This is a genomic window from Pseudogulbenkiania sp. FW507-F1 (assembly GCF_058781125.1).
Window position 1 is genome coordinate 1 of the sequence record NZ_JBYSWM010000030.1, and the last position, 42,154, is coordinate 42,154.

Annotated in this window: 37 protein-coding genes and 2 tRNA genes; 32 read left to right on the forward strand and 7 right to left on the reverse strand. The window is 61.9% G+C overall.

Features of this window, described 5'->3' with window-relative positions:
• Positions 1–29: 29 nt before the first annotated feature.
• Positions 30–599, reverse strand: coding sequence for a dCTP deaminase (gene dcd, locus AC3WG5_RS16060; RefSeq protein ID WP_492569558.1), 570 nt, complete (start codon positions 597–599; stop codon positions 30–32).
• Between the two features lie 217 nt (positions 600–816).
• Here dcd and bfr point away from each other — a divergent pair, with 217 nt between their 5' ends.
• The gene (bfr, locus tag AC3WG5_RS16065) at positions 817–1,284 is read left to right on the forward strand and encodes a bacterioferritin (RefSeq protein WP_492569559.1); all 468 of its coding nucleotides are present in this window, start codon (positions 817–819) and stop codon (positions 1,282–1,284) included.
• 336 nt (positions 1,285–1,620) lie between these two features.
• Here bfr and AC3WG5_RS16070 read toward each other — a convergent pair whose 3' ends face one another.
• Complete coding sequence (locus AC3WG5_RS16070; RefSeq protein ID WP_492569561.1) at positions 1,621–2,613, reverse strand: recombination-associated protein RdgC; 993 nt, start codon at positions 2,611–2,613, stop codon at positions 1,621–1,623.
• Positions 2,614–2,706: 93 nt separating this feature from the next.
• On the opposite strand from AC3WG5_RS16070, the gene AC3WG5_RS16075 reads away from it, so the two are divergent.
• A tRNA-Pro gene (locus AC3WG5_RS16075) sits at positions 2,707–2,783 on the forward strand.
• Between the two features lie 58 nt (positions 2,784–2,841).
• Positions 2,842–2,917: transfer RNA gene (locus AC3WG5_RS16080), tRNA-Thr, on the forward strand.
• A 152-nt stretch (positions 2,918–3,069) separates the two neighbouring features.
• Here AC3WG5_RS16080 and AC3WG5_RS16085 read toward each other — a convergent pair.
• On the reverse strand, positions 3,070–3,855 hold the full coding sequence (locus AC3WG5_RS16085) for an SPOR domain-containing protein (RefSeq protein ID WP_492569563.1): 786 nt from the start codon (positions 3,853–3,855) through the stop codon (positions 3,070–3,072).
• A 130-nt stretch (positions 3,856–3,985) separates the two neighbouring features.
• Here AC3WG5_RS16085 and ndk point away from each other — a divergent pair, with 130 nt between their 5' ends.
• The 27 genes from ndk (at position 3,986) to AC3WG5_RS16220 (ending at position 31,782) form a co-directional block, all read left to right on the forward strand.
• Positions 3,986–4,411, forward strand: a complete 426-nt coding sequence (gene ndk, locus AC3WG5_RS16090) for a nucleoside-diphosphate kinase (RefSeq protein WP_008955069.1) — start codon at positions 3,986–3,988, stop codon at positions 4,409–4,411.
• Between the two features lie 60 nt (positions 4,412–4,471).
• A complete protein-coding gene (gene rlmN / locus AC3WG5_RS16095; RefSeq protein ID WP_008955070.1) occupies positions 4,472–5,566 on the forward strand; it encodes a dual-specificity RNA methyltransferase RlmN in 1,095 nt (364 codons plus the stop codon).
• The gene (pilW, locus tag AC3WG5_RS16100) at positions 5,563–6,300 is read left to right on the forward strand and encodes a type IV pilus biogenesis/stability protein PilW (RefSeq protein ID WP_148282994.1); all 738 of its coding nucleotides are present in this window, start codon (positions 5,563–5,565) and stop codon (positions 6,298–6,300) included. Before rlmN ends, pilW begins: the two co-directional genes overlap by 4 nt.
• Positions 6,300–7,181 carry a RodZ domain-containing protein gene (locus AC3WG5_RS16105; protein ID WP_492569565.1) on the forward strand — a complete coding sequence of 294 codons (882 nt, stop codon included), beginning with the start codon at positions 6,300–6,302 and terminating at the stop codon, positions 7,179–7,181. The genes pilW and AC3WG5_RS16105 overlap by 1 nt, the downstream gene beginning before the upstream one ends.
• Before the next feature lie 12 nt (positions 7,182–7,193).
• Positions 7,194–8,474 (forward strand): flavodoxin-dependent (E)-4-hydroxy-3-methylbut-2-enyl-diphosphate synthase, encoded by a 1,281-nt coding sequence (gene ispG, locus AC3WG5_RS16110; RefSeq protein WP_482584300.1) that lies wholly within the window; start codon positions 7,194–7,196, stop codon positions 8,472–8,474.
• A gap of 29 nt (positions 8,475–8,503) precedes the next feature.
• Entirely contained in the window at positions 8,504–9,775 is a 1,272-nt protein-coding gene (gene hisS, locus AC3WG5_RS16115; RefSeq protein WP_492569567.1) for a histidine--tRNA ligase, read from the forward strand.
• Positions 9,776–9,794: 19 nt separating this feature from the next.
• Positions 9,795–10,424, forward strand: a complete 630-nt coding sequence (locus AC3WG5_RS16120; protein WP_492569569.1) for a YfgM family protein — start codon at positions 9,795–9,797, stop codon at positions 10,422–10,424.
• 3 nt (positions 10,425–10,427) lie between these two features.
• Complete coding sequence (gene bamB, locus AC3WG5_RS16125; RefSeq protein WP_014088087.1) at positions 10,428–11,570, forward strand: outer membrane protein assembly factor BamB; 1,143 nt, start codon at positions 10,428–10,430, stop codon at positions 11,568–11,570.
• Between the two features lie 12 nt (positions 11,571–11,582).
• On the forward strand, positions 11,583–12,974 hold the full coding sequence (gene der, locus AC3WG5_RS16130; RefSeq protein ID WP_014088086.1) for a ribosome biogenesis GTPase Der: 1,392 nt from the start codon (positions 11,583–11,585) through the stop codon (positions 12,972–12,974).
• A 246-nt stretch (positions 12,975–13,220) separates the two neighbouring features.
• Positions 13,221–13,481 (forward strand): RNA chaperone Hfq, encoded by a 261-nt coding sequence (gene hfq / locus AC3WG5_RS16135; protein WP_008955078.1) that lies wholly within the window; start codon positions 13,221–13,223, stop codon positions 13,479–13,481.
• A gap of 87 nt (positions 13,482–13,568) precedes the next feature.
• A complete protein-coding gene (hflX, locus tag AC3WG5_RS16140; protein ID WP_492569570.1) occupies positions 13,569–14,705 on the forward strand; it encodes a ribosome rescue GTPase HflX in 1,137 nt (378 codons plus the stop codon).
• The gene (gene hflK, locus AC3WG5_RS16145; RefSeq protein ID WP_492569572.1) at positions 14,692–15,906 is read left to right on the forward strand and encodes an FtsH protease activity modulator HflK; all 1,215 of its coding nucleotides are present in this window, start codon (positions 14,692–14,694) and stop codon (positions 15,904–15,906) included. Before hflX ends, hflK begins: the two co-directional genes overlap by 14 nt.
• Before the next feature lie 3 nt (positions 15,907–15,909).
• Positions 15,910–16,791 carry a protease modulator HflC gene (gene hflC / locus AC3WG5_RS16150; protein WP_492569573.1) on the forward strand — a complete coding sequence of 294 codons (882 nt, stop codon included), beginning with the start codon at positions 15,910–15,912 and terminating at the stop codon, positions 16,789–16,791.
• A 100-nt stretch (positions 16,792–16,891) separates the two neighbouring features.
• On the forward strand, positions 16,892–18,043 hold the full coding sequence (locus tag AC3WG5_RS16155) for an ATP phosphoribosyltransferase regulatory subunit (RefSeq protein WP_014088082.1): 1,152 nt from the start codon (positions 16,892–16,894) through the stop codon (positions 18,041–18,043).
• 34 nt (positions 18,044–18,077) lie between these two features.
• Positions 18,078–19,373: an adenylosuccinate synthase gene (locus AC3WG5_RS16160; protein ID WP_492569575.1), complete on the forward strand. Its 1,296-nt coding sequence runs from the start codon at positions 18,078–18,080 to the stop codon at positions 19,371–19,373.
• A gap of 413 nt (positions 19,374–19,786) precedes the next feature.
• Positions 19,787–20,200 carry a type II secretion system major pseudopilin GspG gene (gene gspG, locus AC3WG5_RS16165; protein WP_173387084.1) on the forward strand — a complete coding sequence of 138 codons (414 nt, stop codon included), beginning with the start codon at positions 19,787–19,789 and terminating at the stop codon, positions 20,198–20,200.
• A gap of 11 nt (positions 20,201–20,211) precedes the next feature.
• Complete coding sequence (locus AC3WG5_RS16170) at positions 20,212–21,402, forward strand: type II secretion system F family protein (protein ID WP_492569578.1); 1,191 nt, start codon at positions 20,212–20,214, stop codon at positions 21,400–21,402.
• Positions 21,399–23,099, forward strand: a complete 1,701-nt coding sequence (locus AC3WG5_RS16175; protein WP_492569579.1) for a GspE/PulE family protein — start codon at positions 21,399–21,401, stop codon at positions 23,097–23,099. The genes AC3WG5_RS16170 and AC3WG5_RS16175 overlap by 4 nt, the downstream gene beginning before the upstream one ends.
• Entirely contained in the window at positions 23,080–23,907 is an 828-nt protein-coding gene (locus AC3WG5_RS16180; protein WP_492569581.1) for a hypothetical protein, read from the forward strand. Before AC3WG5_RS16175 ends, AC3WG5_RS16180 begins: the two co-directional genes overlap by 20 nt.
• Before the next feature lie 2 nt (positions 23,908–23,909).
• Positions 23,910–24,440, forward strand: a complete 531-nt coding sequence (locus AC3WG5_RS16185; RefSeq protein WP_008955088.1) for a hypothetical protein — start codon at positions 23,910–23,912, stop codon at positions 24,438–24,440.
• Positions 24,437–24,985, forward strand: a complete 549-nt coding sequence (locus AC3WG5_RS16190) for a hypothetical protein (protein ID WP_294867504.1) — start codon at positions 24,437–24,439, stop codon at positions 24,983–24,985. The genes AC3WG5_RS16185 and AC3WG5_RS16190 overlap by 4 nt, the downstream gene beginning before the upstream one ends.
• Before the next feature lie 2 nt (positions 24,986–24,987).
• A complete protein-coding gene (locus tag AC3WG5_RS16195) occupies positions 24,988–25,494 on the forward strand; it encodes a hypothetical protein (RefSeq protein ID WP_232503482.1) in 507 nt (168 codons plus the stop codon).
• A complete protein-coding gene (locus AC3WG5_RS16200) occupies positions 25,491–27,500 on the forward strand; it encodes a secretin GspD/PilQ domain-containing protein (protein ID WP_492569584.1) in 2,010 nt (669 codons plus the stop codon). The genes AC3WG5_RS16195 and AC3WG5_RS16200 overlap by 4 nt, the downstream gene beginning before the upstream one ends.
• Positions 27,501–27,527: 27 nt before the next feature.
• The gene (locus AC3WG5_RS16205) at positions 27,528–28,037 is read left to right on the forward strand and encodes a prepilin-type N-terminal cleavage/methylation domain-containing protein (protein ID WP_482584310.1); all 510 of its coding nucleotides are present in this window, start codon (positions 27,528–27,530) and stop codon (positions 28,035–28,037) included.
• Between the two features lie 137 nt (positions 28,038–28,174).
• Positions 28,175–28,579 (forward strand): type II secretion system protein, encoded by a 405-nt coding sequence (locus AC3WG5_RS16210; protein ID WP_492569586.1) that lies wholly within the window; start codon positions 28,175–28,177, stop codon positions 28,577–28,579.
• Between the two features lie 20 nt (positions 28,580–28,599).
• A complete protein-coding gene (locus tag AC3WG5_RS16215; protein ID WP_492569588.1) occupies positions 28,600–29,211 on the forward strand; it encodes a type II secretion system protein in 612 nt (203 codons plus the stop codon).
• A 552-nt stretch (positions 29,212–29,763) separates the two neighbouring features.
• On the forward strand, positions 29,764–31,782 hold the full coding sequence (locus AC3WG5_RS16220) for an Ig-like domain-containing protein (protein WP_482584313.1): 2,019 nt from the start codon (positions 29,764–29,766) through the stop codon (positions 31,780–31,782).
• Between the two features lie 220 nt (positions 31,783–32,002).
• On the opposite strand, the gene AC3WG5_RS16225 is transcribed toward AC3WG5_RS16220, so the two are convergent.
• Positions 32,003–34,876 (reverse strand): hypothetical protein, encoded by a 2,874-nt coding sequence (locus AC3WG5_RS16225; protein WP_492569598.1) that lies wholly within the window; start codon positions 34,874–34,876, stop codon positions 32,003–32,005.
• Positions 34,877–35,594: 718 nt separating this feature from the next.
• On the opposite strand from AC3WG5_RS16225, the gene AC3WG5_RS16230 reads away from it, so the two are divergent.
• Both AC3WG5_RS16230 and AC3WG5_RS16235 read left to right on the forward strand, forming a co-directional pair.
• Positions 35,595–36,317, forward strand: a complete 723-nt coding sequence (locus AC3WG5_RS16230; protein WP_492569590.1) for a DsbC family protein — start codon at positions 35,595–35,597, stop codon at positions 36,315–36,317.
• A 528-nt stretch (positions 36,318–36,845) separates the two neighbouring features.
• Positions 36,846–38,660 carry an NEW3 domain-containing protein gene (locus AC3WG5_RS16235; RefSeq protein WP_492569592.1) on the forward strand — a complete coding sequence of 605 codons (1,815 nt, stop codon included), beginning with the start codon at positions 36,846–36,848 and terminating at the stop codon, positions 38,658–38,660.
• Positions 38,661–38,783: 123 nt separating this feature from the next.
• On the opposite strand, the gene AC3WG5_RS16240 is transcribed toward AC3WG5_RS16235, so the two are convergent.
• The 3 genes from AC3WG5_RS16240 to AC3WG5_RS16250 form a co-directional block, all read right to left on the reverse strand.
• The gene (locus AC3WG5_RS16240) at positions 38,784–40,664 is read right to left on the reverse strand and encodes a hypothetical protein (RefSeq protein WP_492569593.1); all 1,881 of its coding nucleotides are present in this window, start codon (positions 40,662–40,664) and stop codon (positions 38,784–38,786) included.
• 361 nt (positions 40,665–41,025) lie between these two features.
• On the reverse strand, positions 41,026–41,685 hold the full coding sequence (locus tag AC3WG5_RS16245) for a lytic transglycosylase domain-containing protein (protein ID WP_492569595.1): 660 nt from the start codon (positions 41,683–41,685) through the stop codon (positions 41,026–41,028).
• 64 nt (positions 41,686–41,749) lie between these two features.
• Positions 41,750–42,154, reverse strand: a 405-nt coding sequence (locus AC3WG5_RS16250) for a general secretion pathway protein GspB (protein ID WP_492569596.1), incomplete at its 5' end; no start/stop codon positions are given.

The window sequence follows — 42,154 nt, forward strand, 5'->3', positions numbered from 1 at the left end:
CGGGAGGGCTGGGCTGAAAACCGGCGTATTCACGGTTTCGGCAGGGTGACCCCGCTTTGCCCCATGTACTTGCCGTCACGGTCGCGGTAGGACACCGCGCATTCCTCGTCAGACTCGAAAAACAGCACCTGTGCAACGCCTTCGTTGGCGTAAATCTTTGCCGGCAGTGGAGTCGTGGTGGAAAATTCGAGGGTGACATAACCTTCCCATTCCGGTTCGAACGGCGTCACGTTGACGATGATGCCGCAGCGCGCGTAGGTCGATTTGCCGAGACACACGGTCAGCACGCTGCGCGGGATGCGGAAGTACTCCACGGTGCGCGCCAGCGCGAACGAGTTGGGCGGAATGATGCAATAGCCATCGCCCGACACTTCGACGAACGACTTCGGGTCGAAATTCTTCGGGTCGACGATGGTGCTGTTGATGTTGGTGAATACCTTGAATTCGTCGGCACAGCGGATATCGTAGCCGTAGCTCGAGGTGCCGTAGGAGATGATCTTCTGGCCGTCGCTGATCTTGATCTGGTTCGGTTCGAACGGATCGATCATGCCGTCCTGCTCAGCCATGCGGCGGATCCACTTGTCGGATTTGATGCTCATTGTCGGAAGGGCGCTCGGGAAGGCGCTGGGGAGAGTGACGATCGGCAGATTTTACCCTTCCGTCCGCCATCTAGGCCAGTGTACCGAGGAGCTAGTCCGGATGGGGCGGTGTTTTGCTGACAATACGCCTTCGTCATCCTACAATCCGCCCTGATTTTATTCACTTTGGCAAGCGCCGGCTCGCCCCCCGGCTCTGCCTGTCAGAGGACGTCTACACATGCAAGGTCACCCCAAAACCATCGAGTTGCTGAACGCTCTGCTGGCCGAGGAACTGTCGGCCGCCGACCAGTACTTCATCCACGCCGAAATGTACAAGGATCAGGGGCTGCAGCAGCTGTTCCAACGCATCGACCATGAGCGCGAGGACGAACTGGGACATGCCCGCATCCTCATTGCCCGCATCCTGTTCCTCGGCGGTGTCCCAAACGTGGCGAAGCGCGTACCCATCGTGGTCGGCCAGGACGTGCCGGCCATGCTGCGAAGTGATCTCGAGGTCGAGTACCGAGTGGGCGACTTGCTCAAGTCGGTGATCGCACACTGCGAGAGCGTGCAGGATTTCGTCACGCGTAACGAGCTGATGGTGCTGCTGGAGGAAACCGAAAACGATCACGCGCACTGGCTGGAACAGCAGCTCAAGCTGATCGAGCTGACCGGCCTGGAAAACTACCAGCAGTCGCGCATGTAAGGCCAAGGTGGGCAGAAACGGGCAGGGGAGCCCACGTCCCCCCGTCTGTTTCTGGCCATGGTAGCGCTAACCCTTAGGGGGATCTCGCCCGTGCGTGATCTGTTCGGCAGGGCGTGGCCGTAGCGAATGTGCCGACCCGCCTTGGGGCAGGCACAAGCGGGTCGGCGCTTCCTTCGCCTCGTCCACGGCACCGGCCTATTGCCCCATGTCTCCGTTACGGCGTGCCCTGCGTCATATGGGAGGGCGCGGCAATACCCCGGTAAGCTGACCAGGGGGGGGCTATCAGTAAAAAAGAGCCGGATTTCCGGCTCTTTTCGGTCGAGGGCTATAACGCGCTCATTCCTCCCACGGCACATCCACCGCTTCCGTGCGGGTTGCCGCACTCGCGGAGGCAGCCGGGGGAGGCGCCGCGGCCGAGCTGGCCTGCTGCGCCTCTTCCAGCCCACCCAGGGCCTCGACCAGCTCGTCCACCAGTTCACCCAGCTCTTCCACCATCAGTGTGAAGGTGGCCTCGAACAGGCTGTCGCGATCGTCCCCGGCCTGGCTCGCTTCTTCCTGCAGGACATCGAGGAACTGTAGGCGTTTCAGTTGCAGCGTGTCGGTCAGCACGAAACGGATACGTTCGCGCCAGATCAGGCCGACCCGCGTCACCTGCTTGCCGGTGGCGATGTGCTGGCGGATTTCATCGGCGGTCAGGTCCATGCGCGTGCAGCGGATCACCGCGCCGTTCTCGCTGCTGTCCTTCAGCTCGCATTCGGCGTCCAGTTCGAAACCGGCCGGTGCCTCGCCTTCGGCCAACCAGGCCGTCATCGCGGTATGGGGGGCGATCTGGGTACGCGGCAAGGCGGCGGGGAAGGGCGGAAGCGCTTCGCGCAACTTGCTGACCAGGGCCTCCGACTTGCTGGCGGTGGCGGAATTCACCATCAGCCATTGTCGGCGTCCATCCAAGTAAGCGTTGAGGCGGTGGCTGCGCACGAAGGCGCGTGGCAGCAGGTCGTCGGTCACCTGTTCCTTGAGGGCCAGCTTTTCCTTGCGGCCGACCTTGCGCAGTTCCTTGTCCTCGATCTCCGCTACCTTGGCATCGACAAACTCGCGGATTACCGATGCCGGAAGAACCTTGTCTTCGCGCTTCAGGGCGACCAGCTGGCAGCCGCGGGCGCTGTACACCGGCGACTCCTGGTGGCCTGCAGCGGTCACCCAGCCCTCGCTGAACCAGTCCAGGCCGCTGCAGTGAAGAAACGGTTTTTTCTCCAGTGCATCAGTCAGTTGCGCCACTTCGGGGATGGCATCCCCGTTCAAACGATAAAAAGATAGTTGCTTAAACCACATATTTGCCCGATAATGCGCGTCCTCTGAGGCCGAACATTGTATCGCAGAAGCGGTGCCTGACGGTGAATAACTTGGAGTCGCGAAAATCGAAATCGGGGTGTAGCTTAGCCTGGTAGAGCGCTACGTTCGGGACGTAGAGGCCGGAGGTTCGAATCCTCTCACCCCGACCAGATTCGAAAAAGCCTTGATGCGCAGTATACGTCAAGGCTTTTTTACCAAGTTTGGTTTGCCGGTATAGCTCAGTTGGTAGAGCAGCGCATTCGTAATGCGAAGGTCGGGGGTTCGACTCCTCTTACCGGCACCATATAGAAAAAAGCCTGGCGGCAATGCCAGGCTTTTTTTATTTCCGGTTGTTTGGCCTGAGTCCGCTGCCGTGGGGCGTGTTGTCGCGGCGGTGCCTGGGCGGTGTTTGTCGGCCGCGGGTCGTGTCTTCCCGGTGATTCTTGGCGGCGGGGGTTATTGTGTCAGCGGCGCTAGCAAGGGGCTGTAGCCCAGTTGGCGCAGCTTGCTCATGGTTTCCTCGGCTTCGGCGCGGGTGCGGAATGGTCCGACGTGTACTTTCGTCTCGGTATGGGCTTCGATGCCGTTGGCTTTGAGCGTTTCGACCAGTTTCTGCGCGTTGCCCAGGCTTGTGAACAAGCCGAGCTGCACCTTGTAGCCCAGCGAGGAGCCTGCCGGTCTGGCCTTGCTGACGGGCGCAGGAGCGGGGAGAGGTTCGTTCTGGGGCTGCGGCTTGAAGGCTTGGGGGGGTATGCGGCTCTCCTCCTTGCTCTCTTCTTTTGCCTCCGGAGCCGTTTTGGCCGTTGGAGCGGGAGTGATGATCGGTGTCTTGGCTTGAGGCGGGGTGGTCGGTGCTTTCGCATGGATGGCCGCGACACCGGGGGTCTTGCTGGTGTCCGGAGCGGGCGGGGCGATATGGCCCGATGGAGTCGGGCTGGCCGGGGCCGTTTGCGGCGTGGGCTGGCTGGCTTCCATCGCGGCCGGTGCGCTGCTTTCAATCGCGGCGGGGGGCTCTGTCGCAGGGGCTGACGCGACATTGGCGATCTTGCCCGAACTGCCTTGTGGTTCGGTGGCCGTCATGGCGACTTCGTCGCGTTTGCCGAAATGGTCCAGAACCGGGATGGCGGCCAGCGCCAGCGCTACCAGGCCGCCGGCGATGAGCAGGCGCTTCTTCAGTTTTCGACTGATATCTTTTTCTTCGCCGCCTTTGGGCGGAGGGGGTGTCTGGGTGTCTGGGCTCATTGTGCTTAAATTTTGTGCAGCAAAGGCTTGAAAAGGCTGGTAAAGTACCGGGTTCCTCAGAATTGGGTAGCCCGAATGGCTAGGCTGCAAACTAGTTTAGCCATTTGTCTTGGAATTAGGGAGATTTTTTATGGCAATTGAACGCACTCTGTCCATCATCAAACCGGACGCCGTAGCGAAAAACGTTATCGGCAAGATCTACGATCGTTTCGAGTCGGCCGGCCTGAAAGTTGTCGCCGCCAAAATGAAGCAACTGTCGCGCGCCGAAGCCGAAGGCTTCTACGCTGTGCACAAAGAGCGTCCTTTCTTCAACGACCTGGTGAGCTTCATGATCTCCGGCCCGGTCATGATCCAGGCGCTGGAAGGCGAGAATGCCGTCCTGAAGAACCGCGAACTGATGGGCGCGACCGATCCGAAGAAAGCTGACGCCGGCACCATCCGCGCCGATTTCGCCGAGTCGATCGATGCCAATGCCGTACACGGTTCCGACAGCGTTGAAAACGCTGCTATCGAAGTGGCCTACTTCTTCGCCGCTTCCGAAGTTTGCTCGCGTTAATTAGCCGTATCGCTGTACCGGGGTGGCCGCCATGGCGGCTGCCCTGTCAATGAGGATTGCATGAAAACCAACCTGCTCGACTTCAATCTGGCCCAGTTGACCGATCACTTTGCCGCGATGGGCGAAAAGCCGTTCCGCGCCAAGCAGGTGATGCGCTGGATGCACCAGATGGGCGAGGCCGATTTCGACGCCATGACCGACATTGCCAAGAGCTTGCGTTGCAAGCTGCACGAGTCGGCCGAGGTGCGCGTGCCCGACCTGATGGTCGAACAGGCTTCCAGTGATGGTACCCGCAAGTGGCTGCTCGACGTCGGCACCGGCAACGGTGTCGAAACCGTGTTCATCCCCGAGGATGATCGCGGCACCTTGTGCATATCATCCCAGGTGGGGTGCGCCCTCGAATGCACCTTCTGCTCCACCGGTCGCCAGGGTTTCAACCGTAACCTGTCGACCGCCGAGATCATTGGGCAGCTGTGGTGGGCCAACAAGGCGATGGGAGTGACGCCGAAGAATGAACGCGTCATCTCCAACGTGGTCATGATGGGTATGGGCGAGCCTCTGGCCAACTTCGATAACGTGGTGTCGGCGCTGCAGATCATGCTGGACGACCACGGCTACGGTTTGAGCCGTCGCCGCGTCACGGTGTCGACCTCTGGCATGGTGCCGCAGATGGACCGTCTGCGCGAAGCCTGCCCGGTGGCGCTGGCCGTCAGTCTGCATGCACCGAACGATGCCATTCGCGATGTGATTGTGCCCATCAACAAGAAATACCCGCTGCGCGAACTCATGGCAGCCTGCCAGCGCTACCTGGAAAAGGCCCCGCGGGACTTCGTGACGTTCGAGTACGTGATGCTTGACGATGTCAACGATAGACCTGAACATGCTCGCCAGTTGATTGAGCTGGTGAAAGATGTGCCGTGCAAGTTCAACCTGATCCCGTTTAATCCGTTCCCGAACTCGGGTTACGAGCGTTCCAGCAACAACGCCATTCATCGCTTCCGGGAGATACTGCAAGAGGCGGGGTATGTGGTGACGGTGCGCAAGACGCGCGGCGACGATATCGACGCCGCTTGCGGCCAGCTGGCGGGGCAGGTGCAGGACAAGACGCGACGCAAGACAAAGTGGATCCGAATCGAGGAGGATGGTGCGGCATGAAGAAAGGGCAAATGTGGCTTGCTGGATGCTTGATGGCTTTTGGCATGACTGTATTTGCTGCCGCACCGACCAACGAACTGGCTCAGATCCGCACCCAACTGGCCGTGGAGTATTCCCGGGTCGGTAATTACAAGGCGGCGCTGCTGTCCGCCGATCAGGCCATCGCCGCCGATCAGCGCTACGTGCCGGCTTACCTAGCCAAGGCCTATGTGCTGACCTTGCTGAAGGTGGATGGCGACGCCGAGCAGAATTACCAGAAGGCCTTGGCGATGGAGCCCGCCAATCCGGAAGCCAATAACAATTACGGCGAATTCCTGTGCGACCACGGGCGTGCTCAGGACGGCATGGGCTATTTTGCCAAGGCCCTGGCCAATCCGCTGTACGACACCCCGCAGACCGCCTACCTGAACCTGGGGCGGTGCAGTGCCTTGCTGGGGCAGAAAGCCCAGGCCAACGACTATCTGTTGTCGGCCCTGCGCGTTTCTCCTAATTATCCGCCCGCGCTCAAGGAACTGGCGGCGCTGCACTTTGGTCAAGGTAACGCCAAACTGGCCGCGTTCTATTTCGATCGCCTGGCCGACAACGTTGGCGAGATGCCGGCCGACGTGTTGTTGTTGGGGGTGAAAATCGCCCGCAAGACCAATGAGCAGGGCAAGGCCGATCTCTATGCCGCAAGGCTCAAGAGCCGATATCCCGATTCGAAAGAAACGCAAGAGTTGTTGAGTGGTCTTTGATGGAATCACAAACCGAACAGAATAGTACCCTGCCGCCAGACCGCGATAGCGTCGGGGCGGCGCTCAAGGCGGCCCGTGAGGCTGCCGGTCTTAGCCTGGGTGAGGTGGCGGACCGGCTCAAGCTGTCGCTCAAGCAGTTGGAGGCGATCGAGGCCGACCGTTTCGAGGCGTTGCCTGGTGCCGCCTTCGTTCGTGGCTTCGTGCGTAATTACGCCCGGTTTCTGGGCCTGGATGCCGCACCCTTGATGGCTCGGCTGGAGGAACGGTTCCCCTCTTCCGTCAAGGAGGTGGCGAATCTCTCCAAGGAGGTCGAGGCGGCTTCCGTGGTCAGCGAGCCGGAGGAAACGTCCGGACTGCTGGGGAAGCGGGCGATCCTGCTGGTTCTGGTGGTCGTCTTGGCCGCCGGTGCCTTCTGGTTTGCCCGCCCAGGGTCCGAGCCGGCCAAGGACGAAGCCAAACAGGACCTGGCTCCGATGCTGACCGAACAGTCGACGGCTTCGACCCCGGTCGAGGCCGAGCCTATCAAGGACGCATCGGCTGCGGTGACGGCTCCCGCACCCGTTCCCGTCCCAGCTGCGAAGCCGGCTCCCGCCGTGGCGGCTGCGCCGGCATCCGCTCCCGTCTTCGCGCCGCCCACGGCGGGGGGGGGTACGGTCAAGCTGGTTGCCAAGCAGGATGCCTGGGTGTCGGTGATCGATGGCAGCGGCAAGAAACTGGTGTTTGAGACGCTCAAGGCTGGTGCCGCCAAAGAAGTGGTCGGCCAGCCCCCGTTCAAGCTCACGGTCGGCAACGCCACACAGGTCGATGTGTCCTTCAACGGCCAACCGGTGGTGATGACCGGCAAGATTCGCGGTACCACCGCCAGACTAGAACTCAAGTAGGTAATCTGTCACATGGATAGCGTGCTGATCGCGCGACGCCCCACCCGTCAGGTACGAGTGGGGCATGTTATTGTCGGCTCCGAGGCGCCGGTGGTGGTGCAGTCGATGACCAATACCGATACCGCCGATGCGGCCGCGACCGCCCAGCAGGTATTCGAGTTGGCCGAAGCCGGCTCGGAACTGGTGCGCATCACGGTGAATTCCCCCGAGGCAGCAGCGGCGGTTGCCGAGGTGCGCCAACGCCTCGACGACATGGGCTGCAACGTGCCGCTGGTGGGCGACTTCCATTTCAACGGCGAGCGTCTGCTGCGCGACTATCCCGATTGCGCCCGTGCCCTGGCGAAGTACCGCATCAACCCCGGCAACGTCGGCAAGGGCGCCAAGGGCGACGACAAGTTCGCCTACATGATCCGTGCCGCCATCGAGTACGACAAGCCGGTGCGTATCGGCGTCAACTGGGGCAGTTTGGACCAGGCCCTGGCGGTACGGTTGATGGACGAGAACAGCCGCCGTGCCGAGCCGCTGGCACCGGACGCGGTAATGCGCGAGGCGCTGATCGTGTCGGCGCTGGAGAGCGCGGGTAAGGCGATGGAACTGGGGCTGCCGGCCGACAAGATCATCCTGTCGTGCAAGGTCAGTCATGTGCAGGACCTGATTTCGGTGTACCGCGATCTTGGCCGGCGCTGCGATTTTCCGCTGCACCTGGGCCTGACCGAGGCCGGCATGGGCTCGAAGGGCATCGTCGCCTCGACCGCGGCGCTGTCGGTGTTGCTGCAGGAAGGCATTGGCGACACCATCCGCATCTCGCTGACCCCGGCGCCGGGCGAGTCGCGCAACCGGGAAGTGGTGGTGGCGCAGGAAATCCTGCAGACCATGGGGCTGCGCTCGTTCACCCCGCTGGTGACTGCCTGCCCCGGCTGCGGCCGCACCTCCAGCACCTTCTTCCAGGAGTTGGCGGACAGCATCCAGAGCTATCTGCGCGAGCAGATGCCGGTGTGGCGCCTGCAATACCCGGGCGTCGAAGACATGAAAGTGGCCGTGATGGGCTGCGTGGTGAACGGCCCGGGCGAGAGCAAGCTGGCCGATATCGGCATTTCCCTGCCGGGCACCGGCGAAGTGCCGGTGGCGCCGGTCTATGTCGACGGCGAGAAGAACGTGACCCTGAAGGGCGATACCATCGCCGCCGATTTCAAGGCGCTGGTCGACGATTACGTGCGCACCCGCTACGGCGAAGGCGGGGCCAAGCGCCGCGAGGCCGCCGTGCGCACGATACCGATCAAGACGGTCGGCTGAACCGAATAAAGACTGAGAAGAAGCGAGCAATGACGCAAAAGATCCAGGCCATTCGCGGCATGAACGACGTGCTGCCGGCCGATTCGCACCAGTGGGAGTATTTCGAGAACATCCTGCGCGGCTGGCTGGCCGATTACGGCTACCAGAACATCCGCACGCCGATCGTCGAGGAAACCCGGCTGTTCGTGCGTTCCATCGGCGAAGTGACCGATATCGTCGAGAAGGAAATGTATTCCTTCACCGACAGCCTGAACGGTGACAGCCTGACGCTGCGCCCGGAAGGCACCGCCGGCACCCTGCGTGCCGTGGTCGAGCACAACCTGCTGTACAACGCCACGCAGCGTCTGTGGTACATGGGCCCGATGTTCCGTCACGAGCGTCCGCAGAAGGGGCGCTATCGTCAGTTCCACCAGATCGGCATCGAGGCGCTGGGCTTTGCCGGGCCGGATATCGACGCCGAAATCATCCTGATGACGGCCGACCTGTGGAAGCGCCTGGGCCTGGCCGACAGCGTGGAGCTGCAGCTCAACACCCTGGGCAACAAGGATGAGCGTGCGGCACATCGTGAGGCGCTGATTGCCTATCTCGAGCGCCATCACGACATGCTGGACGAGGATGGCAAGCGCCGCCTCTACAGCAACCCGCTACGCGTGCTGGATACCAAGAACCCGGCATTGCAGGAAATCTGCAACGCCGCGCCGCGTCTCACCGACTATCTGGGCGATGAGTCGCGTGCCCATTACGAGGGCTGGAAGGCGATGATCGACGGCCTCGGCATCCGCTACGTGGAGAATCCGCGTCTGGTGCGCGGGCTCGACTACTACAACCAGTCGGTGTTCGAATGGGTGACCACCGAGCTGGGAGCGCAGGGTACGGTGTGTGCCGGTGGTCGTTACGATGGTCTGGTCGAGCAACTCGGCGGCAAGCCGGCTCCCGGCATCGGCTTCGGCATGGGCCTGGAGCGGGTGATGCTGCTGTTGCAGGAAAAGAACCGCCTGCCGGCATCCCGCGGCGTGGACGTCTACCTGGTGCAGCAGGGTGCTGGCGCGCCGCTGTACGCCATGCAGCTGGCGGCCAGCCTGCGTGCCGCCGGCCTGTCGGTGATCCAGCACTGCGGCGAAGGCAGTTTCAAGTCGCAAATGAAAAAGGCCGACGGCTGCGGCGCGCAGTTTGCCGTGATCGTCGGTGAAAACGAAGTGGCCAACGCCACGGCGGTGGTCAAGCCGTTGCGCCTCGAGGCCACTCAGGAAACCGTCGCGCTGGCAGCGGTGGCCGAAACCATCACCCGAATCAAGGCTTGAAAACATAAGGGGGAACGCGATGGCGTTCGACTTGCAAGAACAAGAACAGATCGACGAGCTGAAGGCCTTCTGGGCGCAGTGGGGCAAGTGGATTTCGGCGGCGGTGTTGGCGGCGGCGCTGGGCTACCTGGGTACCAAGGGCTGGACCTACTACCAGCAGTCGCAGGCCGAGAAGGCCTCGGCCGTCTACGACGAGGTGGTGGGCGCGGCGCAGGCGGGCGACCTGGCCAAGATGAAGAGCTCGATGTCAGTGTTGCAGAGCGATTACGGGCGCACCGCCTACGCCAGCCGTGCCGCCTTGCTGGCGGCCAAGACCGCCTTCGACAAGCAGGATCTGGCCTTGGCCAAGTCGCAGCTGACTTGGGCCGCGGAGCATGCCAAGGAGCCTGCCTTGCAGGCGGTAGCTCGCCTGCGTCTGGCGGCGGTGCTGCTCGATGAAAAGCGCTACGACGCCGCCATTGCCGAGCTGAATCAGGAGCATGTCAGTGCCTACGATGCCCTGTTTCTCGACCTGAAAGGCGATGTTTACGCCGCCAAGAGCGACAGCAAAGCCGCGCGTGACCAGTACCGCTCGGCCTTAGCCAAGCTGGCGGGGGATTCGCCCAACCGCCAGTATATTCAGACCAAACTTGATGCCCTGGGAGGCTGAGCGATGCGCTGTCGTGTACTGGTTTCTGCCCTGATTTCCGCCAGCGTGCTGTCTGGCTGCGCCAGCTGGTTTACCAGCTCCACACGTGTCGAGCCGACGCCGTTGCAGGCGGTGCGCGTGGAGCAGCCGCTCAAGCTCAAATGGTCCGATTCGGTCGGCGATGTCGCCCATGGCGGTTTCCTGCCGGTCTACCAGAACGGCAACGTGGTGGTGGCCGAGGCCCGTGGCCACATCGAGGTATTCGACGCCCTGAGCGGGCGCAAGGTCAGCGAACTGGCTCTCAAGCGCGAGCTGAGTGCCGGCCCCGGCGTGACCGACACGCTGGTGCTGGTGCCGACCACCGATGGCCGCCTGCTGGCGGTCGATCGTTCCAGCGGTGCGGTCCGCTGGGAGCAGACGCTGACCAGCCTGGCACTGGAAGCGCCGCAGGCCGGCAGCGAGGTGGTCACGGTGCGCACCAACGACGGCCGGGTAACCGGCTTCGCTTTGGCCGACGGCAAGCAGCTGTGGTCGGTGTCCCGTGTCTTGCCGCAGCTGACGGTGGAAAACAATGGATCGCTGCAGCGTGCCGGGGACGAGGCCATCCTGGCCGGCCAGGCCGGTGGCCGTCTGGTGGTATTGAGCCCGAAGAACGGCAACGTGCTGTGGGAGGCCAGTGTGGCCAGTCCGCGCGGGGCCACCGAACTGGAACGCGTCACCGACGTGGTGTCGCGCCCGGTGTTCGACGCCGGCCAGGTGTGCGCCGTGGCGTTCCAGGGGCGGGTGGCCTGCTTCGAGGCGCGCGGCGGCAACCTGCTGTGGGCGCGTGACGTGTCGTCCAGCCACGGGCTGGCGGTCGATGCGCGCAATGTGTATGTCACCGGCGATGATGGCAGTCTGTGGGCGTTCGACCGCAGTACCGGCCGCAACATCTGGAAGCTGGATGATCTGAAGTATCGCAACGTGTCGGGTCCGGCCATGCTGGGCCGCTACGTGCTGGTGACGGATGGCGAAGGATATGCCCATCTGGTCGCCGCTGACAGCGGCCGCATTGTGGGTCGCACCAAGGTCGGGACCGAACGTCTGACCGGACAACCGGTATCGCTGGGCGATACGGCGCTGGTATTAGGCCGTAACGGTCGCCTGGCCATGCTGTCACTGGAATAAAGCAGTCTCTTGATGAAACCAACTGTAGCCCTGGTCGGCCGACCCAACGTCGGCAAATCGACCCTCTTCAACCGCCTGACCCGCAGCCGGGATGCCCTGGTGGCGGATCAGCCGGGTCTGACCCGTGATCGTCATTACGGTCATGGCCGCGTCGGCGACAAGCCTTACCTGGTGGTCGACACCGGTGGCTTCGAGCCGGTCGTGGACGAAGGCATCCTGTTCGAAATGGCCCGCCAGACCCTGCAGGCGGTCGACGAGGCCGATGCCATCGTGTTTCTGGTCGACGGCCGTACCGGCATCACGCCGCAGGACAAGATCATTGCCAATCGCCTGCGCCAGAACGATCGCCCGGTATTCCTGGTGGTCAACAAGGCCGAGGGCATCAGCCAGTCGATCGCCGGGGCCGAGTTCCACGAGCTGGCGCTGGGCGAGCCCCTGGCGATCTCGGCTGCGCATGGCGACGGCGTGCGCGAGCTGATGGAGATGGTACTCGAGCCGTTCCCGGCCGCCACCGACGAGAAGGAGGTGCGCCATCCCAAGTTCGCCGTGATCGGCCGCCCCAACGTCGGCAAGTCGACGTTGGTGAACGCCATCCTGGGCGAAGAGCGGGTGATCGCGTTCGACCAGGCTGGGACCACGCGCGACAGCATCTACATTGATTTCGAGCGCGACGACCACACCTATACCATCATCGATACGGCCGGGGTGCGCCGTCGCGGCAAGGTCAACGAGACCATCGAGAAGTTTTCGGTGATCAAGACCATGAAGGCCATCGAGGATGCCAATGTGGCCGTTCTGGTGCTGGATGCCCAACTCGATATCTCGGAGCAGGATGCCACCATCGCCGGCTTTGCGCTGGAGGCGGGGCGGGCGCTGGTGGTGGCGGTCAACAAGTGGGACAACATCGATACCGAGCAGAAGGAACTGGTCAAGCGCGAGATCGCGCGCAAGCTGGGTTTCCTCGACTTTGCCAAGTTCCATTTCATCTCGGCCATCGAGGGGCGCGGCATCGCCGACCTGTTCAAGTCGATCGACGAAGCCTACCGCGCCGCCATGGTCAAGCTGGCAACGCCCAAGCTGACTCGGGTGCTGGAGGTGGCGGTTGAGCGCCAGGCGCCACCGAGGGTCGGGCAGGTGCGGCCGAAAATGCGTTATGCTCACCAAGGCGGCATGAATCCGCCGATTATCGTGATCCATGGCAACGCGTTGACCAAGGTGCCGGATAGTTACACCCGTTACCTGGAACATACCTTCCGCAAAGTGTTCAAATTGCAAGGAACGCCGTTGCGGGTACAGTTCAAGTCGGCGGAAAACCCGTTCGACAGCGAGAAGGAAAGCAAGGGTGGCAAGCCCGGCAAACTGGTGACGCTGGGCAAGAAGGGCAAGCTGCGCAACAAGCCTTGAGGCGCGTCGCTGGCCGTATCGGACCGGGTTGTCGCGGTGTTGGCCGCAGTGTGGCCGGGAGTCTCCGGCCTGAGAGGTGCCGAATAGTTTCCGGGCTGCGGCGGTGTTCACACCGCCGCAGCTCGCCTGTCTGTTGAAACTGGTTCGTAGTACGCCCGCCGCTTTTCTGCTAGAAAGATAGCTGGTTCTAGTGGTCGGGCTGATACAAGATTTTCAATACAACAATCATCGATTCGGAGAAAACGAATGAGCTCTAAAGGGCAAATGTTACAAGACCCGTTCCTGAACACCCTGCGCAAGGAACATGTGCCGGTGTCCATTTATCTGGTTAACGGTATCAAACTGCAAGGCCAGGTCGAGTCTTTTGACCAGTATGTGGTCCTCTTGAAAAACACGGTAACCCAGATGGTTTACAAGCATGCCATCTCCACCGTCGTGCCGGCCCGCCCGGTATCCATTCCGCACGAGCAGCCTGCTACTCAGAAGTCCGAGCAGCAAGACGCTTGATTGCTTACGCAAACCCCGAAAGGTTGGCCGGGTTCCCCATGAACGGGGGCCTTCCAGCCTTTCTTTTTGTGAGTCCGGTTATCTCAGGTGTTTGACCGTCCCGATTTAGGTGATCAGGCCATCATCGTGTGCCTGGATTTCGGTGACCCCGATTTCCAGGAAAACGTTGATGAGTGCGTCGATCTCGTCAAGAGTGCTGGCGTCGAAGTCATGGGTCTGATCCATGGCAAGCGCCAGCGTCCCGATGCGGCCCTCTTTGCAGGCAAGGGCAAGGTCGAGGAAATCGCGGCGCTGGTGCGCGTGACTGCGGCCAACGTGGTGATCTTCAACCATCAGCTCTCGCCCGGTCAGGAGCGCAACATCGAGCGCGTGCTGCAATGCCGGGTGATCGACCGCTCCAGTCTGATTCTGGACATCTTCGCCCAGCGCGCGCGCAGCCATGAGGGCAAACTGCAGGTCGAACTGGCGCAATTGTCGCATCTGGCGACACGACTGGTACGCGGCTGGACCCACCTGGAGCGGCAGAAGGGCGGTATCGGCCTGCGTGGTCCGGGTGAAACCCAGCTGGAAACCGACCGCCGCTTGCTCGGCAACCGCGTGAAGCTGCTGAAAACGCGGCTGGAGCAGGTGCAGAAGCAGCGCAAGACGCAGCGCCGCGGGCGTCTTCGCAACGGCATCGCCTCGGTGTCGATCGTGGGCTATACCAACGCTGGCAAGTCGACGCTGTTCAACGCGCTGACCAAGGCCAAGAGCTACGCCGCCGACCAGCTGTTCGCCACGCTGGACACCACCAGCCGCAAGCTGTACCTGAACGAGCAGGCCTCGATCGTGGTGTCCGACACGGTGGGCTTCATCCGCGATCTGCCGCATACGCTGGTGGCAGCGTTCCGCGCCACGCTGGAAGAAACCGTGCAGGCCGATCTGTTGCTGCACGTGGTCGATTCGGCCAACCCGATGCGCGACATGCAGATCGAAGAGGTTAACCGCGTGCTGGAGGAAATCGGCGCCGACGAGATTCCGCAGCTGATCGTCTGGAACAAGGGCGATCTGCGTGGACTGGAGCCGCTCATCGAGCGCGACGCCGACGGCGTGCCGCAGGCGGTGCGGGTTTCGGCGCTGACCGGGGACGGCCTGGAACTCCTGCGCGAGGCTCTTGCTGAACGGGTGCAGCTGCTTGCCCCCCCTCACTCTAGCGAAGATAGAAACAATAATGTCGCAGCATGATCCCAAGTGGGGACGGCGTCCGAACGACGGACCGCCGGACCTTGACGAACTGTTCCGTAAACTCAACCAGAAACTGGCCCGCCTGCTGGGGGCCAAGCCGTCCGGCAAGGCACCGGAGCCGCGCACCGCGTTCAAGGGGGGCGTTGGCGCCGCATTGGGCGTGGTGGTGGCACTGTGGCTGGCCAGCGGCTTTTACGTGGTGGATGCGCGCGAAGAGGGCGTGGTGCTGCGTCTGGGGCGTTATCACCACACCACTGAAGCGGGGCTGCAGTGGCACCTGCCGTACCCGTTCGAGAAGGTGGAGATCGTCAATCTGACCGAGGTGCGCAGCATCGAGGTGGGCTACCGCAGCAGCGCCAAGAACCGGGTGCCGGAAGAGTCGCTGATGCTGACCGAGGACCAGAACATCATTGATGTGCAGCTCTCGGTACAGTACGACGTGCGCGACGCCAGGGCGTTCCTGTTCAACAATGCCACCGGCGATCGCGACGCCAAGGACATCGTCAAGCAGGCCGCCGAGACCGCGATCCGCGAGATTGTCGGCCGCAACAAGGTCGACTTCGTGCTCAACGAGGGGCGCGCCCAGATCGCGGCGGAAACGCAGCGACTGATCCAGAGCGTGGTCGACCGCTACGCCCTGGGCGTGCACATCGCCAAGGTGAACATCAACGACGTGCAGCCGCCGGGAGAGGTGCAGGCGGCGTTCGAGGACGCGGTCAAGGCGGGCCAGGACAAGGACAAGCTGCGCAACGAGGGGCTGGCCTACGCCAACGACGTGGTGCCCAAGGCCGAGGGCTTGGCCGCTCGCCTGACCGAGGAGGCCGAAGCCTACAAGCAGCGCGTCGTGGCGCGCGCCGAGGGCGATGCCGCCCGCTTCAAGCAGGTGTTGTCCGAGTACAACAAGGCGCCCAAGGTCATGCGCGACCGGCTCTACTTCGACATGATGCAGCAGATCATGACCAGCAGCAGCAAGGTGCTGGTGGACCAGAAGGGGGGCAGCAACCTGCTCTACCTGCCGCTCGACAAGCTGATCCAGTCGACCGGACCGGGCAACGGTGCCGCGGCCGCTCCGGCCAGCCCGGCCCCCGCAGCGCCGGCGCCTTCCCGTGCCGAACCGAGCGCACCGCCCGCTGCGGCTACTCCGCCGCGGGAAGGACGGGATGTGACCCGGGGACGTGACATGTTCGGAGCGGAGCGCTAAGCCATGGAAAAAATGGTATCTGTAGTCGTGGCGATCGGCAGCCTGCTGTTGCTGGCCAGCCTGTCGCTGTTTACCGTTGACCAGCGCCAGTTCGCCCTGCTGTTCCAGTTTGGCGAAGTGGTGAAGATCGTTACGCAGCCGGGCATCCACTTCAAGGTGCCGCTGATGCAGGATGTGCGCTATTTCGACCGTCGGGTGCAGACCATCGACGCCGAGACGCCGGAACTGTTCAATACGCGCGAGAAGAAGAACGTGCTGGTCGACAGTTTCGTGAAGTGGCGCGTGATCAACGTCGAGCAGTTCTACAAGAGCGTCGGCGGCAACGAGGCGGCGGCCGTGGCGCGTCTGCGACAGACCATCAACGACGGCCTGCGCGCCGAATTCGGCCAGAAGACCGTTGCGGACGTCATTTCCGGGCAGCGCGATCAAGTCATGGAGGTTGTTCGCAAGCGTGCCGACGCGGATGCGCGTAAAATCGGGGTAGAAATTCTCGATGTGCGCTTAAAGCGCGTCGATTTTCCGGATAAAATCAGCAGTTCGGTCTACGACCGCATGCAGTCCGAGCGCCGCACCGTGGCGAGCCAGCTGCGTAGCGAGGGCGCCGCCGAGGCCGAGCGCATCCGTGCCGAAGCCGACCGCAAGCGCGAGGTGACCCTGGCGGAAGCCTATAACAAGGCGCAGCAGGTCAAGGGCGAGGGTGATGCCAAGGCGGCGGCGATCTACGCCGAAGCCTACGGCAAGAACCCCGAGTTCTACGCCTTCTGGCGCAGCATGGACGCCTACAAGGAGTCGTTCAGGAACAAGAGCGACGTGCTGGTGCTGGATCCGTCCAGCGAGTTCTTCCGTTACCTGAAGAACCCGCAGGTGGCCGGCAAGGCCAAATAACAATCTGACGATAATCGTGACCGGCCGAGACGTTTTCGGCCGGTTTGCTGACGGCAAGGCGGGGCAACCACCCCCGCCTTTTATTCTGTACTGAGTACTTATGCGCAACTGGCTGCTCCCCGAACATATTGCAGATATCCTGCCCGCCACCGCGCGCCAGGTCGAATCGGCCAAGGCCGCCATGCTGGAGCTGTTCCGCACGGCCGGCTACGAGCTGGTGTTGCCGCCGCTGATCGAATACGCCGATGCCCTGGTGTCGGAAGGCGATAGCGCGCTGGATATCAAGACCTTCAAGCTGGACGATCATCTGTCCGGCCGCCAGCTCGGCCTGCGCGCCGACATTACCCCGCAGGTGGCGCGCATCGATGCCCATCTGCTGTCCAACCGCACCGGCGTGACCCGGCTGTGCTATGCCGGCAGCGTGGTGCACGCCCGCCCGAGCGGCCTGATGAGTTCGCGCGAACCCTTGCAGGTCGGGGCCGAGCTGTACGGCTACGCCGGCATCGAGGCCGACCTCGAGATCATCGAGCTGATGCTGGCCACGCTGCGCCAGGTCGGGGTCGACAAGCTGCGCCTGGACGTCGGTCACATCGCCATCTTCCGCGGCCTGGCCGCGGCGGCGGGCCTCGCGGCCGAAGACACGCGCGAGCTGTTCGGTGCCTTGCAGTCCAAGGACATCGCCACGGTGCGCGAATTGGTGGCCGAGGTTGCCGAGCCGTACAAGAGCGCCTTCCTCGCCTTGCCGGAGCTGTATGGCCCGCGCCAGGTGCTCGACAAGGCGCGCACCCGGCTGCCGTCGTTGCCGGAGGTGGAACTGGGGCTGATGCAGCTCACCGCTATCGCCAACGCGCTGGACGGGCAGGTGGAGCTGAGCTTCGACCTGGCCGAGCTGCGCGGCGATTTCTACCACACCGGCCTGATGTTTGCCGCCTACGCCCCCGGCTGGTCCGAGGCGCTGGCGCGCGGTGGACGTTACGACAACGTCGGCCGCAAGTTCGGCCGGGCTCGCCCGGCGACCGGCTTCAGTCTCGACCTGCGCGATCTGGTGCGCATCCTGCCCGAGCGCGACGCCGCGCAGGGCATCCGCGTGCAGGCGCGCGACCTGGCCGCCGCGCGTGACGCCGTGGCCGCGCTGCGTGCCGGCGGCGAGCGGGTCATCATCGATTACCTGGGGGAATCGGCCGTGGCGCTGGATTGCGACCGCGAGCTGGTCTTGGCCGCCGATGGCTGGCAGGTGGTTCCGTTTAACTGAGTTTTAGTGTTTGACAGAGAAGAGGTTCTTTCCAATGTCCAAGAACGTTGTCGTGATCGGTACCCAGTGGGGTGACGAAGGCAAGGGCAAGATCGTTGACTGGTTGACCGATCACGCCCGTGGCGTGGTGCGTTTCCAAGGTGGTCACAACGCTGGCCACACCCTGGTGGTGGGTGGCAAGAAGACCGTGCTGCGCCTGATCCCGTCCGGCATCCTGCGCGAAGGCGTGGACTGCTTCATCGGCAACGGCGTGGTGCTGTCGCCGGAGGCGCTGCTGAAGGAGATCGACGAGCTGGAAAGCGCCGGCATCGACGTGGCTTCGCGCCTGAAGATCGCCGAGAACTGCACGCTGATCATGCCGTACCACGTGGCACTGGACCAGGCGCGTGAAGCGGCCAAGGGCGCCGGCAAGATCGGCACCACCGGTCGCGGCATCGGCCCGGCCTACGAAGACAAGGTGGCGCGCCGCGCGCTGCGCGTGATCGACCTGTTCGATGCCGAGCTCTTCGCCGCCAAGCTGAAGGAAAACCTCGACTACTACAACTTCCAGCTGACCCAGTACTTCAAGTCCGAGCCGGTGGACTTCACGTCCACGCTGGAAACCACCATGCAGCTGGCCGAGCGCATCAAGCCGATGGTGGCCGACGTGTCGCGCACGCTGTATGACCTGAACAAGGCCGACGTGCCGCTGTTGTTCGAGGGTGCCCAGGGCACGCTGCTCGACATCGACCACGGCACCTACCCGTTCGTGACCTCGTCCAACTGCGTGGCCGGTGCGGCCGCTCCGGGTGCCGGCGTGGCGCCGCAGATGCTCAACTACGTGCTGGGCATCGTCAAGGGCTACACCACCCGCGTCGGTTCCGGGCCGTTCCCGACCGAGCAGGAAAACGACATCGGCGCCTTCCTTGCCAAGCGCGGCAACGAGTTCGGCTCGGTGACCGGCCGTCCGCGTCGCTGCGGCTGGTTCGACGCCGCAGCGCTGAAGCGCTCGATCCAGATCAACGGCGTGTCCGGCCTGTGCGTGACCAAGCTCGACGTGATGGACGGCCTGGAAGAGATCCTGCTGTGCGTCGGTTACAAGATCGACGGCAAGGAAGTGGACATCCTGCCGTTCGGCTCGGAAGCCGTGGCCAAGTGCGAGCCGATCTACGAAACCATGCCGGGCTGGAGCGACTCCACCTTCGGCGTGAAGAAGTGGGATGACCTGCCGGAAAACGCGCGTGCCTACCTGACCCGCATCGCCGAAATCTGCGAGGCGCCGGTCGACATCATCTCCACCGGCCCGGACCGCGAAGAGACCATCGTGATGCGTCACCCGTTCGGTCTGTAAGACTGTTGCGAGGTTGGCCGAAGAACGGACCCCACGGGGTCCGTTTTTTTTTTTGCCCTCGTGTCGCCTTCCGGGCCGGCATTCGTCCCCGGTTGCGTTCCCGGGCCGGTTATTGTCGCCCCTGGCGGAGGCGGCGCACGGCTGAATCGGGTGGCGGCAGGGGCAGGGCACTTTCTGTCAAATGAGTAAGGGCTATCCAACGTCATTTCTTTAAAAATGATTTAAATCACAATTCATCTATAGAAAAAAGTGAGGGGGGCACCTATAACGAGATCAATGTGGTTTCTGTCGTTAGTGTAGTAATAAATTGTGAAAACTTGGAGTGTCAGCAGCGAGGGGCGCTGAAAGATGCCTCAGGCTCCAAGACGGCTGGAAGGAGCGAGGGCGTGGAGGCAGAGCGGGTGTCCTGTGTCATGAAACACCGCCTGGAGCGAGGCTTTACCTTGCTGGAGCTGCTGGTGGTGATGGTGATCATCGGCCTGCTGGCGGGCTATGTCGCCCCGCGTTACTTCGCCCAGGTGGGCAAGGCGGAGGTCAAGACGGCGCGTGCGCAGATCGATGCGCTGGAGAAGGCCCTGGACCAATACCGCCTCGACACGGGCCATTATCCCTCTTCTGAACAGGGCCTGAATGCGCTCTATACCCGGCCCAGCGACGAGCCCAAATGGGAGGGGCCGTACTTGAAGAAGGGGGTTCCGCTGGATCCGTGGGGCACCGCCTATCAGTACCGCAAGCCGGGTGAGCACGGTGAATACGATCTGTTCAGCTACGGCAAGGATGGGCAAGCCGGTGGCAGCGGCGAGGATGCTGACATCGGCAACTGGTAGGACGACAGCTCATGCGCTTCGAGATAAAAGCGGTCAAGAACAGTGGCGAGGTGACCTTACTGGCGCTGGAAGCCCTCAACGACGGCGAGGCCGTCAACCAGGTCAAGAGCCAGGGCTACACGGTGCTGGCGATCAAGCAGAAGTCGTCGTCTCTCGCCCTGCCGACGCTGAAACATAGCCGCTTCCAGCTATTGCTGTTTACCCAGGAACTGCTGTCGCTGCTGGAGGCCGGGCTGGCGCTGGTCGAGGCGATCGAAGCGCTCAACGAGAAGGAGCCGCGGCCGGAGTCGCGCCGGGTGCTGGAGCGTCTGATCCAGCGCCTGTACGAAGGCCAGACCTTGTCGGTGGCGTTGCAGCAGTTCCCCGACATCTTTCCGCCGCTCTATCTGGCTACGGTGCGAGCCAGTGAAAAGACCGGCGATCTGGAAGACGCGCTGGGTCGTTACGTGGCGTACCAGACGCAGGCCGACCTGGTGCGCAAGAAAATGATCAACGCGTCCATCTACCCCGGCTTGCTGGTCACCGTCGGCTGCCTGGTGCTGGTGTTCCTGCTGTCCTATGTGGTGCCGCGCTTCGCTCACGTCTACGAGGCGATGGGTACCGAACTGCCGCTGTTCTCCCGCTTGCTGCTGGCCTGGGGGCAACTGATCGAAGCCCATGCCATCACCCTGTTGCTGGCGCTGCTCGCCGTGCTGGGGGGGAGCGTGTACCTGTTCTCGCTGTCGGGGGTGAAGCGCTGGATCGGCACGACGCTGTGGAAGATTCCCGCCGTCGGCCAGCGCATGCGGATTTACCAGTTGGCCCGCTTCTACCGCATGCTGGGCATGCTGCTGACCGGCGGGACGCCGGTGGTGCAGGCGCTGGGGATGGTGTCCGGCCTGCTGCAGGCCTCGCTGCGCGAACAGTTGCTGCAGGCCGCCCGCGACATCCGCGAGGGACGCTCGATTTCCCTCGCCATGAGCAGCAACGGCCTGACCACCTCGGTGGCGCTGCGCATGCTGCGGGTGGGCGAACGCACCGGTCAGATGGGCGGCATGATGGAGCGCATCGCCAGTTTCTACGAAGAGGAAATGGCGCAGGCGGTGGAACGTTTCACGCGCCTGTTCGAGCCAGCGCTGATGGCCTTTATCGGACTGGTGATCGGCGGAGTCGTCATCCTGATGTACCTGCCGATATTCGAGCTGGCCGGGAGTATCCAATGAGCAGCGATCTGTCCCCCATGCCGGAGGCGCCGGCCCGCTTCACGCCCGAACAGCTGCAGCAGGCCCGCGAGGAGGCGCGCCGTCGCGAGCGTTCCGCGCTGGACGTGCTGGAAGAGCACTCCGGCCTGACCCATGAACACTTCGTGCTGAGTCTGGCCGAGACCTTCCATTATCCGGCCCTGGCCATGGCCGATCTCGATGCCCTGCAGCCGGCGTTCGACGTCATTCCCTACGCCGAGGCGGTGCGTCACGAGTGCCTGGCGTGTCGCGACGGGGAGGGGGAGTTGCTGGTGTTGTTCGCCGATCCGCTCAACGCCGATCTGCAGGCTTGGGCCGACCACGTCGTCGCACGTCCGGCGCGCTGGTGTCTGGTGCATCGGACCGACCTGAGCGCCTTCCTGACGCGCCAGGAGGCGTCGTGGCGGGCGGTGGACGTGTTGCTGGCCGGCGGAGCCGACCAGGCCGCCGCGACCTCCCTGGTGGAGGACATTTCCTACAAGTCGATCAGTGAAGACACCAGCCAGGTGGTCAAGCTGGTGCACTCCATCATCTACGACGCCCTGAAGGTGGGGGCCAGCGATATCCACCTCGAGAGCGACGGCGCGGGGCTGGTGATGAAGTACCGCATCGACGGCGTGCTGGACGCCGTCGGCAGCCTGAACGGCATCGATCTGGCCGAGCAGGTGGTGTCGCGCGTCAAGGTGATGTCCGATCTCGATATCGCCGAGCGGCGCGTGCCGCAGGATGGCCGCTTCAAGATCGCCATCCAGGGGCGCGAGGTGGATTTCCGCGTCTCGATCATGCCCAGCATCTTCGGCGAGGACGCCGTGCTGCGCATCCTGGACCGGCGCGCCCTGACCACCCAGCTGCAAGGGCTGCGGCTCGACAACCTGGGCTTCGACGCCGCGTCCATCGAGGAAGTCCGCCGCTACATCCAGGACCCCTACGGCATGGTGCTGGTGACCGGACCGACCGGGAGCGGCAAGACCACCACGCTGTACGCGGCGGTGACCGAAATCAACACCGGGCACGACAAGATCGTCACCATCGAGGACCCGGTCGAGTACCAGCTGTCGGGGGTGCTGCAGATCCAGGTCAACGAGAAGAAGGGGCTGACCTTTGCCCGTGGCCTGCGTTCCATCCTGCGGCACGATCCGGACAAGATCCTGGTGGGCGAAATCCGCGATACCGAGACCGCGCAGATCGCGGTGCAGGCGGCGCTGACCGGCCACCTGGTGTTCACCACGGTGCACGCCAACAACGTGTTCGACGTGATCGGGCGCTTCGTCCATATGGGGGTCGATCCCTACAGTTTCGTCTCGGCGTTGAACTGCATCTTCGCCCAGCGCCTGGTGCGGCTGAACTGCCCGTACTGTTCCCAGGCGGATCAACCCGACGCCCAGCTGGTGGCGGTTTCCGGCCTGCCGCCCGAGCTGGCGGCGACGATCGAGTTCCGCCGCGGCCGCGGTTGCGGCCACTGCCGCGGCTCCGGCTACAAGGGCCGCAAGGCGATCGGCGAGATGCTGCGCCTGACCGACGAGATCCGCGAGCTGATCGTGGCACGCGAGCCGATACGGCACATCAAGGAGGTGGCGCGCCGCAACGGCACGCGCTTTCTGCGTCAGGCCGCGGTCGAGCTGGTGAAGCGCGGGGAAACCACTTTACAGGAAATCAACCGTGTTACTTTCGTTGAATGACCGGGTCAAGATGGCGCTGTGTCCGGACCGGGTGATCCTGATGCGGTTTTCCCATGGACTGCGTCCGCACCTGCTCGACAAGTGCATCGTGCCTTGTCCGGAGGCGGCGGCGGGCTGGCAAGCGGCGGTCGCGGTGTTGCGCGAGGCGCTGAAGGCGCCGGAGTGGCAGAAGGCGACGGCGACGCTGGTGATCTCCAACCACTTTGTGCGTTATCTGCTGATTCCCTGGAACGACCAGCTGAGCTCGGACGAAGAGTGGCGGGCGATGGTGCACCATTGTTTCCGCCAGGTCTACGGCGACGAGGCGGAGCGCTGGGAGTGCCGCTGGAGCGGCGGCGGCTTCGGCACGCCGCTGATCGCCAGCGCCATCGACCCGGAGCTGCTGCTGGCCCTGCATCAGGTGGCGCAGGAGAGCGGGGTGAAGCTGGACTCGGTACAGCCCTACCTGATGGCCGCCTTCAATCACTGGCGCCGCCGCATGGTCAGCGACAGCGGCTGCTTCCTGCTGACCGAGCCGGGGCGCATCGGGCTGGCCTGTTTCCACGATGGCCAGTGGGGCGGGCTGGTGTTCGAGCCCCTGCCGCCCACCGACGCCGCCACCGTGCTTCCCGAGTTGCTGCAGCGCATGTTGCTGCGCCTCGAGACGGGGGGGGCACCACACGACATCTTCGCCTTCGCGGCCGAGGTGCCCGAGGCGGCGTGGCCGCAGACGGACGGGACGACCATCCGCTTGCTGCCACTGGAACCCCTGCCCGGACTGCCGCCGGAGGCCGGCGCCGAGTACGCCATGGCGCTGATGGGAGAGTGAACATGCACACGATCGAGCTGGACTATGTGCGCAAGCATGAAAAGCTCGCCGGCAAGGCCCTGCTGATGGTGCTGGCGGCGCTGTTGGTGCTGCTGCTGAGCGCCTGGTATTACCTCTCCGTCTCGCACGAGGTGGAGCGCCGGGCACAGCGGGTGGCCGACAACCGGCACACCCTGCAGCGGCTGCAGCCGGCGCGCGAGCGCCCGCGCGACAAGGGCCTCGATCAGGCGATCAACCAGGCCAACGCGGTCTGGCAGAGCCTGAACCAGCCCTGGCCGGCGTTGTTTTCCGCGCTGGAGCAGAGCAAGACCGACGACGTGGCGCTGCTGGCGGTCGAGCCCGATCCGCTCAAGCACAGCGTGCGCATCACCGCCGAGGTGAAGAAGCGCGAGGCGATGCTGAGCTACATCGAACGGCTGGAACAGCAGCCGGGGCTGGGCAGCGTGGTGCTGCTGGAGCATCACATCAATCAGCAGGATAACGAGAAGCCGTTCCGCTTCTCGGTGCTGGCGGCGTGGAAGCCCGAGCCATGAACACCCTGCTGCCACGCCTGCGTTACACCTTGCGGCAGCTGGGCTGGCCGGGTGCGCTATTGCTGGCCACCGTGCTGGGGGCGGGGCTGTTTCACCTCACCGTGACGCTGCCGCTGCAGCAGCGCGAGGCCGCCTTGCTGCAGCAAGGCCGGGAGCAGGAGCGCGACATCGCCCGGCTGCGCCAGGCGGCGCGCAAGCCCGAGCTCGGCCCGGAGCTGCGCCTGGCCCGTTTCTACCAGTCGTTCCCGCCGCGCGAGAGCGCGCCGGTCTGGCTGGAGAAGATCTATGCCGCCGCCGAGGCGCAGTCGCTGGTGTTGCCCAAGGGCGAGTACAAGATCTCCCCGGACAAGAGCGGCCGCTTGTGGCGCTACGAGATCAGCCTGCCGGTGAGCGGTTCGTATACCCGCTTGCGGGCGTTCCTGGCCCAGGTGCTAGAGGACAATCCGGCGGCGGTGCTGGCCGACCTGCGCCTGAGGCGCGAGAACATCGGCCAGGAGCAGCTGGACGCCACGGTCCGCCTGGTGGTGCTGCTACGGGGGGCATGAGCATGCTGTCGCAACGACAACGCTGGGCATTGCTGGGCGGGGCGCTGGCGCTCACCCTGCTGCTGGCCGTGTGGCCGGATGGCGGCGACGAGGGCTCCCGCGCGGTGGTCGGGGTCGAGCCGCGCAGCCATGCCGGCGCCAAGCCGCAGGATCAGGCGCCGGTGCTGCTGGCCATGAGCATCGACACGCTGCAGCGCAGCGCGGGCGCGGAGGGCGAGGACAAGGAGGTGAAGAATATCTTTGCCCGCCAGACCTGGTTCGTGCCGCCGCCGCCGCCCAAGCCGGCGCCGCCCGCGCCACCGCCCTTGCCGTTCAGCTATCTGGGCAAGGTGATCGACGGCAATCAGGTCACGGTGTTCGTGACGCAGGGGGATCGTAACCTGGCACTGAAAACGGGGGACGTCGTCGACGGGGTTTACCGGGTGGACAACATCGCGCCACCGACGATGACGTTCACTTTCCTGCCGCTGAGCATGCAGCAATCCCTGGAAATAGGGGGAGCAAATTGAAACGCTTACTCTTTCTCATGCTGGTCGCCCTGTCTGTCCTGGCCGGGTGCGCCAGCAACAAGTCCTTCGTCGAAGGCAAGCGGATGTTGGCCGAAGGCAAGGTGGAAGAAGGTTTCGCCCAGCTGGAGCAGGCGGTCAAGGAATCCCCCACCAATGCCGAATACAAGGCCTACCTGTTCAGCCAGCGCGAGCGTACCGTCAACCAGTGGCTGGCGCAGGCGGTGACGGCGCAGCTGAACGGCAACTTCGACGAGGCCGAGGCCGGCTATCGCCGCATCCTCAAGATCGACCCATATAACCAGCGCGCCAACTCCGGGCTGGACAGCCTGGCCATGGACCGTCGCCACAGCAAGCTGCTGGACGACGCCCGGGCCCTGCAGCAGAAGGGGGCGGTGGATCAGGCCATGGCGCTGGTGGGGCAGGTGCTGGCCGACAATCCGCGCCACCGCGAGGCCAGGATTCTGCAGCGCAAGCTCAACGAGGCGAAGCCGCGCGACACGCTGGCCAGCCCGCAGCTCAAGTCGGCGCTGTCGCGGCCGATCACGCTGGAGTTCCGCGATGCGGCGCTGAAGGCGGTGTTCGAGGTGATTTCGCGCACCTCCGGCATCAACTTCGTGTTCGACAAGGACGTGCGGCCCGATCTCAAGGCCACCATCTTCGTGCGCAACAGCACCATCGAGGACGCCATCCAGCTGCTCTTGGTGACCAATCAGCTCGACCGGCGCGTCCTCAACGACAACACCATCATGGTGTACCCCAACAATCCGGCGAAGCAGAAGGATTACCAGGAGCTGGTGATCAAGAATTTCTATCTCGCCAACGCCGAGGCCAAGGACACCGCCAACCTGATTCGCGCCCTGCTCAAGACGCGCGACGTGTTCGTCGACGACAAGCGCAACCTGGTGGTGATGCGCGACACGCCGGAGGCGGTCAAGGTGGCCGAACGGCTGATCGCCTCGCAGGACCTGGCCGAGCCGGAGGCGATCCTGGATGTCGAGGTGGTCGAGGTCAACCGGGCGCGTCTGCAGAGCCTGGGGATCGATTGGCCGAGCCAGGTGGGGTATGGCCTGTTGAACGGCGGCACCAGCACGCAGACCGGCACCGTGACCAACCCGACGACCGGTGCCGTCACGCCGATCGTCACGCCGGGGGTGGCGGCGACGGTGGCCAGCGGGGTGATCAACCTGCGCAACAATCCGCTCGGCCTGACCACGTTCATCGCCAACCCGGCCCTGGTGCTCCACTTGCAGGCCCAGGATACCGACGCCAACGTGCTGGCCAACCCGCGCATCCGCGTCAAGAACCATGAAAAGGCCAAGATCCACATCGGCGACAAGGTGCCGGTGTTCACCAGTACCGCCGTGGTCAACGCCGGTATCGCGCAGTCGGTGTCCTATCTCGATGTCGGGGTCAAACTGGAGGTGAAACCGAGCATCGGCCTGGACGACGACGTGACCATCGACGTCGGGCTGGAAGTCAGCAGCATCGTCAAGCAGGTGGACTTTGGCACCAGCACCGCCTATCAGATCGGCTCGCGCGCCGCTGATACCACGCTGCGCCTGCGCGATGGCGAAACCCAGGTGCTGGCCGGGCTGATCCAGGACGAGGACCGCCGCTCCATCACCAAGATTCCGGGGCTGGGCGATCTCCCCATCGTGGGGCGCCTGTTCTCCAGCAACAACGACACCCGTTCCAAGTCCGAAATCGTGCTGCTGATTACCCCGCATATCGTGCATAACCTGGACCTGCCCGACCGGCAGATTTCGGAATTCCGCGCCGGTACCGAAAGCAGCATCGGCGGCATGGGGGCGGTAGTGGGGGGGGGAGCACCCACGAGCGCACCATCTCCCGTGGTTCCGGGCGTACCGGCTGAAGCCCCGGCTGCGCCGGCCGCTCCGGCTCCGACGGCGCCGAGCGCGCCGGCCATGGTGCCGATACCCGGCATCGTGCCGTATCAATCGGCGCCGCCCAGCCAGCCAGCGGCCCCGGCCGCACCGGCCAAGTAAGCGTGGCGGGCGGAGGAGGGCGATGAGGTGACACCGATCCAGCCATCGCGCCGCACTCGTCTCGGCAGCGGCGGGTTCACGCTGATCGAGATGATGGTGACGGTCGCCATCGTCGCCCTGCTGGCCAGCGTCGCCGTGCCGATGGCCGAACTCGCGGTACAGCGCGAGAAAGAGCAGGAACTGCGTCTGGCCCTGACCCAGATTCGGGAGGCCATCGACGCCTACAAGAAGGCGGTGGACGAGGGGCGTATCCCCAAGGCGGCCGACGAGTCCGGCTACCCGAAGACGCTGGAGATCCTGGTGGAGGGGGTGCCCGACCCCAAGGACCCCGACAAGAAGAAAATGTTCTACTTCCTGCGCCGCATTCCGCGCGACCCGATGGCCCGCGACGATGCCCTGGTCGCCGCCGCCGATACCTGGGGCAAGCGCAGTTACGCCAGCCCCGCCGACGCGCCGGAAGAGGGCGACGATGTCTACGATGTCTACTCGAAGACGGAGGCGCGCGGGCTGAACGGCATTCCCTACCGGCAGTGGTGACGCGACCCCTCCGAGCCGCCGCCGCTCGGGCAAGGACGTCGGGCCGGTGCGCGGGGAGCGACCGGGTGGACGACAAACTCTGCGGTGCGGCGCCAGCCCTGGCTGACACCGCGCCATCGACAAGCTGGGTGCATGGGATGAAACAGGACAAGCGATGCGGTGGGCGCCGGCATTATCGACGCGGCTTCACTCTGATCGAATTGATGGTGGTGATGAGCATCATCGCCCTGCTGCTGACCATTGCCGTGCCGCGCTACCTGAGCAGCCTGGAGCGCTCCAAGGAGGCGGTGCTGCACAGCGACCTGACCACCCTGCGCGAAGCTATCGACAAGTACTACGGCGACCGCGCCAAGTACCCCGATACCCTCGACGAGCTGGTGTCCAGCAAATACCTGCGCAACCTGCCCAAAGACCCGTTCACCGACAGCCCGACGACCTGGGTGGTGGTGCCCCCGGACGATCCGTCCAAGGGCGCGGTGTACGACGTGAAGAGCGGTGCCCCCGGCAAGGGGCAGGACGGCACGGCGTATAGCGAGTGGTAGTCATGGCGAGGCGCAACAGCATGACGCAAGGTTGGCCGAAGAACGGTTCCCGGGCCAGGGGAGGGGGGACGGCAGGCCGGTACCAGTCGGGTTTCACCTACCTGGGCGTGCTGATGCTGGTCGCCATCATGGGGGCCTTGCTGGCCGCCACCGGCGAGGTCTGGTCCACCGTGATCCGGCGCCAGAAAGAGCAGCAGTTGCTGTTCGTCGGCCACCAGTTCCGCGAAGCCATCCGCCAGTATTACGAGCGCTCTCCCGGCGGGGTGAAGCGCTACCCGCGCACCCTCGACGACCTGCTGCTGGACAAGCGCTATCCCACCACCCAGCGCTATCTGCGCAAGATCTACTTCGACCCGATGACCGGCAAGCAGGAATGGGGGCTGCTCAAGGCGCCGGACGAAGGCATCGCCGGGGTCTACAGCCTGGCGCGCGGCACCCCGATCAAGGTGGACAACTTCGCGGCGCCGGATGCCGCCTTCAAGGGCGCCCAGCGCTATTCCCGCTGGCAATTCAGCTACCAGTTGGTGCAGCCAGGCACTGCCAACGGCAGCCAAAATACCCCGTCGACATCCGATGCGCAGGACAGCGAGGACGCGGCGGACGATCAGACCCAGGCGCCCGCCGTGCAGTGAATTCAAGGCTTCCAGACCGTATTGCCGTGCACCGCCGCCCTCGCGCCAGCCGTTCATCGGCCTAGCTCATCATCATCTTCCCTCCGGTTTCGAACCATTTGGCGAGCGTTGTAAATACCCCATAGTTTTGCCGTAACTGGCCGTGTTTTATCTTATTTCGTTAATGACATATTCTTAATTAAAACAAAGGCATAGTGAGTCCGTTTTATCTGGCGGCGAGGCCGGGAAACGGCCTCGGCAACCCGGTTTTGGTGTGTATAGTGAGGGCCTGATCTATTAGAAATCAGGGAAAAATCACTGGCGATGTCCGGTTCCAGGGCATTCGCAATGACTTGACTGATAGCGTTTTGGCGCACACCAGGCTCTCTTTATAAAAACAGGAGCCAAGGCAATAAATAAGGTGTGGCCGCAGCAAGAAGCGATCGCTGCTCAGTCATTTCCTCAGGGGGGCCAAAGGGGGTCACGTTCCTGTACAGGAAAGGGCGGGTTCGTCTTGTTCGCATTCGGGTCGGGTTGGCAGGTGAGTTTCCCAGACAATGAGAAAGGAACCTCATGTTTGGAACTGCCGCCGCGAACTGCGGCCAAAGGGGCTTGTTTACCCGCGTCATGCCGGGACTGCTGTTGGGCCTGGCGCTGCTGGCTTCTGGCCCAAGCCTTGCCCAATCAACCAACACCACCTCTCAAAATCAGGTTGCTGCAACAACCGGTTCGGCCGTCGAACGCGAAGGTGTGCTCGAAGTGATCCACTGGGATAACCTCGACAAAACCAGCTCCTTCAAACGTTACCTGCGCACCAACGACGGCAAGCGTTTTGAGCTGAAATTCAAGAAGCATGCCCCGTCCCATCTGACCGGCACCAGAATCAAGGTGAGAGGGATGCAAAGTGGTAACGTACTGGCGCTTGATTCCAGCACCAGTTCCTATCAGGTCCTTGCGATGCCCGCGCCCAACGCGGTTGGTGCACAGAACACGGCAGTGCTGCTGGTCAATTTCACTGACAATACCACTCAGCCATTTACCACGACCCAGGTCAACAGCACGGTATTCGGCTCGGCCAACAACTATTTCAAAGAAAACTCCAGCCAACAGACTTGGCTGACGGGGAGCGTGTACGGTTGGCTCACCCTGCCGATGACGCAAACCTGCAGTTACTACAATATTGCCACTGCGGCTAATACCGCCGCGGCCAATGCGGGGATCGATCTCTCCCCGTACACCCGCTTCGTTTACATCTTCCCCTACAACAGTACCTGTGGCTGGAGCGGCATGGGGACGGTCGGTGGCTCTCCTTCCGATGCGTGGTTGAATGGCCGTTTGGCCACAACGGCGGTAACCCACGAAATGGGCCACAATCTTGGCCTGTATCATTCCCACTCTATGGAGTGTGGCGCGACCAGTATCGGCAGCAGTTGCACTAGCAGTGAATATGGAGACCCGTTCGATGTGATGGGGGCTCCGGCCGGGACCGCCCACTACAATGCCTTTCAGAAGGAACGGCTTGGCTGGTTGAACTACGGCACCTCGCCGACAATCACGACGGTGAGCAGCTCCGGCACCTATGCGATTGAACCATATGAAACCAGTACCACCGGCGCCAAGGCGCTGAAGATTCTGAAAAGCACCGATCCGACTACGGGATACAAGACATGGTATTACGTCGAACTCAGGCAGGCGCTGGGGCAAGATACCTATCTCTCCAGCTATCCCAATGTGGTCAGCGGTGTGCTGGTCCATACGGGGGCCGATGGCGATGGCAACAGCAGTTACCTGCTCGACATGACGCCGAACAGTTCGACCAACGACTGGATTGACCCGGCCTTGACGGCGGGCCAAAGCTTTACCGACAGCACGGCCGGCATCACCGTCACCGTCCAGTCGGTGAGTTCCACTGGCGCCAGTGTGAGTGTGAGCCTGGCAGGCCAAACGGTATCGACGCCGACCTGTACCCACGCCAACCCGACTGTCAGCCTGTCTCCCGGGCAAAGTCCCACGGTAACTCCGGGCACGGCGGTAACGTATACCTTGAGCGTCACCAATACGGACTCAAGTGCTTGCCCCAGCTCTCAGTTCAACTTGAGCTCGGTGGTTCCGTCCGGCTGGTCGGCAAGTTCCACTAGCTCGGTATTGAGCTTGGCTCCCGGGGGCAGCGGCAGCACCTCGGTCGTGGTGACGTCGCCCTCGACCGCCACGACCGGTTACTACGGGGTGAGCTCGACGGCCACCAATGGCTCCGCCACCAGCTATAAGGCATCGGCTTCAGCAACCTACGCACTCGCGACAAGCTCGACTACTACCACCCAGCCGCCGGTGGCGGTGAATGACAGTGCGACAACCAAAGTAGCCTTGCCGGTGAATATTCCCGTGCTGGCCAATGATTCAGATCCGGCCGGCAAGAAACTGACGGTCACCGCCGTCGGTGCTGCCGCACATGGGAAAGCAGTCATCAATGCCGACGGCACCGTGACGTACTCGCCCAACGGCAAATACAAGGGCAGCGACAGTTTCAGCTATACCATCAGCGACAGCAGCAGCACCGCCTCTGCCATGGTATCGATCCAGATCAGCCGCTAGACGAACAAGGGGGCAACCTGCCAAGCCGATCATGGGCATAGCAAGGTTGATTAGAAGGCCCGGCGCAAGCCGGGCTTTTTTCTTTCGGTCGCTGTCCCCAGCGTGCCGCTCATGCTCGGCAAGCCGGATGTGATGTCGGGTGATGGGGGCAAGAAAACGGCTAGTCGTGAAAAAGCCCGGCCGAAGCCGGGCTTTCGTAAGGTGCCAAAGCTGCCATCCCTTATTGGCAAGCACTTGGCAGGTTGTTGTTGTAAGCGTCCAGCTTGGAGGCCAGATTGTTGGCGGTGGTTGCATCCGCCTTGGTCAGGTTGCTGTACGAGCCGGTGCCATTAAAGCCGTACTTCACTAGCAGGGCGTTCGCCTGAGTAATGGCAGAGCTCACTGCCGGGCAAATCGCCGCACCTGCCGTGACGTTCAGTTCAGCGGCCAGAAGCTGGGCTGCCAAACCGTACAGCGGATTGCTTGCCATCTTCTTGCCCGTCAAGATGTCGGACTTGTTGAGCAGCAAGACTGCATAGCAAACATCAGTGCTGGAACCATCCAGGTACAGGGTACCAACCTGTTCGCCCGGAGGCGTTGCCAAGGCCAGGGTCTGGTCAAGTACCGGAGCTTGTTTCCCGTTGCTTTGCTTGCAAGAGGAGGCTGTCCAGTTTTTCCAGAAGCCGATGGTCCGAGCGTTACCTCCCGGAGGCGGCGTGTTGTCTACCGCGAACGACTTGGTTTCACCTGCCGCTACCGTAAAGTCGGTGCACAGCACGCTGTTATCACCATCCGGGTTGAACACCGTATAGGCGCTGCTCAGCGAGGTCTGCCATCCCGGCAGTACCGCTTCGCAAAGCTGGTAGTGCGTACCCGGAACCAGCAGGGTGCTGAAGGTGAACGTGCCATTATTGGCGGCATTGGCGGTGGCCGTTTCCAGCGTAGTCCCGGCTTGCGTCGTGCTGGCTCCCTGTCTCAACTGGAAGTCAAACGACTCCGTGCCTGTCAGCGCCGCGCCACTCTGCGTCTTGACAACGGTTGCTTTGCCAAGCTTGGTGTTGTGGAACGAGCACTGGAACAGCTTGCCTGCGTCAGCTGGGTAATTCACCGCGAAGCTGCAGATGGTGGTGGTGGCACCGTCATTCGGTGTCGCACTATCCAACTGCCAACCGCTCTTCAGCGTTTCCGTCATGGTGAACGTGCCTTCTTGCAGGGCACCACCAATGTCCACATAGCCCGCGCCGGCATTGGCCGTAGCTTGGATTCCGGCTGGCGGAAGTCCCGGCCCTTGCAGGGTGAAGGTCCAGGTGAAATCCGGATCGCCAGACTGCAATAGCGGATCGGTTATTTTCTGAACCTGTGCGGATGCCGGGCCAGCCAGTAGCTGATCATTGTACTTAACTGTACCCGAGCAGTTGGGCAATGTGAGGTCCTTGGTCTTCGTTGTACCCGATGGATCCGATAGGCCGATGACTTGGCCGGTATTGGAGCCAGCCGGCGTGAACGTCGCCGATTGTTCCACCACGGTGTAGTTATCTGGCACCAGACCTGTCAGGGTCGACGTCAGTTCGGTGGCACCTCCTCCAGTGAACGAGATGGTTACGTCTTCTCCGTACGTGCTGTCATTGGCTCGCGTGACATGGAAAAGAATGTCAAGTTTGTCACCCGCAAACAGGAACGTTGGATTGGAGTTATCGATCACCTTGTCAATTGTCAGCGCAACAGAAGCCGACGAGGAAATATTGACATTGAGCGGACCGGCGGTCGCCAAGGTGACATTATTGTCACCCGTCAGAGTGGCCGAGTCACTCAATACGCCACTGGTGACCTGCAGGCTTGCCAGGTAGATCGTCTTGTTGAAGCTCACCGAACCGCTATCCGTCTGGGCACCCGAACTCCACCCTACCGGACCGACCGTGTGAGTGCCGGCAATATATCCACCCGTGAAGCTGCCAACCGATGGTGTCGCTACCGAGAACGTCAGACCGGTGCCCGTAATGGACTCGGTATCGGTAATGCTGACCGTCGAGTTGTTGATGGTCCCTGCTGTGATCTGTGCCTTGGCCGTCGCACTGGTGTTTCCCGGTACGGTAATACCCGTATCCTTGTCGGTATACGTGGCCGTGGCTACATCGTTGAGGAAGTCACCGATATTGCCGTCCGAGGATGGCAGCGTGACTGTGTGGGTGAACACATGCGAGGAGTTCGCGGGCACGTCAAACGATCCGAGGTTGGCGGTGTCCAGTGCTACCGACTGTGTCGTACCCTGGTAGATCGTGTCGCTTACTGCCACGGTAATGGTGCGCGATGCGGGGTTGGTGGCCGTAATGTTGGCCGTCACCGAGATCGTTCCCGGAATGATGCTGACTTTTGTCCAGGTCACGGTAATCGTGACCGGTTTTTCAAGCGGCGCATCTTTCACGCAAACATCGCCGAACGAGACTTCCGCCGGGTTGGCTTCTTTTTTCAGGCTCCACGCCTGGTCGCCACCCTGTGCCGCACTCATGTTCTTGTCCAGCTTCTGCGGCAGGATTTCCTTCACCGGGATGGAAACATCGCGGCAACCAAGCCCAGAGCAATCAACAGTGGATGCTCCGGTCTGGAGTGCGAGGTTCGAGTGAAGCGACGATCCCGGGAACAAATGGGAACCCAGTGCCAGGCGCTCATGATAGTCATACACGCAGGTCGTGTTCTGGGCCTGATTGATGGTGAGCAGGCGATAGATCGACGCGGTAAGTCCACCCAGTCCCGGGGACATTTGCGTTTGAGGACCGACGGTGGGGGCGGTACACGAGGCGCTAGACAACGCGGTATTCAGCACGGGGACTGAAATGACGTCATAGCCCAAGGCGGTTCCGCTCAGGTTGTCGGCCACTACGGCAATGGTATAGCTCTGGTTTGATGGTGCCGAATTGCCAGCAGCCGCTGTCACGCGGTGCGGAACCAGGTCCAGCTCATTCCAGCCCTTGCCAAGGTTGCCCGTGGTATAGGCCGCATCAGGGCAAACAAAGGGGCCTCCAGGTGGGAAGGTAATGGAGCCGTCGTTGCGGCAGCCTTCCAGTGTGAAATTGACATGGCTCGGATCAGCCGCGAACGCAGGGCTCGCACCGAGCACCAGAAGCAAGGTAGTGAGTAGCAGTCTGAAAAACGTTAGAAAAGGTCGTTTGTCGCCACCCGGCGTCATCGCCGTGGCGGATGAGTGCGTTCTGGGAGCTTTCCGGCGTCTCCCGAAACAATTGGAGTCCATTTTTCTACCTCCTCTGATTGCTCAAAGGCGGTTCCTGCCAAGGAATCGCACGCTTGATTCCCCTATGACCAGCGACAATATCGCCAGGATGTTTTATTGATGTTACTTCTTATCGGGTTATTCCCTCATTCGGCACTGAACAAGTTGTCCTGCGCAATGGACCGATGGGGCATAGGCTTATTGGCGGGTGCAGCGGTACATACCGATAGGCTTGCCTCCAGCGTAAGAGAAAGACACACAGTAAATATTAGGAGGTGGTTTCGAAAGATTCAACGTCATGTTTAAAATATAATGTTGGCAACTATCGGAAATAAACATCCATATAGGTGAATAGCCACGCTGCTGATGGGAGGTTTTTTGTTCGCAGGTGATAGAAAATTGCGAGCGTGGTGACCGGCGAAAAGACGGCAGCTGGATCGCCCGTTATGCCAAAAGCAATGTCGCTCGGCAACCCTCACCCGTTTGTGCCCCGGGTTTTTCGATGCGCCGGGTTATTGGTACGATGAATTCTGGACATCATTTCCCCCCTTGAACTATATCTAGTTTTACTTGTTCCGTATTTTTGGGAAAAAAAGGGAAGAGGGTCATGAAGAAGCACTTATTGCTGAGCGCGGTCATTGCGATGGTAGGGATAGCAAATGGAGCCTGGGGTGATGAAAAATCGGTCAGGACTTTATTCGAGCAGCGCTTTCCCGGAGCCAAGGCCGAGTCGGTAACGAAAGAACCGCTCTCGGGGTTGTACGAGATATTTATGGGCGGGCAGGTGCTCTATGCCGATGAAGGGGTCAATTACGTCATCCAGGGCAGCCTGGTCAACGCCAAGACCCGCCAGAACCTGACCGCAGAGCGGCTGAAGAAACTCACCGAAATGCCCTTCGACAAGCTGCCTTTCGATCAAGCCATCAAGATCGTGAAAGGCAACGGGACACGCAAGCTGGCTGTCTTTGAAGACCCGGATTGCCCATTCTGCAAACAACTCGAGACCGAGCTGCGCAAGGTCGACGACGTGACGCTCTACGTTTTCCTCTACCCACTGGAACAGCTGCATCCTGGCTCCACCACCAAATCCATGAAGATATGGTGCGCGCCGGATCGGGCCAAAGCCTGGCTGGGCGCCATGCAGGATGGCACAGTCCCTGAAGGAAAAGGGGAGTGTGACAATCCCGTCGCTAAACTGGCCGAATTCGGACGCTCCCGTCGTATTACCGGTACACCGACGATGATTTTTGAAAACGGCACCCGTGTCGCCGGTGCTGTTCCTGCCGGCCGGATCGAGCAATTGCTGGGTGAGAACGTCGCCAAGCAATAACCCTGCTCAGATTTCCCACGTGAAAACCCCTTGGTTCGCCAAGGGGTATTTTTATTTAATGCTCAATGGTTTTTACCAGGAGTGTTTTTTACTAAATTGTTATGTTAATAACATATTAATTGATATGTAAATACAGCAATTGGATCACTGGTTTTTGTGGGAGTGACGAGCTTACGTGATAAAAATATGATTTTTTGTTCTTTTTGTGGTTTGTTCCATTCAAATGTCTTGTTTTTGCCGGCTCCATGATAGTCGATTGCCATTTGTGGCTGACGGTGTATAGTGAGCCTGCCAATGTTAAGCAAACATAGGAAACATTCACCGCTGACGGCGCCGAAAAAAAAGAGCGCCTTGTCGTGGCAGGTTATTGGCTACCAAAAACAATAAATGGTTATCACGATAATAAAAATGGCAAAACAAAAAAGGGTTTATTGTTATTGCGATAGGGGCATTTTTTTATCCTGATAGCCTTGGCGAAATGACCGGTCAGGTTGCGGTGGGGTTTCCTTTAATGAAGAAAGGAATCTCATGCTTCGCCATTCAGGGGGATTATCCGGCCAGCGCGTCGGCCTGCACTACATCCTGATGTGTTGCTGGCTGACGCTGCTTTTTTTTGCCTCCCCCAGCTTTGCCCAATCTACGGCTGGCTTGAAAAACAGCCCTCAGGCCTCCTCCTCCGCGCAGTCAGTCCAACTCCAGGGTACCCTGGAGGTTCTGCACTCAGATGATCTCAAGAACAAGAAGAGCCATAACCGCTACTTCCTGAAAACAGATGCGGGCGTACGCTACGAGATTCAGTTCAAGAAGGGCCATCCTCGAAATGCCCCGGGCAGCAAGGTTCGGGTCACGGGCACACAGAGCGGCAACACCATTATGCTGGAGTCGACGGGCACGACCAGCTACCAGGTGCTCGCTGCCCCCGCATCCGGTTTGAACGCGCTGGGCGAACAAAAGACCGCGGTACTTCTGGTCAATTTCCAGGACCAGCCCACCAATAAGCCTTGGACGCTCGCCGACTGGAACAGCTTTGTCTTCGGTACCGCCAGTGGCACGGTCAACAACTTCTATCTGGAAAACTCGTACCAGCAGACTTGGTTTGCCGGCAACGTATACGGCTGGTACACGCTGCCGATCAACAGCACGGATGCCTGCAACACCGACAACATAGCGGCAGCGGCCAAAACGGCGGCCAGCGCCGCCGGGGTCGATCTTTCCGGCTACGCTCACTTGGTCTATGTCTTTCCCAATACCAGTAGTTGTTCCTGGGGGGGCTTGTCGTCGGTCGGCACTGTTCCGTCCCAATCCTTCATCAATGGCTTCATGAAGCTGGATGTGGTTGGCCACGAACTCGGTCATGCGCTCGGCTTGTGGCACTCGCACGGGCTCGATTGCGATGTAAGCCCCACGGGAAACAGTTGCAGCTACATCGAGTATGGCGACCATGTCGATCTCATGGGATGGCAAACCGGGCACTTCAACGCCTTCCAAAAAGAAAGACTGGGCTGGCTGAACTACAACGTGTCGCCACCTATTGCCACGGTGCAAAGCAGCGGCAGTTACGTGATCGAGCCTATGGAGAGTGCGGGTGGGGGCAACCCCAAGGGGCTGAAGATTCTCAAGAGCACCGATCCCACTAGCGGTGCCAAGACCTGGTATTACCTAGAATACCGCCAGCCGATCGGGGTCGATTATTACTTCAGCACCAACAGCATTTACCAGCCGGCCAATATTTTCGGTGGTGTTCTGGTGCGTACCGGAACGGATGGCGATGCCTCGAGCAGTTTCGCCCTCGACATGACTCCCGGCAGCCTTTCCTCCTCTACTGGGGCCGATCTGGCGGATCCTGCATTGGTGGTGGGACAAAGCTATACGGATGCCTCTGCCGGGGTGACCATTACCCCCACTTGGGCCAATGGCACCGGCATCGGCGTCGATGTGACGTTTGCCAAAACGGCATGTACTCGAGCCAATCCCTCGGTGGCGATATCCCCCGCTCAGAGTTCCTCCGTCCTCGCGGGGACGGCGGTGACCTACACCGTGACGGTCACCAACAACGACAGCAGCGGTTGTAGCGCCTCCACCTTCAGCCTGCAGGGGACCGTGCCCAGCGGCTGGAGTGGCACCTGGGCTGCCGCCAGCCTGAACATCGGCCCGGGTAGTGTGTTTTCGACCACCTATACCGTCACCTCGTCCTCCTCGGCGGTCGCGGGCACCTACAGCATTGCCGGGACAGCAACCAACACGGCGGCGACGGCCTACAGCGGTAGCGGCTCGGCCAGCTACGTCATCGGCACCTCGTCGACCACCACGACCACGACCAAAGGCAAGGGTCGTACTAAGTAAGATAGAAGATTCGGGCTGCCGCCTCTTTGCGGCACGGCAGGTCGATTTGTCGTAGGTATGAAAAAGGGCGATGAGTCTTGCGACTCATCGCCCTCGTTTTTCCTGGTTCTCAGGAGGAGGCGCTTACTGTGGTGTCTTGCCACACTGCGAGTCGGTCAGGCAGTCGATGACATCCGGGATGCCGTCAACATCTGCGTCGCAGAGGTAGCAGGTGGCGGTTGCCGGGCCGGCGGTGAACGTCCCTTTGATGCTGCCCGTACCGGTGACGCTTGCTCCATCGGAGAAGGCGGCAGTGGACGGCGGGTTCGCCAGATCGGTGTTGGTCGGGTTGTAGCTACCGGTGAAGCAGGCCGTCTCGTTCGGCGACAGCACCAGGTCTGGGGTCTGCAGCGCGGCCAGTGTCGAGCAGTCGACCTGGGTAAAGCTGCTGACCTTGGTATCCGTCGGCGTGGAGATGGTGACCAGTTCATTGGAGGTGCTCGGGTTGGTAACGGTTACCTCAACGTTAGCCTTCAGTGCTATCAGCGAGTTGGTGCCGGCAACCAGTTGCATGCCTTTGCAAACCTTGGTGATTTGCAGGTCGGCCTGGACTGTGGCTTGGCAGGCGGTGGCGCTGGCGCTGCTCACGACGGCATCTTTCTGGATATCGCTCAAGCCTGCCGACGAACCGGCCACGGCATGGATCGAATCCTGGAAGCTGTTCAGCGCACCCGTGCACGAAACCCCGACAATCACGCTGTCGTTCGGGCCCAGAGAACTGGCCACTTTGACCAGGTTACCCGATTCGAGCTGGGTATTGACGACAGACGTATCCACCACTGCCGTACCCGTGCCAGTGACACTGCTGATCTTGCAAGTCTCGCCGGTCTGCCCAAAGTTGTAGGTCTCTTTGAAGCTGGCGTCATAGACCGTGCCGGAAGCACTGTCGTTGGCGATGGTCACTGTGAACCCGCTGGTAAAGGTGGTGAAGTCGCTATTCACCGTAGCGGCAGAGCAAGTCTTCGACGCGGCGATGCTGCAGTTCGAGAAGTTGCCCAGTGTAAAGTCGAAGATGGTCGCGCCGAGCGACGTCGAGGAACGGGTATCGGCCAGGTAACGGTTGAAGCAGCCGGAGATGCCCGCCGAGGTCAGGTCGATGCCGCCTTCGAAGAACTCGCCGATGTCCAGGTCCTTGGAGCTGTCGTAAGCCGTGCTGCTAGGGTTGGACTGTTTGGTTTTCACCAGCCAGGGCACGTCCGGTGAGCTACCGTCGCCGTTGAGCACGGCCCCGTTGACCTTGGCGCAAACGTCGAAAGCGGTACCGTCGCATTCACCGCCCGAAGCCACCGGGGTCGGGCCCAGCGAGCCGTTAGCCCCGCCGTTCCAGCGGTAGGCATTGATCGTGCTAACGCGGCCACCGTTGGTGAATTCGGAAACGATCAGGATGTCGCCGTCCGTGTGAGTGCCCGTAAAGTTGGTCGTGCCGTTGCCTACGGGGCAGCTGACGGTCGGATCCTTGAGGAACCAGAAGCCGACGTCCTTGGTGCCGTCGTTGGACGCCACATCCAGGCCAAAGTAGACAAACAGGTGCGGCTTCCCGTCCGACGTCCCGACTGTTTTGGTGTACGCAACGGCGTAGGCGTTGTTGATATCCACCTTGTCGTTGACGTTGTTGGTCTTCTTGCACTGCCAGCCCGGGGTGATGTTCAGCGTGTCCTTACTCCCGGTGGCATAGAGGCTGTTGTCGGCAGTGGTTGCCGGAAAGAAATCGACAAGGAAGCTGGCCGAAGTGAAGCCGGCCGGCAAGGGCGACTTGGCCGTGGCTCCCGCGCTCGGGGCAAGCCCCGTGAAAATATCCGACCAGTCGGGTTTTCCGGCGGGGCCGCCGGTGCTGGAAAGGATGTCGCCATCAAGCTGGAAGTTGTCGGCCGGGTTGTCAGCCAACGCTGGCGCCGTGCCCGCTAGTGAGAAGGCCGCTCCCATCAACAGCGTTCCCAGCAGCTTCTTGAAACAATGTGTACCCACGATACACCTCCTTTGAAACACTCAAAGGCGGTTCCTCCCTAAAGGAATCGCACGCAAGATCCCCTTTTTTTGCCAAATTTCCACCAAAGCTATCTATCTTCGTTATTTTTGTTCGCACGAGAAACCGTCAAACGACACGCGGGATTTTCTGCTTTGCTCGCGAGCATGGTGCTATTCCGGGATGACGGCGGGGAGGTCTAACTTGGTCTTCTCCCTATGCCATGAGGGCAAGCCACATGCTTAATGCTAGTATTCTCTAATAAGTAATTCAAAAAAATATTTAAAATATGAACATGGCAAAACGGTGGTGGAATACTGTTCATGCTGGCATTTTCGGGATGGGAATGTCGGTTAAAGCGTGTCAGGGTTGCTGTTGATTGCGAGCCAAGCCGCTCATGACGCGAGGGACATAATTCAGGGTTTCCTTATACGGCGGAATGGTATTGCCATAGCGGGCGACGGCTTGCTCGCCGGCATTGTAGGCCGCCAGCGTCAGCTTCAGGTCGTTGTCGAAGCGGCTCATCAAGTCGCGCAGGTACTGCGCTCCGCCGCGAATGTTCTGCGCCGGGTCATAGGGGTCGGCCACGCCATAACGGCGTGCCGTCGCCGGCATCAGCTGCATCAGGCCGATGGCGCCCTTGGGGGATACCGCGCTCGGGTTGTAGCCCGACTCGACGGCGATGACGGCGTGCAGCAGTGCGGCGTCCATGTTCAGGGCGCGGGCGGTGTCATCGATCAGGCCGGCGACGCGGGCGCGCAGTTGCGGGTCGATCGCCGGTGCGGGGCGGACGGAACGCTCGCCTGCCGGCGCCGAGCTGTCGGCCGTGGCCGGGGCCTCCTTCGGTGTGCGCATGAGCAGAGCGTAACGCTTGTCCTGTGGCACGTTGCTGAAGTGCAGTGTGCCGTCGGCGTCCTTGAAGGCATAGATGTCGGCCCACGCTCCGTTTGTCAGGAGGAGCGCCGGCAACAGCACGGCCAGGCGGACCGCTAAGCGCGGTGAAAGAGTGAAACAGGCGTTCATGGCGATCCCTCTGCTGCATCGGGGACTGATCAAGAAGCTCAGTCCGGTGTGCGGCTTGTCGTTGTCAATACATGCCGGTGCGGAAACGATATCCCTTGTAATTCAATATGATGCCGTCTGGCAAGATACTTTCCAGCTTCACCCCGGCCGCGACTTCATCGCCGGCCCGGCGCGCCCGGTCATTGATGATGGCCATGCGCTCATTGTTATCGGCCGAGTACGAGGCGCCGGCCACCGTCACATTCTTCTCCACCTCCTTGCGCAGCTCCGCCGGCAGCTCGCCGAAGTCGATGACCCGGTTGCTGCGCTTGAGGTTGGCCGAAGGAGCGGGGTCGGCTGCTACGGGGGCTGGCGTCGTGGTGGCCGCCTCCGTGGCAGCGGGTTGCGCTGGAACTGGGGTCTCGGCATGGTGCCGCGCTTCAGTGGAGGGCTTTTCGCGCCGGATCTTGGCCACGGCGGGGAGGGGGGG

What these genes read in the sequence shown, in the direction of transcription:
- AC3WG5_RS16085 (WP_492569563.1), bottom strand. Translation starts at nt 3,855, where the DNA reads ATGAGCCCAGACACCCAGACACCCCCTCCGCCCAAAGGCGGCGAAGAA.
- AC3WG5_RS16245 (WP_492569595.1), bottom strand. Translation starts at nt 41,685, where the DNA reads ATGAACGCCTGTTTCACTCTTTCACCGCGCTTAGCGGTCCGCCTGGCC.
- AC3WG5_RS16190 (WP_294867504.1), top strand. Translation starts at nt 24,437, where the DNA reads ATGAACACCCTGCTGCCACGCCTGCGTTACACCTTGCGGCAGCTGGGC.
- pilW (WP_148282994.1), top strand. Translation starts at nt 5,563, where the DNA reads ATGAAGAAAGGGCAAATGTGGCTTGCTGGATGCTTGATGGCTTTTGGC.
- hflK (WP_492569572.1), top strand. Translation starts at nt 14,692, where the DNA reads ATGTCGCAGCATGATCCCAAGTGGGGACGGCGTCCGAACGACGGACCG.
- ispG (WP_482584300.1), top strand. Translation starts at nt 7,194, where the DNA reads ATGGATAGCGTGCTGATCGCGCGACGCCCCACCCGTCAGGTACGAGTG.
- AC3WG5_RS16175 (WP_492569579.1), top strand. Translation starts at nt 21,399, where the DNA reads ATGAGCAGCGATCTGTCCCCCATGCCGGAGGCGCCGGCCCGCTTCACG.
- AC3WG5_RS16170 (WP_492569578.1), top strand. Translation starts at nt 20,212, where the DNA reads ATGCGCTTCGAGATAAAAGCGGTCAAGAACAGTGGCGAGGTGACCTTA.
- AC3WG5_RS16160 (WP_492569575.1), top strand. Translation starts at nt 18,078, where the DNA reads ATGTCCAAGAACGTTGTCGTGATCGGTACCCAGTGGGGTGACGAAGGC.
- AC3WG5_RS16195 (WP_232503482.1), top strand. Translation starts at nt 24,988, where the DNA reads ATGCTGTCGCAACGACAACGCTGGGCATTGCTGGGCGGGGCGCTGGCG.
- gspG (WP_173387084.1), top strand. Translation starts at nt 19,787, where the DNA reads ATGAAACACCGCCTGGAGCGAGGCTTTACCTTGCTGGAGCTGCTGGTG.
- AC3WG5_RS16155 (WP_014088082.1), top strand. Translation starts at nt 16,892, where the DNA reads ATGCGCAACTGGCTGCTCCCCGAACATATTGCAGATATCCTGCCCGCC.
- dcd (WP_492569558.1), bottom strand. Translation starts at nt 599, where the DNA reads ATGAGCATCAAATCCGACAAGTGGATCCGCCGCATGGCTGAGCAGGAC.
- AC3WG5_RS16210 (WP_492569586.1), top strand. Translation starts at nt 28,175, where the DNA reads ATGAAACAGGACAAGCGATGCGGTGGGCGCCGGCATTATCGACGCGGC.
- ndk (WP_008955069.1), top strand. Translation starts at nt 3,986, where the DNA reads ATGGCAATTGAACGCACTCTGTCCATCATCAAACCGGACGCCGTAGCG.
- AC3WG5_RS16235 (WP_492569592.1), top strand. Translation starts at nt 36,846, where the DNA reads ATGCTTCGCCATTCAGGGGGATTATCCGGCCAGCGCGTCGGCCTGCAC.
- AC3WG5_RS16120 (WP_492569569.1), top strand. Translation starts at nt 9,795, where the DNA reads ATGGCGTTCGACTTGCAAGAACAAGAACAGATCGACGAGCTGAAGGCC.
- AC3WG5_RS16070 (WP_492569561.1), bottom strand. Translation starts at nt 2,613, where the DNA reads ATGTGGTTTAAGCAACTATCTTTTTATCGTTTGAACGGGGATGCCATC.
- AC3WG5_RS16105 (WP_492569565.1), top strand. Translation starts at nt 6,300, where the DNA reads ATGGAATCACAAACCGAACAGAATAGTACCCTGCCGCCAGACCGCGAT.
- AC3WG5_RS16185 (WP_008955088.1), top strand. Translation starts at nt 23,910, where the DNA reads ATGCACACGATCGAGCTGGACTATGTGCGCAAGCATGAAAAGCTCGCC.
- hisS (WP_492569567.1), top strand. Translation starts at nt 8,504, where the DNA reads ATGACGCAAAAGATCCAGGCCATTCGCGGCATGAACGACGTGCTGCCG.
- hfq (WP_008955078.1), top strand. Translation starts at nt 13,221, where the DNA reads ATGAGCTCTAAAGGGCAAATGTTACAAGACCCGTTCCTGAACACCCTG.
- bamB (WP_014088087.1), top strand. Translation starts at nt 10,428, where the DNA reads ATGCGCTGTCGTGTACTGGTTTCTGCCCTGATTTCCGCCAGCGTGCTG.
- AC3WG5_RS16220 (WP_482584313.1), top strand. Translation starts at nt 29,764, where the DNA reads ATGTTTGGAACTGCCGCCGCGAACTGCGGCCAAAGGGGCTTGTTTACC.
- bfr (WP_492569559.1), top strand. Translation starts at nt 817, where the DNA reads ATGCAAGGTCACCCCAAAACCATCGAGTTGCTGAACGCTCTGCTGGCC.
- AC3WG5_RS16215 (WP_492569588.1), top strand. Translation starts at nt 28,600, where the DNA reads ATGACGCAAGGTTGGCCGAAGAACGGTTCCCGGGCCAGGGGAGGGGGG.
- AC3WG5_RS16230 (WP_492569590.1), top strand. Translation starts at nt 35,595, where the DNA reads ATGAAGAAGCACTTATTGCTGAGCGCGGTCATTGCGATGGTAGGGATA.
- der (WP_014088086.1), top strand. Translation starts at nt 11,583, where the DNA reads ATGAAACCAACTGTAGCCCTGGTCGGCCGACCCAACGTCGGCAAATCG.
- hflC (WP_492569573.1), top strand. Translation starts at nt 15,910, where the DNA reads ATGGAAAAAATGGTATCTGTAGTCGTGGCGATCGGCAGCCTGCTGTTG.
- rlmN (WP_008955070.1), top strand. Translation starts at nt 4,472, where the DNA reads ATGAAAACCAACCTGCTCGACTTCAATCTGGCCCAGTTGACCGATCAC.